The 57,671-nt window shown below is 43.0% G+C and carries 56 protein-coding genes and 1 pseudogene (1 of these 57 running past the window's edge); 31 read left to right on the forward strand and 26 right to left on the reverse strand.

Going from position 1 to position 57,671, the window contains the following annotated elements:
- The first annotated feature begins 97 nt into the window (after positions 1 to 97).
- A complete protein-coding gene (locus V7K84_RS28155; protein ID WP_334843044.1) occupies positions 98 to 250 on the forward strand; it encodes a hypothetical protein in 153 nt (50 codons plus the stop codon).
- Positions 251 to 328: 78 nt separating this feature from the next.
- Positions 329 to 526, forward strand: a complete 198-nt coding sequence (locus V7K84_RS28160) for a hypothetical protein (protein ID WP_334843047.1) — start codon at positions 329 to 331, stop codon at positions 524 to 526.
- Between the two features lie 78 nt (positions 527 to 604).
- Here V7K84_RS28160 and V7K84_RS28165 read toward each other — a convergent pair whose 3' ends face one another.
- The 3 genes from V7K84_RS28165 to V7K84_RS28175 are packed head-to-tail and all read right to left on the reverse strand — an operon-like array spanning position 605 to position 2,072.
- Positions 605 to 802: a hypothetical protein gene (locus V7K84_RS28165; protein WP_334843049.1), complete on the reverse strand. Its 198-nt coding sequence runs from the start codon at positions 800 to 802 to the stop codon at positions 605 to 607.
- A complete protein-coding gene (locus V7K84_RS28170; protein WP_334843052.1) occupies positions 795 to 1,739 on the reverse strand; it encodes a hypothetical protein in 945 nt (314 codons plus the stop codon). The genes V7K84_RS28165 and V7K84_RS28170 overlap by 8 nt, the downstream gene beginning before the upstream one ends.
- 57 nt (positions 1,740 to 1,796) lie before the next feature.
- Positions 1,797 to 2,072: a helix-turn-helix domain-containing protein gene (locus tag V7K84_RS28175; protein ID WP_334843054.1), complete on the reverse strand. Its 276-nt coding sequence runs from the start codon at positions 2,070 to 2,072 to the stop codon at positions 1,797 to 1,799.
- A 573-nt stretch (positions 2,073 to 2,645) separates the two neighbouring features.
- Here V7K84_RS28175 and V7K84_RS28180 point away from each other — a divergent pair.
- The 6 genes from V7K84_RS28180 (at position 2,646) to V7K84_RS28205 (ending at position 4,939) form a co-directional block, all read left to right on the forward strand.
- Positions 2,646 to 3,008, forward strand: coding sequence for a hypothetical protein (locus V7K84_RS28180; RefSeq protein ID WP_334843056.1), 363 nt, complete (start codon positions 2,646 to 2,648; stop codon positions 3,006 to 3,008).
- A 128-nt stretch (positions 3,009 to 3,136) separates the two neighbouring features.
- Positions 3,137 to 3,355, forward strand: a complete 219-nt coding sequence (locus V7K84_RS28185) for a hypothetical protein (protein ID WP_334843059.1) — start codon at positions 3,137 to 3,139, stop codon at positions 3,353 to 3,355.
- Positions 3,356 to 3,375: 20 nt separating this feature from the next.
- Complete coding sequence (locus V7K84_RS28190) at positions 3,376 to 3,561, forward strand: hypothetical protein (protein WP_334843061.1); 186 nt, start codon at positions 3,376 to 3,378, stop codon at positions 3,559 to 3,561.
- Between the two features lie 108 nt (positions 3,562 to 3,669).
- The gene (locus V7K84_RS28195) at positions 3,670 to 3,975 is read left to right on the forward strand and encodes a hypothetical protein (protein WP_334843062.1); all 306 of its coding nucleotides are present in this window, start codon (positions 3,670 to 3,672) and stop codon (positions 3,973 to 3,975) included.
- A gap of 77 nt (positions 3,976 to 4,052) precedes the next feature.
- Positions 4,053 to 4,313 (forward strand): hypothetical protein, encoded by a 261-nt coding sequence (locus V7K84_RS28200; RefSeq protein ID WP_334843064.1) that lies wholly within the window; start codon positions 4,053 to 4,055, stop codon positions 4,311 to 4,313.
- A complete protein-coding gene (locus V7K84_RS28205; protein WP_334843065.1) occupies positions 4,310 to 4,939 on the forward strand; it encodes a hypothetical protein in 630 nt (209 codons plus the stop codon). Before V7K84_RS28200 ends, V7K84_RS28205 begins: the two co-directional genes overlap by 4 nt.
- A 122-nt stretch (positions 4,940 to 5,061) precedes the next feature.
- On the opposite strand, the gene V7K84_RS28210 is transcribed toward V7K84_RS28205, so the two are convergent.
- Complete coding sequence (locus V7K84_RS28210) at positions 5,062 to 5,256, reverse strand: hypothetical protein (RefSeq protein WP_334843067.1); 195 nt, start codon at positions 5,254 to 5,256, stop codon at positions 5,062 to 5,064.
- A gap of 151 nt (positions 5,257 to 5,407) precedes the next feature.
- Between V7K84_RS28210 and V7K84_RS28215 the strand changes: the two genes are divergently transcribed.
- Together V7K84_RS28215 and ribD are read left to right on the forward strand one after the other, a co-directional pair.
- Entirely contained in the window at positions 5,408 to 6,778 is a 1,371-nt protein-coding gene (locus V7K84_RS28215) for an IS110 family transposase (protein ID WP_334843070.1), read from the forward strand.
- A gap of 213 nt (positions 6,779 to 6,991) precedes the next feature.
- Positions 6,992 to 8,209 carry a bifunctional diaminohydroxyphosphoribosylaminopyrimidine deaminase/5-amino-6-(5-phosphoribosylamino)uracil reductase RibD gene (gene ribD, locus V7K84_RS28220; RefSeq protein ID WP_334843072.1) on the forward strand — a complete coding sequence of 406 codons (1,218 nt, stop codon included), beginning with the start codon at positions 6,992 to 6,994 and terminating at the stop codon, positions 8,207 to 8,209.
- A 60-nt stretch (positions 8,210 to 8,269) separates the two neighbouring features.
- Here ribD and V7K84_RS28225 read toward each other — a convergent pair whose 3' ends face one another.
- The 4 genes from V7K84_RS28225 to V7K84_RS28240 form a co-directional block, all read right to left on the reverse strand.
- A complete protein-coding gene (locus V7K84_RS28225) occupies positions 8,270 to 8,488 on the reverse strand; it encodes a hypothetical protein (RefSeq protein ID WP_292740664.1) in 219 nt (72 codons plus the stop codon).
- 380 nt (positions 8,489 to 8,868) lie between these two features.
- Positions 8,869 to 10,374, reverse strand: a complete 1,506-nt coding sequence (locus tag V7K84_RS28230; RefSeq protein WP_334843074.1) for a haloacid dehalogenase-like hydrolase — start codon at positions 10,372 to 10,374, stop codon at positions 8,869 to 8,871.
- A 58-nt stretch (positions 10,375 to 10,432) separates the two neighbouring features.
- Entirely contained in the window at positions 10,433 to 12,247 is a 1,815-nt protein-coding gene (locus tag V7K84_RS28235; protein WP_334843076.1) for a protein kinase domain-containing protein, read from the reverse strand.
- Between the two features lie 390 nt (positions 12,248 to 12,637).
- A complete protein-coding gene (locus V7K84_RS28240; RefSeq protein ID WP_334843078.1) occupies positions 12,638 to 13,690 on the reverse strand; it encodes a hypothetical protein in 1,053 nt (350 codons plus the stop codon).
- Between the two features lie 478 nt (positions 13,691 to 14,168).
- Here V7K84_RS28240 and V7K84_RS28245 point away from each other — a divergent pair, with 478 nt between their 5' ends.
- From V7K84_RS28245 to V7K84_RS28275, 7 genes are all read left to right on the forward strand, one after another.
- On the forward strand, positions 14,169 to 16,097 hold the full coding sequence (locus V7K84_RS28245; protein ID WP_334843079.1) for an alpha-amylase family glycosyl hydrolase: 1,929 nt from the start codon (positions 14,169 to 14,171) through the stop codon (positions 16,095 to 16,097).
- Between the two features lie 549 nt (positions 16,098 to 16,646).
- Positions 16,647 to 18,221, forward strand: a complete 1,575-nt coding sequence (locus tag V7K84_RS28250) for a CPBP family intramembrane glutamic endopeptidase (protein WP_334843081.1) — start codon at positions 16,647 to 16,649, stop codon at positions 18,219 to 18,221.
- A 478-nt stretch (positions 18,222 to 18,699) separates the two neighbouring features.
- Positions 18,700 to 18,825, forward strand: a complete 126-nt coding sequence (locus tag V7K84_RS28255; protein WP_334843083.1) for a hypothetical protein — start codon at positions 18,700 to 18,702, stop codon at positions 18,823 to 18,825.
- A gap of 144 nt (positions 18,826 to 18,969) precedes the next feature.
- On the forward strand, positions 18,970 to 19,245 hold the full coding sequence (locus tag V7K84_RS28260) for a TM2 domain-containing protein (protein WP_334843085.1): 276 nt from the start codon (positions 18,970 to 18,972) through the stop codon (positions 19,243 to 19,245).
- A 247-nt stretch (positions 19,246 to 19,492) separates the two neighbouring features.
- Positions 19,493 to 19,681, forward strand: a complete 189-nt coding sequence (locus tag V7K84_RS28265) for a hypothetical protein (protein WP_334843087.1) — start codon at positions 19,493 to 19,495, stop codon at positions 19,679 to 19,681.
- 159 nt (positions 19,682 to 19,840) lie between these two features.
- Entirely contained in the window at positions 19,841 to 22,345 is a 2,505-nt protein-coding gene (locus V7K84_RS28270) for a heavy metal translocating P-type ATPase (protein WP_334843089.1), read from the forward strand.
- Positions 22,346 to 22,542: 197 nt separating this feature from the next.
- Positions 22,543 to 23,031, forward strand: coding sequence for an FHA domain-containing protein (locus V7K84_RS28275; protein ID WP_094352473.1), 489 nt, complete (start codon positions 22,543 to 22,545; stop codon positions 23,029 to 23,031).
- A gap of 80 nt (positions 23,032 to 23,111) precedes the next feature.
- Here the strand turns inward: V7K84_RS28275 and V7K84_RS28280 are convergent, their stop codons facing one another.
- Complete coding sequence (locus V7K84_RS28280; RefSeq protein WP_289798874.1) at positions 23,112 to 23,459, reverse strand: hypothetical protein; 348 nt, start codon at positions 23,457 to 23,459, stop codon at positions 23,112 to 23,114.
- Between the two features lie 113 nt (positions 23,460 to 23,572).
- Between V7K84_RS28280 and V7K84_RS28285 the strand changes: the two genes are divergently transcribed.
- Both V7K84_RS28285 and thyD read left to right on the forward strand, forming a co-directional pair.
- The gene (locus V7K84_RS28285; RefSeq protein ID WP_334843090.1) at positions 23,573 to 23,995 is read left to right on the forward strand and encodes a hypothetical protein; all 423 of its coding nucleotides are present in this window, start codon (positions 23,573 to 23,575) and stop codon (positions 23,993 to 23,995) included.
- Positions 23,996 to 24,126: 131 nt separating this feature from the next.
- Positions 24,127 to 25,047, forward strand: coding sequence for a thylakoid membrane protein ThyD (thyD, locus tag V7K84_RS28290; RefSeq protein WP_334843092.1), 921 nt, complete (start codon positions 24,127 to 24,129; stop codon positions 25,045 to 25,047).
- Between the two features lie 161 nt (positions 25,048 to 25,208).
- On the opposite strand, the gene V7K84_RS28295 is transcribed toward thyD, so the two are convergent.
- The 3 genes from V7K84_RS28295 to V7K84_RS28305 form a co-directional block, all read right to left on the reverse strand.
- Positions 25,209 to 25,454 (reverse strand): hypothetical protein, encoded by a 246-nt coding sequence (locus V7K84_RS28295; protein ID WP_094352470.1) that lies wholly within the window; start codon positions 25,452 to 25,454, stop codon positions 25,209 to 25,211.
- 149 nt (positions 25,455 to 25,603) lie between these two features.
- Positions 25,604 to 26,026: a tetratricopeptide repeat protein gene (locus tag V7K84_RS28300; RefSeq protein WP_334843094.1), complete on the reverse strand. Its 423-nt coding sequence runs from the start codon at positions 26,024 to 26,026 to the stop codon at positions 25,604 to 25,606.
- 85 nt (positions 26,027 to 26,111) lie between these two features.
- Positions 26,112 to 26,468: an iron-sulfur cluster assembly accessory protein gene (locus V7K84_RS28305; RefSeq protein ID WP_094352468.1), complete on the reverse strand. Its 357-nt coding sequence runs from the start codon at positions 26,466 to 26,468 to the stop codon at positions 26,112 to 26,114.
- A 318-nt stretch (positions 26,469 to 26,786) separates the two neighbouring features.
- Here V7K84_RS28305 and V7K84_RS28310 point away from each other — a divergent pair, with 318 nt between their 5' ends.
- The 4 genes from V7K84_RS28310 to V7K84_RS28325 all read left to right on the forward strand — a co-directional run bounded on the left by V7K84_RS28310 (position 26,787) and on the right by V7K84_RS28325 (position 32,838).
- Positions 26,787 to 28,418 (forward strand): DUF6930 domain-containing protein, encoded by a 1,632-nt coding sequence (locus tag V7K84_RS28310; RefSeq protein WP_334843095.1) that lies wholly within the window; start codon positions 26,787 to 26,789, stop codon positions 28,416 to 28,418.
- Between the two features lie 2,041 nt (positions 28,419 to 30,459).
- A complete protein-coding gene (locus V7K84_RS28315; protein WP_334843098.1) occupies positions 30,460 to 30,636 on the forward strand; it encodes a CopG family transcriptional regulator in 177 nt (58 codons plus the stop codon).
- Between the two features lie 276 nt (positions 30,637 to 30,912).
- Positions 30,913 to 32,352 carry a 9,9'-di-cis-zeta-carotene desaturase gene (gene zds / locus V7K84_RS28320; protein WP_334843100.1) on the forward strand — a complete coding sequence of 480 codons (1,440 nt, stop codon included), beginning with the start codon at positions 30,913 to 30,915 and terminating at the stop codon, positions 32,350 to 32,352.
- Positions 32,353 to 32,394: 42 nt separating this feature from the next.
- Entirely contained in the window at positions 32,395 to 32,838 is a 444-nt protein-coding gene (locus V7K84_RS28325) for an SRPBCC family protein (RefSeq protein WP_292786899.1), read from the forward strand.
- A gap of 139 nt (positions 32,839 to 32,977) precedes the next feature.
- Here V7K84_RS28325 and V7K84_RS28330 read toward each other — a convergent pair whose 3' ends face one another.
- From V7K84_RS28330 to V7K84_RS28350, 5 genes are all read right to left on the reverse strand, one after another.
- Positions 32,978 to 33,292 (reverse strand): hypothetical protein, encoded by a 315-nt coding sequence (locus V7K84_RS28330; protein WP_334843102.1) that lies wholly within the window; start codon positions 33,290 to 33,292, stop codon positions 32,978 to 32,980.
- A 184-nt stretch (positions 33,293 to 33,476) separates the two neighbouring features.
- Entirely contained in the window at positions 33,477 to 33,689 is a 213-nt protein-coding gene (locus V7K84_RS28335; RefSeq protein WP_334843104.1) for a hypothetical protein, read from the reverse strand.
- 62 nt (positions 33,690 to 33,751) lie between these two features.
- Positions 33,752 to 33,988, reverse strand: a complete 237-nt coding sequence (locus tag V7K84_RS28340) for a 2Fe-2S iron-sulfur cluster-binding protein (RefSeq protein ID WP_334843105.1) — start codon at positions 33,986 to 33,988, stop codon at positions 33,752 to 33,754.
- A 124-nt stretch (positions 33,989 to 34,112) separates the two neighbouring features.
- A complete protein-coding gene (cobQ, locus tag V7K84_RS28345) occupies positions 34,113 to 35,597 on the reverse strand; it encodes a cobyric acid synthase CobQ (RefSeq protein ID WP_334843107.1) in 1,485 nt (494 codons plus the stop codon).
- 277 nt (positions 35,598 to 35,874) lie between these two features.
- A complete protein-coding gene (locus tag V7K84_RS28350) occupies positions 35,875 to 36,279 on the reverse strand; it encodes an Npun_F0494 family protein (protein WP_099101975.1) in 405 nt (134 codons plus the stop codon).
- Between the two features lie 194 nt (positions 36,280 to 36,473).
- Between V7K84_RS28350 and V7K84_RS28355 the strand changes: the two genes are divergently transcribed.
- Positions 36,474 to 36,914, forward strand: a complete 441-nt coding sequence (locus tag V7K84_RS28355) for a peroxiredoxin (protein ID WP_099101976.1) — start codon at positions 36,474 to 36,476, stop codon at positions 36,912 to 36,914.
- Positions 36,915 to 36,979: 65 nt separating this feature from the next.
- On the opposite strand, the gene V7K84_RS28360 is transcribed toward V7K84_RS28355, so the two are convergent.
- The 5 genes from V7K84_RS28360 to V7K84_RS28380 form a co-directional block, all read right to left on the reverse strand.
- Complete coding sequence (locus V7K84_RS28360; protein WP_334843110.1) at positions 36,980 to 37,378, reverse strand: hypothetical protein; 399 nt, start codon at positions 37,376 to 37,378, stop codon at positions 36,980 to 36,982.
- A gap of 39 nt (positions 37,379 to 37,417) precedes the next feature.
- The gene (locus V7K84_RS28365; protein WP_334843112.1) at positions 37,418 to 38,305 is read right to left on the reverse strand and encodes an ABC transporter permease; all 888 of its coding nucleotides are present in this window, start codon (positions 38,303 to 38,305) and stop codon (positions 37,418 to 37,420) included.
- Positions 38,306 to 38,430: 125 nt separating this feature from the next.
- Positions 38,431 to 39,450 (reverse strand): ABC transporter ATP-binding protein, encoded by a 1,020-nt coding sequence (locus V7K84_RS28370; protein WP_094352455.1) that lies wholly within the window; start codon positions 39,448 to 39,450, stop codon positions 38,431 to 38,433.
- A gap of 135 nt (positions 39,451 to 39,585) precedes the next feature.
- Positions 39,586 to 40,569 carry a choice-of-anchor A family protein gene (locus V7K84_RS28375; protein ID WP_334843113.1) on the reverse strand — a complete coding sequence of 328 codons (984 nt, stop codon included), beginning with the start codon at positions 40,567 to 40,569 and terminating at the stop codon, positions 39,586 to 39,588.
- Between the two features lie 195 nt (positions 40,570 to 40,764).
- Positions 40,765 to 42,234 carry an aminotransferase class I/II-fold pyridoxal phosphate-dependent enzyme gene (locus tag V7K84_RS28380; RefSeq protein WP_334843115.1) on the reverse strand — a complete coding sequence of 490 codons (1,470 nt, stop codon included), beginning with the start codon at positions 42,232 to 42,234 and terminating at the stop codon, positions 40,765 to 40,767.
- Between the two features lie 116 nt (positions 42,235 to 42,350).
- On the opposite strand from V7K84_RS28380, the gene V7K84_RS28385 reads away from it, so the two are divergent.
- Positions 42,351 to 43,058 (forward strand): M15 family metallopeptidase, encoded by a 708-nt coding sequence (locus tag V7K84_RS28385; RefSeq protein WP_334843118.1) that lies wholly within the window; start codon positions 42,351 to 42,353, stop codon positions 43,056 to 43,058.
- Between the two features lie 5 nt (positions 43,059 to 43,063).
- Here the strand turns inward: V7K84_RS28385 and V7K84_RS28390 are convergent, their stop codons facing one another.
- Both V7K84_RS28390 and V7K84_RS28395 read right to left on the reverse strand, forming a co-directional pair.
- Positions 43,064 to 43,537, reverse strand: coding sequence for a TspO/MBR family protein (locus V7K84_RS28390; RefSeq protein WP_334843121.1), 474 nt, complete (start codon positions 43,535 to 43,537; stop codon positions 43,064 to 43,066).
- Positions 43,538 to 43,626: 89 nt separating this feature from the next.
- On the reverse strand, positions 43,627 to 44,100 hold the full coding sequence (locus V7K84_RS28395) for a TspO/MBR family protein (RefSeq protein WP_322638266.1): 474 nt from the start codon (positions 44,098 to 44,100) through the stop codon (positions 43,627 to 43,629).
- Between the two features lie 210 nt (positions 44,101 to 44,310).
- Between V7K84_RS28395 and aroH the strand changes: the two are divergent.
- The 3 genes and pseudogenes from aroH to V7K84_RS28410 all read left to right on the forward strand — a co-directional run.
- Positions 44,311 to 44,616: pseudogene (aroH, locus tag V7K84_RS28400) on the forward strand (chorismate mutase); the annotation flags it as partial.
- A gap of 213 nt (positions 44,617 to 44,829) precedes the next feature.
- Positions 44,830 to 48,276, forward strand: a complete 3,447-nt coding sequence (locus V7K84_RS28405; protein WP_334843122.1) for an AAA domain-containing protein — start codon at positions 44,830 to 44,832, stop codon at positions 48,274 to 48,276.
- Positions 48,273 to 49,814 carry a phospholipase D-like domain-containing protein gene (locus tag V7K84_RS28410; RefSeq protein ID WP_334843124.1) on the forward strand — a complete coding sequence of 514 codons (1,542 nt, stop codon included), beginning with the start codon at positions 48,273 to 48,275 and terminating at the stop codon, positions 49,812 to 49,814. Before V7K84_RS28405 ends, V7K84_RS28410 begins: the two co-directional genes overlap by 4 nt.
- A 206-nt stretch (positions 49,815 to 50,020) precedes the next feature.
- Here the strand turns inward: V7K84_RS28410 and crtR are convergent, their stop codons facing one another.
- On the reverse strand, positions 50,021 to 50,923 hold the full coding sequence (crtR, locus tag V7K84_RS28415; protein WP_334843138.1) for a beta-carotene hydroxylase: 903 nt from the start codon (positions 50,921 to 50,923) through the stop codon (positions 50,021 to 50,023).
- Positions 50,924 to 51,304: 381 nt separating this feature from the next.
- On the opposite strand from crtR, the gene pyk reads away from it, so the two are divergent.
- Complete coding sequence (gene pyk / locus V7K84_RS28420; protein WP_334843125.1) at positions 51,305 to 53,074, forward strand: pyruvate kinase; 1,770 nt, start codon at positions 51,305 to 51,307, stop codon at positions 53,072 to 53,074.
- Between the two features lie 139 nt (positions 53,075 to 53,213).
- Here pyk and V7K84_RS28425 read toward each other — a convergent pair whose 3' ends face one another.
- Entirely contained in the window at positions 53,214 to 54,995 is a 1,782-nt protein-coding gene (locus V7K84_RS28425) for a M61 family metallopeptidase (RefSeq protein ID WP_334843129.1), read from the reverse strand.
- A 429-nt stretch (positions 54,996 to 55,424) separates the two neighbouring features.
- Here V7K84_RS28425 and V7K84_RS28430 point away from each other — a divergent pair, with 429 nt between their 5' ends.
- A complete protein-coding gene (locus V7K84_RS28430; RefSeq protein WP_334843131.1) occupies positions 55,425 to 56,426 on the forward strand; it encodes an ATP-binding protein in 1,002 nt (333 codons plus the stop codon).
- A protein-coding gene (locus V7K84_RS28435; RefSeq protein WP_334843133.1) for a vWA domain-containing protein crosses the window boundary here: on the forward strand, positions 56,423 to 57,671 show its 5' portion. It continues 8 nt past the right edge of the window; only the first 1,249 of its 1,257 coding nucleotides appear in the window; its start codon is at positions 56,423 to 56,425; the stop codon falls past the right edge of the window. Before V7K84_RS28430 ends, V7K84_RS28435 begins: the two co-directional genes overlap by 4 nt.

Consider the following 57,671-nt stretch of genomic DNA (forward strand, 5'->3'; position numbering starts at 1 on the left):
AAATCATTCGCACTTTCACCGGACACCGCGACAACAAAGGACTTGACCCTTATTTTGAAATTGAAATGGACGAGCGCCGCGGCGCGATCGCAACTCTATGAACGCCAAACTCCTATTCCTGCAAATTGAGATATTCTTCGACCGATTGCAGCACGGCGAATACGATCACCCTTTGTATTTGGCTATGGCACTGGAGAATCTTGCAAATCAAGCATGGGATGAAGTTGACGAAGTTTACCCCAATCTGTGACAAAGTTTCTATGAGCAGGTAAGGTAAGCTCAAATCACAAATTAGTCACAGCGCGATCGCATTTTTAAAGGAGAAAATATGACCACTGCAACCAAAGAAATGACTGTACAGGAACTAATTCAAGAATTACAAAACTTTCCCAGTGATGCACAGATTTGCCTGACTGATGGCTATGGTGAGACATTTACCATCAACGGTTTTGAGGCTGGGTCTGACGGCGTGAATATCGTCATCTCTGAGGATGGCGATGATGGCGACAACGATGACGAGGGATAAACTTAGTCATTCGTCATTAGGCATTGGGTGCTGGGGATTGGGGATTGGGGATTGGGGATTGGGGATTGGGGACAAACTTTACTCCTGGCTTGTATCTGGGTTGTCTTCTTGCCAGTCAAGTTCTAAATCAACTCGCATCATTTCAAGTATCGCTTGCTCAAGCTTTTCATATAATTCAATTGCTTTTTCCAGCGACGATGCGCTGACGGTCAACTGTACAACTGTTTTGTCTTCGCTTAGGGCAAGACGGAAGTGATTATTTTTTGGTCTAGGCATTCCCTTCTCTCCATGATTTCATCAAACTCTCAATTTCCACCGGGGCTAGTCCATCCGCGATCGCAATCTCAATTTCCTGCCTCCTGCTTTGGGCCAACTGCGATCGCACATTCCCCCCGGTGATGTGCCGATGCTTAATTTTCCTGCCAGTCTTCCAGCAATAGCGGTAATAATGGTTGTCTTTGCGGTTGGAAGAGCAATACTTTTCTACCCAGTGAAGATGTTCTGGAACAGCTTTAATGTGTTCTGAAACATCGGTATAGTCCTCCAATCCTGGGGTTTTTTGTTCTGGAACAGGATTTTGTGTATCACGTTCCAGAACAAAGGAGAGGCGATCGCCCGCTATTTCTTGCGAGTCTTCACTGACTAATTGAACTGGCTGTGTATCCCGTTCCAGAACGCGGGTTGATTCCCACTGCTCCCAAGCTTGCTCAAATTCGATCTGATTTGAAAAATCGTCTGGGTCTGGTGGTTCAAGTGATTCATCGTAGAAAATTGTCAGTTGTCCGTTGTCGCTGACATGGGGCACTTCTCCAAAGTCGGCAGGATTCCAGCGATCGCAGTCCGCAGCTTCCCACACATCTTCAAAAGAATGCCCCAAAGGGGTCTTATTCTCTGGGGCAAGCGGTGTTACACCACTACGGTTAAAAGTGTGGTCAACTGTATCATGAAATTCCTGTAGTGCGACATCGAGGGATTGAGTGGTAATCTCTACCAGCTGCTGCCACTGGCCTTGTGGATCGTAAATCTCAATTGCAATGTCATATTCTGTTTTCTTGCGCTGCTGCCTGTGACCAACGATCTGAAATTGACCGCGCCAGGAGCGATAGGTTTTTTCCCAAGAGGGAGCAGGGGAGCAGGGGGGAGCCGTTGCAACGGACTCCACCGCGAACAATGTCAGCTGCCTGGGGGCCGCTCCGTTGTCGGATTCCGTCATAATTAGGTTAGTCTTAATCCCCGCCACAGTGATTGCTACATCACTGTGGCGAATTTTTTAGTTTTGAGGAAGTGGCAATCGACCGTGTGGGCCAAAATCATCGGGCAAATCTTGGATAGTTTTACCCTTTGATTTGAGTAACTGATCAAGTGCCTTCATTTGGGCGATCGTGAACGTAGGTACACTATCGCCTGCCTCCCATCTACTTACAGTTCTGGCTGTTGTGCCAATACATCGCCCGAACTCCTCTTGAGACATATCTAGCTCACTTCTAAGGGCTTTCAAGGGTGACTCACCCCCATCTTTTTCTCTACTCACTCTTTTCTTTACCATAATACCCCGTCTAGACAATATGACTAGATGGGTTGACAGGGACAACATATCCAGACATAATGTCTAGTAATAGACGACAAAAAGACCAGCCAACGTAATTGCCTCGGCAAGAAACAGTTATTCAGCTGGTTTCACCTAAAGTGTCTCATCTCAGTAGCAAATGCCAAATCCGGGAAAATTAGCACTTTGTGTAATAGCCGTTGAAAGCTGATAAAGAGTATTTCAGGCTACCAGTGTCCCGTAAGTGGTGAAGTCAGCGAGTAGAAAACTGAAGTGTTTGTCTATACAAGTCGCGGCTTAGATAAAAGCTGGTGACGTGCATTTGTATGCGGCCGCAATCTGTAACCGACCTTAGTAGGGCATTCCACATTTACCTTGGGCAATTTGCCGACGTGGTGACACGGTGGGCTGTGGAAATTAAGACCTGGGTGAAAATCCCGTAGAGGCTGGCGTGTAGGTAATGGCTCACGCACAGATGCACGATCGCGAAATTGCAAATCACCGTGTGGTTATGCAATTGCTCACAGTTTCTTGGAAAAACGCGCAAACCTGCGGCCGGTCGCACTTTTTTATATGACTGAAATTAAAGGAAAATATGTAACACGAAAAAAACGGATACGCCAACTAGAAAAAGAGATTGAGCAGTTGAAGGCCCAGGTTAAAACCCTCACCCAACTACTCGACGATGCCCACGGGATGATTTATCGTTCCCGTCCTGGCTTGGCGCGTGCCGTCGAGCGAGATTTCCATGAGGAGATGTTGCCATCAGAATTACCGCCCGCAGCGCTGGTTGCGATCGCTAAAAAAAGGGTACAGCGCAAAATCCGCAATTTATCAATTGCACCCCGCGCTGACTTGGTGATGGAGCGCGATCGGAATGGCCGCCTAATTATTAAGGGCACGGCTAACTCTTCATCACCGCGCCCTCAAGCTTAACTATTTTTGTAGGAGGAATATGCCTATGAAATAAATTTCATTTATATGAGCCAAAAGTAGATTGTTCCACAAAAAATCAGTCACCAGCTGATTGGCTGACTGATTTTTCTTACTATCAAATTTAAATTATGCAGATTAAACGACACAAATCTGATGTATTACTTTCCAATGACTTCCTGTCATATTTGGTTGTCGCTTATGCCGTTATGTCAGAGGATTTAGCAAAGTACACCGGAGAAGCCGCGATTGTTCACCGAGTGAAATATCTCGACCTTGGCCATGAAAAGTTTCATCAATTTTCTGATGAGGAATTACACACTTTTTTGAAAGAAAACTACCCAACCTAGTTTTGAAAGAGCATTTACCTATGACTTATCGACAACAGCTTTTTGATTGGATCGTTGTCAAAGAAGTTTCCCCGTGCAACTGGGTTATCTTGTCGCAGTTCCGACGCCGCAACGATGCCGATAGTTACCACCAAATGATGAGAAAACTCTCCCCAGACCCGATTGAAGTGGTTTTCCGCAACCGCCTCACAGAGTTTGGACTGTAGGGTTAATTGAGAGCGATCGCAGTCTGGTTGAGAAGTGCGATCGCAAATGAATTCATCTACCCAAACACTTCAAACTTGTACAAGTAAAAAATAGCACATTTTGAGCAAATGAAAGTAACAACCATCACTTACCAAAGAGTTCTAAATCTTGGCGATTACAATTCGTGCAGGTTAGAGAAAACCGCACTAGCTGACGAGTTTGAAGATCAAGAAATTGCAACACAGAATCTTATAGAAAGTGTTGAGCGCCAAATTCATGAGAACGCGATACACAAGCAAATCGATCAAGAGGTCAGAGACAGGAGGGAAAAACTAACAGCTGTCAAGGCAGAGTATGCAGCGCTGAGTAAAGAGGTTGAACTTCTCAAAGCTGAAAAAACTAGCTTATCCCAGGTTGAAGACGACCGATTTTAGTCGGAATTTTTTAGGCGATCGCCTCCCTTGGCAAGAACGCGATCGCCACTGATCGATACCAAAATCAGCTTACCAAAATGCACACCATAATTAATACCCCCGTAGTGTTTAGTTGCAAAACTCCAACAGAGGGTTGGATAAATCTAGCCCAAGTCAGACAACTTCAGCATGAAGAATACCCCGCTACAGTCGTTGTAATTACTTGGCACAACGGCGAAAGACAGGCTTTCACAGGTGAAAATGCCACAGCCATTCTGCAAGCTTGGCAACAGGCAGCAGACCTATTAGAGCAGCGCTGCAATTGTAATCATCGCTTGAAAAATCGGAGGTCAGGATGAGCGATCAATTTTTAATTTCCAAAGAAGATTACATGGTTAACTCTTTGGGTTTAGGGCTTGCAGTGCAATACCTTTCTGATTACTCAGATAAACCCCTGAGTTATTGGACTAAAAAAATTAGTGAAGAAGCGAATTCTCAATACGACCAGTTAACCCCCGAACAAATTGATAAAAGTATCCAAGATTTTCTTAATAACAAAGATACGGGAAATGACTCAAGTACAACAAAGTTAGGTTCTGTCCTAACAATTCGTGAAACTCATAATGCTGTAACTATTTACGGCATGAATGAAGACGGAACTGAAGTAGAAAGACCAATTGCAGAATTTTCTCGTCCTCAAGATTGGGGAGATAAGGAACGCTGGCATTATGAATTCTTCCGTCTGGAATGGGTGAGTGATGGCAATAAATATATTAACAATTGCCATTGTTACACCGACCTCAAAAACCCCGAATGTGGTTATTCTATTTTATTTGCTCAGTGTGTAGCTACCATTCTTTATCCCGGTAGACCACCTCAATTATGTGGACATGAATACTTAGATGAGGATGATTTTTGGTTAGATGAATGGGGAGAAATGCCACCTTACTACTACCCAGATGAAGAAGAGGACTACTTTGAATGAGCAATAACCAAGTAAAAATCAAGTGTGAATTGTTCAAACGTACTAATGAATTCAACAATGCTGAAACTTTTGATTTCAACCTACAACTCACAAATTTTACACGCGATGGTTTGCTTTCTTTTTTAACAGAACTCCACGGTTCCATTACCAATTTCACCAACGTCACCCCGCCTGATGAGGCTAGCTGACACACTAGCCGAAACGGTGGCATCGTTGCCACCGTCGCGGATTGTGTCCAAAGCAATCAGCAAGTTAATTAGTATTGTGCGGCGTTCACGACGAATTGCGCTACTGAACTGCGGCGTTCCGATGTTCATGCGCGGCACAACTCTAGTTAATTCCCCGAATGCGTTTACTCCTGAATCGCGCCCCTCAAGCGTGGGGCGTTAGGGTGATTCGTGCGCTATTAAGTTCGGGATATTTAAGGGATGCCAGTCCCTAAAACCATCACTCATATCTCGCAGAACCATGAAAATAGAATTAACAATTCTGGGAATTGATGTTAGTAAAGCAAGCGTAACTTGCCATATTTTAACACAATATCCCAAGGGCGGATTGCAAACATATTGGAATAAAACCAGAAATAAAGCATCAAGTTTATATCCGGCTTTTTACTCCAATCCTGATACTAATAAGAAGCAAAAATCAGCTTTTGACTTTGCTTGTTACCTATCAGAAATCAAGCCAGATTACGCAATCCTAGAACCAACTGGAAACCACTATTCAAGACTGTGGGCATCCATCCTCAATAAATTGGAAATCAAAATCTTGTGGGTTGGTCACGTCGAACTCAGACGTTACCGGGGTGGTAAAAACCTCCCGAATAAAAGCGATCCAGCTGATGCTTTAGCAATGGCGGCCTACGGTCACGATCCAGATCATCGACTGGAGACTGGGGAGTTGAACCTAAGATACTTTCTCATGCACCGCCCAGAACCCATTGATGAGTTACGGGATCTGTGCCAGCAGCTTGAACACCTGAACCGGGTGCAATCGCCGATCGTGAACTATGCTAGACAGCTTCTCGCTTGGCAATTCCCAGAAGTCGCACACACCAAGAGCAAATCTACTAAACCGGGATTAGTGCCGCCCCTTTGGGGATGGTTAGCTGGTAGTAATGAAATTTCCCCCGCCGGGAAAACCCGAATGGATAATCGCTACAAAAAATCAATCGCCCAGGACTATGGAATTCAGATTGACCCCATCCTGGAACTGCACGCTGATTGGATGTGTGATATCTCACTTGATGAGGGACGCTTAGAAACAAGAATCAGTGAAATGCTCTCTGAGTCAGCATTTAAACCTTACATGAGCGTGTTTGATAAGTTCGGGTTTGGGTTGCGAGTGCGATCGCGGCTGCTGACCAGGATTTATCCCTTTGAGTCGTTCCTGGGTATAAATGGTAAGCCAGTAATTGAATATGAGGTTAGGGAGGTGAAGCGAACAGAGCGCGATCGCAAAAACGGAGAAACCACTGTTAGGCGACTGGCTGGTGAAACCAAACGAATTAAACGCAACCGCAGCCGCGACACTTTCAAAATGCGTTTAGGAATGGGTACAACCTTGGAACAATCCGGGGATGGACTTGTTGAAAAACCGAGCGGTTCAGCCTTGTGTAGAATCAGTCTGTGGCAGTACGTCTTAACCGGCGTGGAAACTGGAAGGCTACCAGAGAACGAACTGACCAAGGAATTGATTGACTACCGCGACTCACTCAAAGCTAATGTCACCGAACAAGGTGAGAAGCTGCTAGGTGGTAAACACATTCAGGGAAAGCTGATGAGTAAAGTAGTAAACCTACTGTTCCAAGAATTGTGTAAAATGATTCCTCTGACCTGATGCGATAGCCCTTCATTTGGATGAAGGGTTTTAAAATCTCTCAAACTTTCAGTTACCCTGAACTGTAAGTGTGAATATTACAGACTCATGTAAGTTGAAACAGCCAATAATAGCGCCTAGATATTACTGTTTAATTATCAGGAGCAAAGCGCGATTCTCTTGTGGAGAGGCTGCGCGATCGCGTGCAGAATATTTACAGTGTTGCCTAAAATTATGGATAATTCCCCAGTAGTGGCTCAAGCAGATGCATCCTTACCAAATGACACTCAGGAAAATACACGAATAGTGGAGTCAGCATCTGGCTCGAATTCACCACCGAAGCAAAAGGTAGGAACTGACTTTGACTCTCGCATGATGCTGCGGTGTTTGGAACTTGCCCGTCGCGCTTTAGGGCGGACTTCGCCAAATCCGCTAGTGGGAGCGGTGATTGTCAAGGATGGCGAGATTGTAGGCGTTGGGTTTCATCCTCGCGCAGGTGAGCCTCATGCAGAAGTGTTTGCTTTGAGGGAAGCAGGCGATCGCTCTCGTGGTGCAACAATCTATGTCAGCCTCGAACCTTGCAATCACTACGGACGTACTCCCCCTTGTTCGGAAGGATTGATCGAAGCAGGGGTGGCAAAAGTAGTGGTGGGTATGGTTGATCCCAATCCACTGGTGGCTGGAGGTGGCATCGCCCGTTTACGAGCGGCGGGAATCGAAGTATTGGTTGGAGTAGAAGAGGAAGCCTGCCGTCAGCTAAATGAAGCTTTTGTGCATCGCATTCTCTATAAGCGACCTTTGGGAATTTTAAAATATGCCATGACTTTAGACGGCAAAATTGCTACTACCTCTGGTCATAGCGCTTGGGTAACAAGTCAAGAAGCCCGCAGTGAAGTACATCTAGTGCGGGCGGCTTGTGATGCCATAATTGTCGGCGGTAATACAGTCCGACAAGATAATCCTTATTTAACCAGCCATCAGGTAGGGGCACATAATCCCCTGCGGGTGGTAATGAGTCGCCATCTCAACTTACCGACAAGTGCCCATCTGTGGCAAACTGCGGATGCTCCAACTTTGGTGTTGACACAGAAGGGTGCTAACCCCGATTTTCAAGAACTGTTGCTCAAACAGGGTGTGGAGGTGGTGGAATTAGCATCACTTACGCCGGATAAGGCAATGGCGTACTTATATGAACGAGGTTTTTGTAGCGTGCTGTGGGAGTGTGGTGGTACTTTAGCTGCTAGTGCGATCGCTCAAGGAGCAGTGCAAAAAGTTTTGGCATTTATTGCCCCAAAAATCATTGGTGGTAGTATTGCTCCCACACCAGTGGGCGATTTAGGTTTTACTACCATGACTGAGGCGTTGTCTTTAGAACGTGTTCGTTGGCGTGTAGTAGGTTCTGACTGCTTAGTGGAAGGTTATTTTTCCCCAAAACCTAATAGTCAACAGTAATAACACTTGACGATCGATCTATTTATCTTGGTTTTGCGTTGGCGTAGCCCGCCGTAGGCATCATGAACACTGGCGTTCATGTGCAAGATCGCGTATGAGGGCTAGTCGAGATTGAATGTAGTGGCTAAGAAAATCAGTTTCGTTAGAATCTAACAACACTTGCGTTTCGGTTTGTTTCACTAACCACTGCACCAAGCTAGCATCATCCAGTTGTAAAAGGAGTTTGGCTTGAGCGGTTTCAACCACTGACCAAAGCTGACGCATGATTGTAGGAGTCATCAGACCTCAATTGAATAATTTAGCTTTGCTGTCTTCAGATTACACAATTCCAATCGAACTTTACGACATGAATGTAGAAGCTGAGACAAGTATTATTAAAAACTTAATAATGGTATTTATAACTTTATGAAGATTAAGGATTGGAAACTCAGTTTGACAATCTATCTTTAAGCATTGGGTCAACTGCGAAGATAGATTGTCAAGACTTAGAGGATGTTTTAAAAGGGTATTTTGCTTTCATGACGATCGCAGCAAAGAATTTCGGTACATGACTGGAACCTTAATTTATCTTTGCAATCGATCCAAATCAAAAGGGAAAAATTATACCTTTTAGGACTTTTATAAACAGCCTCTTAGTATACACAGTTCATGAAAACTTATTATCCTATTCTTTTATCTTTGGAAATCGGATATATTTCACGGACTATTTTCAAAAACTGATTTCTTGCCCGGTAGGCACACAAAGTTAAAATTACCAAAGTCTGCCAATTCATTAATATAGAACTATTTTGAGTCCCTAAAACGACGGCGATAACTATAAATCCAAACAGAACGAGAGTAATCATCTTATGGGGTAAATCTTTTAACCACTCACTATTCACAAAACGATAAACAAAATAGCGTATCCAGCGACTAATCACTTCTGCTATGAATAATATCGCCCCGATGATATTGGTTTTTGTCACTACCAGAAAGGCAAAGTACTTATAAGCTTGCAATAAAAAGTAAAGCCAAATTCGTGTCTGCTTATCAACATGGTTGTAAGCATAAAAAGTTACTCTTACGACCAGGAGCATACCGATCCAGGATGCCGTATTAGTTAAAACTGTTACTAAGTCAATAGCCCTAACTTCAAAAGCAAAACTCTTATCACTTGCAACAACTTTAGCCAATTCCAAAACAATTAGTCCGGGAACAGCGAAAACTATAGACCAAAGCCAAGCCTGCCATATACTGATTCGGTTCTTATATTTTAGGTAAGTTTCTGAAAGCGTTGGTTTTTTCTCAAACCTTTCAGCAATTATGTCATTTTCTACATAGCCTAGTTCATAGATGCACCAGAAAGAAAGTACTAAAAAAAGCATACTGATGGCATGAAGGATTGGTTGGCTATTCACCCAACTCAAAGCTACTATCAAAACCACAAGATCGTCTAATAATATCACTTTGAGAAAATATTTCTTACCTGGTCGCTTCGCTCGCTCTAGATACAAAAACGGAATATAAAGATCAGCCATAGCCGAAACATACTTTGCTTCTGGCCAAATAACTAAGCATGGAGTCGCTACACATGCAAGTAATGGGTTATCATCCTTTGAGTCTGTGATTGCGATCGCACGGGCAACTTCATTATTACCCAATGATGCTGTCACCAAGAAGTGTTTTCCTCGCTGTCGATCTATCGCTCCTTGCCAAAATCGACAAGCTATGATGCCATCAAAATTTATGGGGAAGTGTTTGGACAGCGGACGAACAATGAAATCAAACCCTTGGGTGGTCAGTATTACACGTGAATTTGGATTCTTAGTAAGTGCCTGGATCAAGGTAGTATTCCCATAATCTTGAGCTAGCTGTTTAGCCCGCCATTGCCACAAAATTACAGTCCAGGGAAAAAGTAAGGTTGCGACTAAAACCCTCATCCAATCTCGTGACACCTCTCCTTTAATTTTCCCTGGCAACCAATTCCACGGTTTGACAAAATTCAACAAGGTGAGTAACAACCACCCAAGTACGCGGGGTTGTAAAGTGTTGAGGTACTCTTGCGTTGAATTGCGTAGGAAAAGAGTTTCATCTAAATCTACTAGGATGGGTGTACTATCCGGTGCTATTTGAATGATGTTTACTACATCAGGTACGGAAGTTTCATGACTTAGTGCATTTATCATAAGGCTTATAACTTGATGTACTGATGCAATTTTTAAGTTCTGTCAATCTTCTAGGAGATTAACACTGTTTTGCTGTAGATGGACTCACAAAATCATGCAAATCTATATCCCAAATGCTGATGTAAATAAAATCACATTCTTGGCGGATAATTTGACCCTTGACTGAGCCATTCTTAAAACTAAAATTATCCGATTGGCGCTGTTGTACCTGTTTGAGTCCCTGCTTAATTTCTTCAGTGGCTTGCCCTGCTAACATTCCATTCAAGGTAGTCTCCATGACTTCTGGATCTACCGATTGAGCAAAAGATACTTCAGTTTGACGCAGCGTTTTAGAATTACGATCGAATAAGTAGCCAAGGTCAATTTTGTTTGGCACTAGTTTGTAAACGACAGCACGAGTCTTGCCCCATGCACCTCTTAAATCTTGATTTGGTTTGCCGAGGGTAGCTTCTACGATATTTCTTGTTGTACCTGTAGGGAATGCGGGAACGCTTTCTCTGCTGGCAGTGGCAGCTAATTTACTGCGCGGCTTGTTTTGTGGTGTAGAACGCGCTTCTGGTGTGGGAACTGCACTTGCCTCACTCTCTGGTTCTGGCTGTGGTGTGGATGTTACTACGGGTGCAGGAGTCTCTGAAGTTATAGGCTCTTTTTCTGGCTGTGGTATGGGTACAACTGGGGGATTAGAGGTTGGTCGCTGTCGTGGTGATGAGCTAGGGATAACTGGAACTGGAGAAGTTTGGGAGGAAACGGGCGGTTCGGTTGATTCAGGAGTGGAAAAAGATTCTGGCGATGGCGTGGAAGTTCTGCCAATGGTTGTTTCTGGTTGTTGCTGACGAATGATGCTAGGAATTGCTACTGCACCAATCAAGCCGCCTATGAGTAAACTACCAATAATCACAGCAGATTTTTGCCAGTTCCCAGGAGTGGAAGACCCTGGAATCGCAGAATTGTTTTGCGGAGAATATAATGCTTGAGTTTGTCGAGTCGATGCAATGGGAGAAAAACTAACTGTGGGAGTATTTGCAGTTAGCTCAGGAGGTATATTAGTAGCAGACTGCAAGGCATATAGCATTTTACTGGCAGTGCTGTAGCGATCGCCAGCATGAGGTTTAATTGCCTGATTGAGTACTGCCGCCAATTGAGAAGACACGTTAGGGGCGTGCTGCTGCCAAAGTATTTCCCCAGTTTTTAGATCGGTTACTAGTTCTTGCGGGTGTTTGCCAGTCAGCAGATAAATTGCCGTTAAACCTAAACTGTAGATGTCAGTGGCGTAAACTGGGCGGCCAACGGCTTGTTCGCTAGGCATATATCCAGGCGTACCAATAACAAGCGATCGCGTGGGGTATCCTGGAGAATTCACCACTGAACGAATTGTTTCTTTGACTGCACCAAAATCAATCAAAACTGGCTCGTTATCAACAGAACGCAGAATAATGTTATCTGGCTTGATATCTCGGTGAATAATGCCTTTACTGTGAACATAATCTAAAACTGAAAGCAGACTCAAGAGAATTTGCCGAACAACAGTTTCACTCTCAAATCCTTTGGCTTCGACAATTTTTGTCAGGGTTTGGCCGTGAATCCATTCTTGGACGAGATAAAATTGTCCATTCTCAGAAAAGTAGGCGTAGAGTTTGGGAATTTGGTGACTACTTTCACCCAAATACTCCAAGGTTGCGGCTTCGCGTTCAAACCTTTGTTGGATAAGTTGGTAGGTTTGCGCGTCATTATTGGTTATCGGTTTTAGTTGCTTGATTACACAGCGCCGACGAGAAGGCATGTGGACATCTTCTGCTAGAAAGGTTTCGCCAAACCCACCAGCGCCGATTACCTGGATAACTTGATAGCGATTGTTCAGCAGGGTTATTGTCATGAAAAATTATAAGCGTAGACACCCAGTGCAGAGCTGGAGACTTCTTGTCTTCTCCAAACTTGTCGTCAGACATTGCCCTTTCCAAATGTACATCACATGAGCGAAGCCAAGGCGAATATACTCTGGTGAAATTAAATATGCGTTATCCAGAACCCTTGTAGAGACGTAGCAGTACTACGTCTCTTCATTCTTTTTCAGCACATACAGCGGATTTTAAGGAAAGTGAAGTACACAAACTAAGTCTCAAAGCCAGGTACAAAGCCTGTTTTACTTCTGTTAGCCCATTCTGACTCCTGAATTCTGAATTCTGCTGTATCTAATGCAAGCCGATGCATTGGTATCGCAGAATCCTGCCAAATTTACTTCGCTACGAATGAATGAAATACTGTACTAAGTGAACTCTATAGTCTCAACAAACTCTAAAATACTTTCTTTGATGTCTTCAGCCTCTTCCTCAACAGAATCGGGAATTTCGCCGTTAATAAAGCTGTGCTGACTACTAACTATATACAAAAATTCACCACTAATAAAGGTGAGCAATCCTCGGTACGCATCTAATCTGATTGCAGTTCCATTATTTTCTTGCTTAGAAATTGTGGAACCTTTGGGCATATCGATTAACACGTAGTAAGCGCCTCGCAAAGTATTTTCCAGATATTCAGTATATTCCACAGAAGCATCTGGTACATTGGCAAAAATCGCTTGAGGTACATACTTGTCTACTAAAATTGTTTGTAAATATTCTTCTTGTCCAACAGACTCCAATTCCTCTAACTGTTCTAGGGGGAAAGGATAATAATCGATTCTCAGTAAAGTACCGATGTCATCAGAAAAGCCAACTACTCCTTCTTGGCTTTGAATTCTACCACCCTGCTGCGGTTCAACCGGAATCGGTACAGTAAAATTACCTAAAGGAGATTGATATGTCTGTTCGCTAAAATCTTCGATGACCACCGTTTCATCATCATCGTCGTCTTCATATTCTTCATCTTCTGCTTCTTTAAAAGCTGCAATTACCTCCTTGATGATTTCGTCTGCTTCTTCATCCTCAAGTTCTAAAGCCGCTTGTAGCTTTTTCAGGTAGGCTTGTTTTGGTTTGGGGATGGCGAGGTCGTCGTCTAAAAGCACTATTACCCCAGCAGCAAAACCATCTAGTACTAATTCATCTGAGAGAGATACTTTGGCGGCATTAAATAGGGGCCCAATTCCCTCTTCTTCGGCAATGGAGATGAGTCTATCAACTATTTCTGCAATTTCATCTTCTGAGTATTCCTCGAAAACCTCGAATTCCCAGAGGATACCCGCTAAACTTTCTGCATCTACCTCTTCAATAAATGAATCAGCGATCGCAGTCACAGTTGCGATCGCCGCCACCGCTTCCTCTGGACTTAGTGATTCCTCTGATGTCTTTGGTGAGTTAAAAACCTTGTCATATTTAGTCATAATTGCTACCTAAATTAATTCCTTGATAGTAATAACAAATTGAAAGTGACAATGGTCAGTTTACCAATGGAGCGAATCTTCTAGAGAAAAAGTTGGCTTATACGTGGTTTACTCAGTATCGAACGGGTGTAACAAAACTTTATTGACAACTAATTTCCCAGGAGTTGAGGTTTTCTAAAATCTGTTGTCGAATATACACTTAAACACGAGCTAGGCTCAATATTTACCGCAAGTCAATTTAATTAAATATTGTAAATTTTTGCGATCGAGCAATTATCGTAAATAACTGCTATAGCTTTCTATATTTATCCTCTAGCAGATGAATTATATCTACCGATAAAATTATAAACTAGCTAGCGATAGATACCTACACCGTAAGCAGGATGTCACAATACCGAAGTTTGTAGTGACACGCAATACCCGAAACGTTGTACTGTTGGTTCTGCAAGTGTGAATTAGATGAAATTTTGAGTTTTTTATGGTACAAACCCCACCATCCCAGTTTTCACCAGATCAATATAAAGTAGATCCTGCAAAGGAAAATGTAGAAGCTCTTATACAAGAACCGCAGTTAGATATTGAGATTGCTCTAGAGTTCCTTTACACCAGAGATATTGAATTTCGTCAGGAAACAATTTATTTTCTCGTAGTCGATCGCTTTTATGATGGCGATCCAGATAACAGCGAAGGTGCAAACTCAGAACTGTACGATCCAACTAGACAGGATTGGGGTAAGTACTGGGGTGGCGACTTGCAAGGTGTCATCGATAAATTAGATTATCTCAAAAATATGGGAGTGACTGCCATTTGGCTAACTCCACTGTTCGAGCAGGTTGAAGAGTTATTTGTTGGCAATGCAGCAATACATGGCTATTGGACAAAAGACTTTAAACGGCTTAATCCTCGATATATTGCTGACGGAGACAACCCTTCTTTAAACGCCACTCAAGAAGAAAAAAATACAACCTTCGATCGGTTAATTACAGAAATGCACAAGCGCAATATGAAGCTAGTGCTGGATATTGTCTGCAACCATAGCACACCTGATACTAGCGGTAGTAAAGGTGAATTGTATGATGATGGTGTCAAAATTGCTGACTTCAATGATGATGTCAATAATTGGTATCACCACTATGGCGAAGTGCAAAATTGGGAAGACGATTGGCAAGTACAAAACTGTGAACTATCTGGTCTAGCAACCTTTAATGAAAATAATACTGAATATCGGGAGTATATCAAGTCAGCAATTAAACAATGGCTAGACCGGGGTGTGGATGCACTGCGGGTGGATACTGTCAAGCACATGCCGATTTGGTTTTGGCAAGAGTTCACTGGCGAGATGACCAATCACAAACCAGATGTATTCATTTTTGGTGAATGGATTTATAGTAATCCAACTGACGATCGCTCAGTGGAATTTGTAAACCACTCAGGCATGACACTTCTAGACTTTGGCTTGTGCGTGGCAATTCGCGCCGCACTGGGACAAGGTTCAGAAATGGGATTTGAAACAATTCAATACATTTTCGATCAAGATTATCGCTACAACGGGGCAACAGAGTTAGTTACCTTCATTGATAACCATGATATGTGCCGTTTCCAATCGCTGAACCCCGATCCAGCGATGCTGAAGGTTGCGATCGCCTTAATTATGACCTGTCGCGGTATTCCCTGCATATATTACGGCACAGAACAGTATCTGCACAACGACACCGATGGCGGTAACGACCCGTACAACCGCCCAATGATGGAAAATTGGGATACTGAGAGTGAGATTTATCGTTGCATCAGGCTGCTGTCTGGCTTACGACGACTGAATCCAGCCGTATCAATGGGTAGCCACTGGCAAAAATACTTAACACCGGATGTTTACTGCTATGTACGCCGCTATCGCGACTCTGCGTGTTTTGTCGCTTTAAACCGGGGAGGAGAAGTTACTCTCCCAGAAGTAGAAACAGAATTGCCCGATGGCGAACATACCTGCGTGGTGACTCGCAACAAATATGAGGTAAAAGATGGCAAGATTTATGACTTAGTACTAGAAGAAAGGGGAGCAATTGTTTTCAGCCACGTTGGCGAACGGATAAAAGCACAAACAATTGTCCGCGTCCAACTCAATGGCGTGGAGACCAAACCTGGTGAAATCATCGTGGTGACAGGAGATTGCCCAGAGTTAGGTAACTGGGATATTGGCAAAGCGTATCCCCTAGAGTACATCAACACCAATACTTGGTTTGCCGAGATTCCCTTTGATGAAAGTGCTGGTAAGCTAATTGCTTATAAATATGCCATGTGGCGGGAAGGGCGATCGCCTCTACGCGAAAATCTCGTAAATCGCCGCTGGGTGATTGCGAAAGAAGGTACTGTCAAATGGCGTGATACCTGGGCATCGGGAAGAGAATCTTAGAAATATAGAATGAGGTAGAGTGAAGGATTAAAATTTTGATTCTTCACTCTTCATGCAGAGGCACGCATTAACATTGTATCGGGATGCATTGGCATGACAGAGGCACGCATTAACATTGTATCGAGATGCATTGGCATTGCAGAGGCACGCATTAACATTGTATCGAGATGCAATGGCATGACAGAGGCACGCATTAACATTGTATTGGGATGCATTGGCATTGCAAGGTATGTCAAATTTAATTCGCTACAAATTAATGAAATGCTGTATTAAGTTAAACTGGTGAGACTCAGTAACTAGGCATAGTAGGCATAATTAAACATAAAATAAAATCCTAGTTCGTAGTGTATTCATCGCTCCAAACAAAGATGATCGGCTTCCTCAATGTGGGGGAATACTACTGTAATTTAACATTGTGGATGCATAGGCTAGCAAAAACCACAGGCATCGCAAACTTATAATATTGATGATATCTATCCACCTCTGACTTTTTATTGCGATAATTCCCAAGGGGGACGCGCTCTCCACTGGTCAGTTAAAGGGGGATAGATGACACTCAAGCGGTTGGTTTTATTTTTTGTGATGACGCCGATAGCAGTTCTGTTGGCAGTTTCAGCTTTATTCGGTAGTTGGCAAGAACCTCAATTTCAAAGTCGTTTGGAACTATACCAAACAAATATTGCTTTACAAGCTCAAGCTTGGCAATCAGAAGATAGCGGTGATGACAAACTCCAGGCGATTCAGGAAGCAATACTTGGTGAGCAACCCCTAGAAAGCGCTACAAAGCAGTATCAGGAGGCGCGTCAATCAGTTAAAGCTAATTTAGACAAAGTTAACAACAAACTTGCACAATTACGCTCTCAAGCTGAAATAACTCCCACGCCTCCGAAACCTCTACCGGACGCTCCTCCCACTATTAAAACCTCTAAACAGGGACAGCAACAGTTACAACAGTCTTTTAAGCAATTACAAAAATTACTGGCTGAATTAGACCTGCGCTTGGGAATTTTACAAGCACAGCAAGGACAGACGGATATAGCCTTCAAGACTTGGAGCGAATTACAACAACGCTCAAATATTAATCCAGGGTTTGGGGAAACCGCCGCTGTATTGACTGGACTGTGGAGCAATCCTCCTCGTATCCTCCCAAATGCTCAAGAACCAATTCAAAGGAATTTAGAAGGTTGGTTTCGCTCTACTGCTTTGGTTAAGTTATACCAACTCCAGCAACGACAAGACGCTTTATCAGCAGTAAAAGCCGCACAACAAGAATCTTCTGCTCAAGCAGTGGTGAAATTGGCAGTTATCGGCACTATTCCCACCTTGGCAGCTTTAATTGGTCTAATACTACTGATTTTATTATTTGCTCAACGCTTGTTGAAAGGAAAAGCCTCGTTATTAGCTCAAAATGCTGATATCCCTTGGTCAACGCCTTGGGGTGGTGAAACGGTTTTGCAGGTTTTTATCATCGGCTTTTTCTTTATGGGGCAAATTTTTGTACCTTTGGTAATATCGCTGCTACCCATTCCGCGTCCTATTGTGGATGTGCGACTTCAGGCATTTTCTGTGTTGGTTAGCTACTTCTTGGTGGCATTAGGTGCGCTGTTAGTGCTGTATTTCTCTCTCAAGCGCTTTTTTCCACTACCAGAATTCTGGTTTCGCTTCCGTTTTCAAGATAACTGGTTTTTGTGGGGGCTGGGAGGCTATTGCACGGCTTTACCTGTAGTTGTGGTGGTATCTTTGATTAATCAGCAGCTATGGCAAGGACAGGGTGGGAGTAATCCTCTGTTGCAACTAGCTCTGGAAAGCCAAGATAGTATCGCACTTGGTATATTTTTCTCCACAGCGGCGATCGCAGCTCCATTTTTTGAAGAAATCCTATTTCGCGGTTTTTTGTTACCCTCTCTAACTCGTTACTTACCCGTGTGGGGATCGATTCTGATCAGTAGTTTGTTGTTTGCGATCGCTCACCTCAGCTTATCGGAAATTCTCCCTCTGACCGCATTGGGCATCGTCTTGGGAGTAGTCTACACGCGATCGCGCAATCTCCTCGCTCCTATGCTCCTCCACAGCCTTTGGAATAGTGGTACACTATTAAGTTTATTCATTTTAGGTAGTACTTAATACAAGTACAGTACTGTTGCCAAAAACAAAAATATCTGATTTTATCTCCATAGGTAGAGACAATTTACTAGTAATAATTGGTTATAAGCATAAATACTAGCTGAAAACCCAATTACGATAATGGCAAAAGCAAATTAAAGAATGCTATTAACATTCTCATTCGGGTAGATTTTAGCCATTTTTCGAGATGTTAATTGTCTTCTTGAACCATTTTTAGCTGTCATAAATTGGAATGCAATTCCGGTTTGCGCTCATGGAAGTGGGGATCGGTAACTAAAAAGCGGTTAGAAAGATATGGAAGATGCCTTTTGCGCTTCTAGATTCCCACTAGCCACATAATTGTCTTGCCGGTGCGATGGCGTTTTACATTCGCTAGAAGCATCGCAAAAGAATCCGGAAATAATACTGATGGACTTGTAAAAAGTGGTGTATGTAGCAGCTTTTGCTGATTATTTAAGATTTATTCTGCTCAAGATAAATGTCTGAGCTAAAAATCTGCAAAACTGCTGCACCAGGGTTTGCGATCGTCAAATCCAGCAAAAGTCATCAAGGAGTACCAGTTCGGCCTAAACAGCAAGACATCTTGGCGTCTCCTCTGGAATAGAAGCACGCTGATTTTAATTATTCATTTTGAGACTTACTCAGACTGAAAAAATTAAAAATCTATTTATTAAGCAAGTAAATGTATTTGCTTCCATTACAATAAAGACTTTATTTTTATACTCACTTATCAAGGAGCAGCACTTATATGGCAAATCTTAACCCCAGTCACCCTACCAAACAACTTCTAGCTGGTTACTGTGGCATTATCCTGGGAGCGTTTGGGGTTCATAAGTTTATTCTAGGATACGCTTCGGAAGGCTTTATCATGTTAGTGATTTCTGTAATTGGGGGTTCTTTTACCTACGGGGTTGCTTTGTTAGTTATGCAACTTGTAGGTCTAATTGAAGGCATGATCTACTTAAATAAATCCCCTGAAGGATTTGTAAGTACCTATTTTGTGAATAAGCAGGGCTGGTTCTAGTGCAAGAATAGCTTTCTTACTAGAAGCAGAGAATGATACCCACTTCCCAACTTAGGATTGCAGCAAAAGCGCAGGGATAAAGGGCAGCAACCAAAGAAAGATCCTTTTTCCCTTCCGCTTCACCCTTAGCAAAAGTTATATAGCACTTCTACCTCCTATATTTATTTTTATTGATATGCTCATTTTCAAACCTAAACAGCTTAACTGGGCAATGTTCTTCTTGTTGGGCTTAGGATATTTCAGTGTTATGTCTCATTTAGAAATCAACTATTTCTTCAAAAACCTGATTGCGATCGCGCCAATACAGGTGGCAGCTATTATTTATGTCACTTATCGACGTTGGAACTGTCAACCCCCTGTAGGGGAATTTAAAATTCCAAATTTAAAATTCAAAATTCAAAACCCTACAGATAAATCTGGGGACTTGAAACCTTGAATTGAAATGCAGCGATAGTCATGATGCTCAACGAAGTACGATAAATTAATAATTTTAATATGGTTGACATTGAGTCATAGTTCCATATTTAGCCTACGCTCGAATTAGAGACGCTTTTAGTCAGGCGTTGAATTTCTGTAGCGAATCTAAACACAAGCCATGCAACTTGTCCCGAAAACTAAGCCAGCCCTAGAACTTGACCCAATCCTAGAGAAGATTATTCTAGATGTTGGGGGTATGAAGTGTGCTGGGTGTGTGAACGCTGTAGAACGACAGCTGACTCAACATCCAGGAGTCAAGAGTGCCTGTGTGAACCTGGCCACAGAGGTAGCAGTTGTAGAATCAGAAGTTGGTGCAATAGATGCAGATGCACTGGCACAGCGATTAACAGCTGTTGGATTCCCGACTCAACCCCGAAAAGCTCATGGCACAGTAGCGGGCGAAATATCGACCTTACCAGATCCAGCAGAACGACAACGCCGAGAAATGCGTTCTTCTCTATGGCAATTAGCGATCGCAGCGGTGTTGCTGATATTGTCGGGAAGTGGACATTTTGGTAATCTTGGTAGCTCAGTGCTGCCAGTGTTAAATAACATCTGGTTTCACTGTGGACTGGCGACAGTAGCGCTGTTAATTCCCGGCCGCCCGATTTTAGTAGATGGCTGGCTGGGCTGGCGGCGAAATGCACCTAACATGAACACTCTAGTGGGATTGGGAACGCTGACAGCCTACATTGCTAGTTTAGTAGCGCTGCTTTTTCCCCAATTGGGTTGGGAATGCTTTTTTGACGAGCCAGTAATGATGCTGGGCTTTATTCTCTTAGGAAGGACATTAGAGCAACAAGCTAGAGGTCGTGCGGCGGCTGCATTTCGGAAATTGCTAGCACTCCAGCCACTCTTAGCGCGATTAATTGCCAACCCAGAGAAAGCCGGAATGGGTTCTTCTAGTGTTGAGATTCCTGCTGAACAGGTGCGTGTCGGTGAATGCTTACAAGTGCTGCCAGGCGATAAAATCCCCGTTGATGGTGAAGTGGTAGTTGGTCAAACAACGGTTGATGAATCAATGCTAACCGGGGAAGCAGTGCCAGTAATCAAGAAACCAGGAGATATGGTGACAGGGGGGACACTAAACCAGTCAGGAGCGATCGCAATTCAGGCAACCCGGACTGGAAGTGATACAACTCTAGCTCAAATTGTGGCCCTAGTAGAAGCCGCCCAAACTCGGAAAGCACCAGTACAGAAATTAGCAGATACAGTAGCTGGTTACTTTACCTACGGGGTGCTGACAGCATCTGTCTTAACATTTGGATTTTGGTACTTTTTCGGCACTCACATCTGGACTGATATCACCATGTCTGGTGGCATGGAAATGATGAACCACGCTACACATGAAGCCCAGCAAGGGCTAAACGCCCCGCCACCGCTAACAGCACTCAGCACTCATCACTCATCACTCTTAATCAGCTTAAAACTAGCGATCGCAGTTATGGTAGTCGCCTGTCCCTGTGCTTTGGGACTTGCCACACCAACAGCCATTCTTGTGGGAACTGCTATGGGTGCAGAACGAGGTCTGTTAATCAAAGGTGGCGACGTTTTAGAAAAAGTACACCAGTTAAACACCGTAGTATTTGATAAAACTGGCACTCTGACTACAGGTAATCCCATCGTCACAGATTGTCTGTTAATTGAGGAATTGGGGTCTGGGGAAGAGGCAGAGGAGCAGGAGAAGAATAATAATGCCCAATCCCTCATTCAACTAGCAGCAGCCGTAGAAAGCGGTACTCACCATCCCCTAGCAAAAGCAATTCAGCAAGAAGCACAGCGGCAACAGTTATCTATTCCAGAGGCTGTAGACTTTCACACGGAACCAGGACTAGGGGTATCTGCTGTGGTAGAAGGCACAGTTGTATTGTTGGGTAACTGGGAATGGTTGAGTTGGCACGGCATTGCCATTAACGAAACCGCACAACAGGTAGCACAGGATTTAGCAACAGATGGTAAAACAGTCGTTTGCGTCGCGATTGGGGGAACCTTAGCCGGACTAATTGGTGTTTCTGATACCCTCAGATCGGATGCTCGATCTACAGTAGATAAGTTGCGTCAGATGGGCTTACGGGTAATGTTGCTCAGTGGCGATCGCCTAGAAGCAGCTAGCGCTATAGCCAAACAACTAGGATTAGATAGTGCTGATGTAATAGCAGGTGTTCCCCCAGCTAAAAAAGCAGCTGCAATACAAGCACTCCAGTTAGAAGGGACAAGGGGACAAGGAGACAAGGAGACAAAGAAAACTCCTCACTCAGTTGTGGCAATGGTAGGAGATGGGATCAACGATGCTCCAGCTTTATCCCAAGCTGATGTAGGAATTGCTTTACATTCTGGGACAGATGTGGCGATGGAAACTGCTGAAATTATTTTAATGCGCGATCGCCTAAACGATGTCGTCGAGTCTATTCAGCTTAGTCGCGCCACCTTCAACAAAATCCGCCAAAATTTATTCTGGGCTTTTGCATATAATACACTTGGCATTCCTTTAGCAGCAGGTGTTTTATTCCCTAGCCTGGGTTTTGTGCTTAACCCATCTGGTGCTGCTGCATTAATGGCTTTTAGTTCTGTTAGCGTCGTCACCAACTCAATATTATTACGGCGATTCGCTCATCGCCCGTAGAATACTCCTTTACACGTCCAATTTGCCACCACAAATATTGGTTATCAAAACACAATTCAGGAGTCAGTCGTCAGATTAAAACACTTACCAAAGCTATCATAGCTACTGGAGTAGAACGGCCATGTTCTACTCTTTCAAGGTATTATGCAATTTTAAAGCTTATTTAGATTAGCACCACAGACTGATGGTGCCCGAAAATGGCAAGATACGATACTAAACAAATCTTAATCAATTACAGTTCCACCGATTTGTCAATGGCAGCAGAAACCAATGAAAACCATCTACTGATTATTGAAGACGATCAAGGTCGCAAAGAATTTTCTCTGGAGCACCCCGTCTACTCTATTGGTAGAGACCGCGAATGTAATATCCGTTTAATGTCGCAATTTGTCTCCCGCCGCCATGCCACATTAGTGAGATTGCCACGAGAGCATAATAGTCATAGCTACTATTACCGGATTGTAGATGGCGATGCCAAAGGTAAGCCTAGTTCCAACGGTTTGATGATTAATGGACGCAAGATACCAGCCCACGATCTCAGAAATGAAGACGAGATCGTTTTTGGGCCTCAAGTACGTGCCATTTATTACCTTTTAAGAAATACTCAGCGTTTAGGACAAACGGATTCGAGTGAGTATGATATTACACTAATAAACCCCGGTATGGCCGAGGATTTAGAGGAGTAAGCGAGTGAATTATAACTACCAATTACAGTCTGACACTTCCACAGCTTCAAGCCGTGGGAGTATCAATTCAATCACCAAAGCTATCCTGCAATACTTTCAATCAAATGCCAATGACGGCTACTTTCAATAGATTGCTTGATTAACTCAAACATTTGTCGGCAGTAATTATCTAGGTGAATTGGTAGTTCTTCATTTTTAATCACAATACTCATGCGAGTTTCAGTTTCAGTAGATTTTGATTTATCAATCAGTACTTCTACTGTTATTAATTTAGGAAAAGGAACATTTCCAGGAACCTCACGACCGATAATATATTCGGCTGTGTGATATTGAATATCCAACTGACAGTCCTGTAGAAGTTCTACAAGTAACGGCAACAGATGGTCACTAGGAACAGAAACAATAAATGAACAGGTATAGCGAGCCATAATAGCCCCAAGCCTTGCAACACTCCGTCCATCCTATAATACCGAAGTATCTAAATATAAAGTCATTAAAAAATCAAAGTTTTTGAGAGCAGGTACTACCAGATATACAGTCAATGAAGAGGCAGGGGGCAGGGGGCAGAGGGGCAGGGGAGCAGGGGAGCAGAGGGGCAGGGGAGCAGAGGGGCAGGGGAGCAGAGGGGCAGAGGGGCAGAGGGGCAGAGGGGCAGAGGGGCAGAGGGGCAGAGGAACAGGGGGAAAAGTTCCAAGCTACGTCTGCAAGTATCAAAGCCTCATTAAAGGAGTTCAAAGGCTCATTAATGAGTATCAAAGACTCATTAAAGGAGTTCAAAGACTCATTAATGAGTATCAAAGCCTCATTAAAGGAGTTCAAAGGCTCATTAATGAGTATCAAAGACTCATTAAAGGAGTTCAAAGGCTCATTAATGAGTATCAAAGACTCATTAAAGGAGTTCAAAGGCTCATTAATGAGTATCAAAGCCTCATTAAAGGAGTTCAAAGACTCATTAAAGTTATAGTGACACTAACTTGCATTCTAAAACATATCTCCCCTGCTCCCCTGCTCCCCTGCTCCTCTGCCCACTGCCTTCTTTGGTAAGCTGAAAGTTTGATCAAAAACTTTACAATAAAGGTTTGGCTGAGGTAGAAAATGAAAGTCGCAATTACTGGAGCAACAGGATTTGTTGGTAGTCGTTTGGTACAACGATTACACGGAGAAGGTAATAAAATAGTAGTATTAACTCGGAATACCACTTTTGCTCAAAAGGTTTTTCCATCAGAGGCTTTCCCTAATGTAGAAATTGTTGCCTATACACCAAATGCATCTGGTTCTTGGCAAAGTGTCATTGCTAGTTGTGATAGCGTAGTTAATTTGGCAGGAGAACCTATTGGTGAAGGGCGCTGGACACCAGAACGGAAACAAGAAATCCTCAATAGCCGAAAGTTAGGTACACAAAAAATAGTTGAAGCAATAGCCAACGCTAACCCTCAACCATCTGTGTTAATTAACGCTTCGGCTATTGGCTACTACGGCACCAGTGAAACGGCTACCTTTGATGAAACCAGTCAATCTGGTAACGATTTTCTTGCCCAAGTCTGCCAAGCGTGGGAAGCTGAAGCGAGAAAAGTAAAAGATGCTGGTGTACGACTGGTAATTTTGCGTTTTGGGATTGTTCTGGGCAATGGTGGCGCTTTAGGTAAGATGATTCCACCTTTCAAACTCTTCGCTGGTGGGCCTATTGGCAGTGGTCGGCAGTGGTTCTCATGGATTCACGTAGACGATTTAGTTAACCTGATTCTGCAAGCTTTAACTAAACCGGAAATAGAAGGTGTATATAATGCCACTGCCCCTAACCCAGTCCGAATGGCAGATTTAAGCCAAACTATGGGACAAGTGATGAATCGCCCTTCTTGGTTGCCTGTTCCTGCTTTTGCGATCGAAGCCCTTTTAGGAGACGGGGCAATAGTAGTTTTAGAAGGTCAGCAAGTTATTCCAAAACGCACCGTGCAAACAGGCTTTGAGTACAAATATCCTAATTTGCAACCGGCATTAACACAAATTCTTAATTAAAAGGGAGTGGGGAGCAGGGGAGCAGAGGAGCAGGGGAGCAGCACTTCTCTACGAGAGGCTACGCTCAGTGACCGAGGAGAAGTTCAGTAATTTCCCCTCTGCTCCTTTGCCCCTCTGCACCTCTGCCTCTTCTGATCCATGCCCCATGCCTTATTCTTTGACTATTGACTAGAAAGAAATTTTTTGGAAACCCAACTGATAATACCGCTGAGAATGGCACCGCCCATGAGTATGCCAATTGCGGGGTTAAACAAGGGTTGCCACAGTTGATGCCACAAATCCAAACCCAGGTTTACTCCTGCGGCATCACCGATCGCAGCGATCGCTAACCAGCCAAAGCCAAACAAAACCAAAAAAACATCGGCGACTAAAACCATGTTTAGCCAATTTAACAATTTATCTTTCATGATTGGATTGAGTACTGGGCATTGGGCATAGGGGATTGGGCATTGGGCATTGGGCATTGGGAAGAGACAGCCTAAAGAGTTACTTCAATAAATTCTCCCTTCTCCTCGTTGTCCTTAACCCTCAGTTCCCAGTTCCCAGTCCCCATCTTTTACTTTTCAAACAGCCAATTTTTGACTTTTGTCAAACTTTGCCAATCTGGTTTTCTACTTAAACCGTCCTCAATACTATTTTTTATTTCATCACTCCATTCTTCGTTGACAAATATCAACTGCTGTGCTATATCAATGTGTTCCCGTAAACCTTTTTGCTTTGTTTCCAGCATTGCTAAGGCGAGATTGATTCTAGCCTGGGGATCTTGTGGATTTAACTTGACTGCTTTCTGTCCAGCTTTGTAAGCCAAACTGGGTTTGTTATCGAGTAGATACAACCACGATAAACAAACCCAAGCTGCACTAGTTTTAGGAGCGCGATCGCACACTTCTTTAAACACAGGGATTAAAGATTCTACTGATTCTCCTGCTTTATAGCGTTCTAAGCCTGTATCAAACAGGGATTCAACTGTATTAGTCATTGGTCATTAGTCATTGGTCATTAGTCATTAGTCATTGGCCATTGGTCATTTGCAAAAGACAAATGACAAATGACAATTGACAATATTACACCCCAAATGACTTGCCGCAACCACAAGTTTGATTAGCATTGGGGTTAGTGAATTGGAAACCACCGCCAATCATGGCATCGCTGTAATCGAGCATTAAACCGTAGAGATATAACAAACTCTTGCGATCGCTGACAATTTTGAAGCCATCATAGTCAAAAACTTCATCATCAGGGGTGATTTTGCTGGTATCTTCAAAGTCCATCATATAAGACATCCCAGAACAGCCACCCTGACGCACTCCTACCCGTAAGCAGAAGTCTGTGCCTTGCTTGTCCCGGAGGGATTTTACCTGGTGCAATGCGGCTTCGCTCAACAGAATTCCGCGTTGTTGAGCCTGAATTGCTTGTGTCATCTGCTTTTCAACTCCTTAATTAGTATAAGCGTTACCCTATATCGGCTTGTTAATGCTTCTGGGTTGCTCTTGGTGTTTTTGTATTCATTCTAGCGGCTTAGATGTTGCTAGATACCAAATTGTAAACACTCCGTCAAAAGTAGCCAAAGATTTTTATTCTAGAATTAGAGACTCAATGTGTTTATACATTCGGTATTCTTAAAATTCAAGCCTTACGGCAGCAACAGAAGCAACCACCCTTCAGGTGCAGCCATAAAAATTTAATCCGAGGCTAGCTAGCCCCCAAAGTTTACTTCCAAATTGCTTCTTTTGATCTCTATGACAAGTTTTAATCGCTCTACCAGTCGTCGGTTGAAGAAATTAACTCAAATTCCTTCTGTATGGGAGGGCGATCGCCGTCCGTTGTCATCACCAAACCAGCTGTCAGACTCAGAGGCAAAGGGAGAATGCATTCTTTGGGTAGATTACTCCCAAGGTGTTGTTCGAGGAATGGACGTGGTAGCTTCCGATACCGGCCCAGAAGCAATAGTTCGCACCTTAATGCAAGCAATGGAGCATCCTCAAAGTCCGGCAAGACCTGCTAGGCCCCAAAGAATTGTAGTCAAAGACCGCGAGATCCAATTTTACCTGCGGGGAGTGCTGCAAGATTTGGATATCGCCATTGACTATGCACCAGAACTGCCTTTAATTGACGAACTATTTCGTGGATTCGCCGACATCCTCGATAGTCAAACCCCCGACTTACCCCCACAGTATGCACAAATCTTGCGAGAGAAAGCATTTGCAATTTGGCAAGCAGCACCTTGGGAATTTTTGGAAGAACAGCAAATTTTGTCAATCGAGATTAATAAGTGGGATGTTGGCACACTCTACGCCTCAGTTATGGGAATGCTGGGAATGGAGTATGGGATTTTGTTTTATCGCTCAGAAGAATCTTTAAAACAATTTCGCGCCGCAGTTTTAACGGATGAAGAATCAACAGAGCATCTAGAAGAAGCGTTCCTTAAGCAAGATTGCTTGTTTCTCACTTTTGAGAGCGTTGACGAAACCGATGAAGATGAGGATGAAGAAGATGATTTGGCGGATCTGCCATTATCAGAAATCGACCCTACTTTTGGTAATATCCACCCCTTAGAAGGACTACGGTCTGTTTTGTATGACGAAGAAGCATTGGTAATCTTGGTTGCGATCGAAAGCCTGAGCCGCTTTATTCGCGATCACCGTCGCCAACTTCATGAGGATATCTTCCCTACTCTGGGCCGTCGCTATCGCATTTCTCTACCGCAATCGGAAGAATCAACTAAATCAGTGCCTGTGACAGTCTCTACCATGCCGCAGTTAGCAGCAGAATTAGAGGAAATGGCAGGCTTTGGTATTGATGGTGAGGAGATTAACAACCTTGATTTCCAATCATTGCGAGATGACTTGATACCAGAAGATTCCTTCCTCAGCTTAGGTGTAGTGTCTTGGGAAATATTGGATTCTCTGCGAAAGGGGGTCAGCTACCACCAGGCTAGTGAAATCAAACAAGTGGGTGACGGTTTGCCGGTGATTTTAATTCAAACCTCCCGGCCCAAAGCGAAGACTGTAATTGAAAGAATTGAAGCCGCAGGTGGATTGAGAGCAATTTGCTTTAATCCAGGTGCCGATCTCTTTGATGGCGATCGCTACGACCTGGGTTTATTGCAAACTCAAAATAGCGAATTATTCCTATTCGGTGAATTTTTAGATGAAGATCCGATTCATGTCGAAGCCCGAAAAAAATGGAATCAGCGGTGTAAAAATACTCAGGGCTACTGTGGCTTAATCATTGCCAAAGGACTAACGGGAGCCTCCCGTGGCAATCCTCAGTTACGAGATATGATGGCTTTGTTTGAAGGGCGATCGCTTTCACCTAAAGATTTAGGTATTGGCACTCTCCAACTTATGCCCCAACTGAAATTTGAATAATTGTATGAATTGCCGCAATCCTCAATCTCAAATTCTCGGTATGAGAAATTAAGTTGATGTGTATTTGATTGATTAAAACTGCATTTGAGAGGGAAAAAGGGGAAGGCTTTGCCTTTATAACCTTTACTTCTCTTCTCTTTACCAACGGAGTGTTGATTCACCAGTGCTGAGTACTGTCTTACCCCATAGCAAAACGTGGGGATGGAAGTCAGGGCGCATCATTGACAGCAGATTTCAAGGAAAGTGAGTTACACAAGTTAAGTCTGTTACCCAGATATAAAGCGTGTTTTACCCCTTAATTCAGAATTCTGAATTAAGGAGTAACTGTTTCAGGGAAGTAAAAAGAAATCAGGATTTTTACTTTTGTATATACCTCAATACAGCTCAGAATGAGCAACAAAACCCAGATGTAGACAGGCGCTCGATCGCGTCTTGAAAGACCAATTGTCTACACCAATAACCCTTAACTAAACCCTATTGGTATATAACCCATCCCTGGTAGGTAGTCTTTTAAGTAGAGGCAGAGTGTTTCCGGTTCCACTCAGTCTCTGCGATCTGCGTACCTATCAGCGTGCGGCACTTTGTAATGAATATTCATGTATATGTGAATACGAATACGCGACCAATCTTGAGAAGCTAACTTTACCTAAATTTCATGAAGTCCCTGTATTTTCATAGTTTTATAGTTATTTTATCTAAATTTACTAAGTATAAATAACTACAACAAGCTAAAAGCTTATCTACAAAGACTGCTTGAATCAAACCTAACTGATGCACTGAGATATTGGAATCTTTTTTTAACAAGCTTTTGAGTTTAGCCTTCTGTTATATATCAATATCATTAAGCAAAAGTTCAGATAATATGTTTTTCTTTGTAATTTTTTTATAAAGGAGAAAAAATATCTTTGTTAGTGTCTAAATGAAGATTATTTAAAGCGCGTAAATAATAGCTATAATAAACACACTACCGAAAAAATTAAAATATACGATTCTTTTTATGGGTATACTTACCAGATAAAAATAGTTGTAATAAAAATTTTATTGGCAGTAATTTATATCTTGGCTTAAATATGAGGAAAATGTCTTATGTAAAACTTATAAGGCCCTACTTTGCTAAAAATGATTTATATAAGCTCCAGATAGATGAAGACGAAAAATTGTAAAAATATTGCTGCTTTTAAAGCAAGCTATATCGCTAGAAAGAAGATAAGAAAGATGCAATAAAGTATTGCATTCTGAGGATAATTTATTGTGAAAGTATGAAACAAAACTAAAATATTATTATTGGCAACAGTCAAATAACATCACATATATTATGGATGAATCCGTCTGTGTAAAATTACAGATGTTACTGTCAAAAAATACCAACAATATTGGCAATTTACACTCAGTAGACTGAGCTTTGTCCTTTTTTTTATGGCTACTATATTGGCAGTGAAAAGCAATCAGCTTGATCGAAGTAAGCCAAAATTCATAACAGTTCAAGTAGCTCTTAAGTTCTTGGTTGCAGTCTGGTTATATAGGTGTTTGTTTTAAGGCGATCGCTTATTTGCCTACTTTCTAAGTCACTATTAACGCTCTATACACACCACTCTAACCCGCCTGTAAACAAGCATTTCCGCATGATAATGATTCGGAAGCTTTATTTTTTGGCGTTCTAGCAGATATTCTCTCCAACTGGGTTTGACGAACTTAGTTAAGAGAGAAGGTCAAATGCTTTCAATGGAGAATAACTTTGGAAATCTTCATTGAGTCAACAGTAGGTATCTTGAATTCCTTTATAAAATTTCATTGTCAGGGTTTACTCATGCTGTTAGTAGGGTTATTATCTTCAAAAGCAACGATGTGCTATTTATGCTGTCACAATAGTAACAAATAAAGTGTAGTATTTTGATTTTTTTAGAAAATGATCGATCCTTTGACAAAACAAACATTCTTAATATTAATGGTATTACTTGTTTCGTGAGACAAACTCTGATAACCTTATCGGTTCCCTCTTTAATTTAGACTCTTTCGACCATCTAAATATACAGCAGATAGCATGATAATGACAAATAAAAAATGGGCAGTTAAACGCATAACAGTTAATCTCGCAACGCAGGAAGCGGAAAAACTAGAAAAATATTGCCAACAAACAGGTAGACCTGCAACTGATGTGATTCGTGAACTGATTAGAAGTTTGCCTGTCTCCGACGACAGTAAAGATGAAAATAACTAAGAAGTGACTTTCACAACTTATCCAGAAAACTGCTTTGCCACCAAAAAAATATCTCTGATACTTATGAGAGTCCACTGCTATGGACAAAAGTTTGTCTAGATGATACAGACGCGTTTTGATCGCGTCTGGTCATTTACCGGGACTAAAAAAAGTAATCAAAGAAGTTTTAGTATCGATATTGGCAAGCCTTAATATGCTGCTGGAGTTGATATTAAGTAGCAAATTCCGACACCAAGCCAGTTACAATCTGTAAAGAAACTGAAAAGGAACGACGGAATGCGTGTTGCAATCGTAGGTGCGGGACTGGCTGGGCTAGCAACCGCAGTGGATCTAGCTGATGCTGGTTGTGAAATAGAGATTTTTGAATCTCGTCCGTTTGTCGGCGGTAAAGTTGGCAGTTGGGTTGATGGAGATGGCAACCATTTAGAAATGGGGTTGCATGTATTTTTCGGGTGCTACTACCAACTATTTGACTTAATGAAAAAAGTGGGGGTGTTAGAAAACTTACGCCTCAAGGAACATACCCACACTTTTATTAATAAAGGGGGGCGCACTGGTGCTTTAGATTTTCGTTTTATTACAGGTGCGCCTTTCAATGGGTTAAAGGCATTTTTCACTACTTCCCAACTATCGTTGCAGGATAAATTGCAAAATGCGATCGCTTTGGGTACTAGTCCGATAGTTCGCGGATTGGTAGACTTTAATGGGGCGATGAAAACTATCCGCAATTTAGATAAAGTTAGCTTTGCCGATTGGTTTCGCAGTCATGGTGGGAGTAATGGCAGCATCAAGCGGATGTGGAACCCCATTGCTTACGCATTGGGATTTATTGATTGCGAAAACATGTCTGCCCGTTGTATGTTAACCATATTTCAGCTATTTGCAGTTAGAACTGAAGCTTCAGTTTTGCGAATGCTGGAAGGTTCTCCATCTGAATATTTACACAAGCCGATTCTGGAATATCTGGAAGCTAGAGGCACCAAAATTTACACGCGCCGACAAGTTCGGGAAATTCAGTTTACTGAGTCAGCTGAACAAACCCGTGTCACAGGTATAGTAGTTGCCCAAGGTGATGCAGTAGAAACGATCGCTGCTGATGCTTATGTTTTTGCCTGTGATGTTCCAGGAATTCAACGCATCCTACCCCAGGAGTGGCGTAAGTGGTCAGAATTTGACAATATTTACAAACTGGATGCAGTGCCAGTGGCTACAGTGCAGTTACGCTTTGACGGTTGGGTAACAGAACTGAACGATGGAGAGCAACGTAAACAGCTAAACCATGCAGCTGGAATCGATAATTTACTTTACACAGCCGATGCTGACTTTTCTTGTTTTGCCGATTTAGCGTTGACTAGCCCTGCTGATTATTATCGCCCAGGACAGGGTTCATTGTTACAGTTAGTGCTGACACCGGGAGATCCGTTTATTGCCCAAAGTAATGAAGCGATCGCACAACATGTTCTCAAGCAAGTCCATGAACTGTTTCCTTCGTCGCGGGAGCTAAATATGACTTGGTACAGTGTTGTAAAGCTTGCTCAGTCTCTCTACCGAGAAGCGCCAGGGATGGATGCGTACCGTCCCAACCAAAAAACACCAGTAGATAATTTCTTCCTTGCAGGCAGTTATACTCAGCAAGACTACATCGACAGCATGGAAGGTGCTACTATTTCTGGACGGCGGGCGGCAAAAGTGATTTTGGAGAGTTTGAAGAGATAACGAACCGCAAAGAGCGCAAAGAGCGCAAAGGAAGAAGTAGAGATGCCAGACTGGTTAGAGCATACTGTGCAGGTAGAAGTAGAGGCTCCCATAGATTTAGTATGGAGCCTCTGGTCTGATTTGGAGCAAATGCCTCGATGGATGAAGTGGATTGATTCGGTGAAAATTCCGCCAGATAATCCAGATATATCTCTTTGGAAATTAAAAACTGGCAGTCTAGAATTTAATTGGCAATCCCGAATTCTCAAAGTTATTCCCAACCAAATTATCCAATGGGAATCGGTTGATGGTTTGCCAAATCAAGGAGCGATTCGCTTTTACGATCGCCACAATAGTAGCATTGTGAAAATGACTATTTCCTATGCTATCCCCGGCATTCTTGGCAAAATTATGGATAACTTGTTTTTGGGGCGGATAGTTGAATCGACAATTCAAGCTGATTTGGAAAGATTTAAAGAATACGCTCTGAATGTTAAAGCTAATTGATATAGATAGCAAAACCAGGCAGTAAGGAACAATGGGTAAAAGTTTCTTGCTGTCTGATGGGAAAATTTTGAGTTTTTAATAATTGCAGTAGGTAAAATTGCTCGCCTTTCTTGCAAGGCGGGAGTTGTTAGAAAGTATTTTAATTAAACAAATCAAAGTATTCCATAAATTCTATGTAAGAAAGAGGTTCATATTCTTCTTTGTGTTTTGCAAAGAAATCATTATTAAGTTTCATTAAATGTGCTGTTTCTATAGGGTAAACAAGTTCTCGAACACCATGTTTACCTAAATATTTAGCATCAAACGGGAATACAAAACCGTTTACTTCAATTTTTTGATGCCGTTTAAAAACCAATGAATTATTTATCATTGAGAGTCTCCCAACAATTTCAGTATGAAAGCCTATATTTGACCCTTTTAATTTATAAGGTAAAGGAAAGTAAGCATCTGCCATTATTTTACTGATTTTTAATTAAGTGCAATCTGATAAATAATATTGCATACACTTGAAATGCCAAAAAACAGTAATCACACGTAAAAATACTATTTCAATGAAAATGACCTGCAATTGCTAGCGCAATTGTGCAGCATTAACTACTAAAATGCCTGTATTAAAAGACTTTTGAGACAGTTCCTACTTATTTTAGACTTTGTAAAAAATCCAAGGCTTCTGCAAAGGCAGCAGGATCTTTATCTTTATAAATTTGAACTACCTTGGGAATACCATTATCATCCTCATAAGCAAGAGAAATTATATCTTCATTAGAATTTTTGCTGAACAAACCGCTAAATTTATCCTTATTAATCTTGATAATGTCGTTGCCGTTTTGCACTGTTATGTAGTCTGACATAAGATTTATCCGTGGTGTTCTACTTTAGTTTGGTTAAATATTCATGCAATTAATAAGCGACATTACCAAGTTGGGTCGCTAAACAAATTAATCGTCAATTCTTGACGTGGCGGTACTGCGCTGATACAAGCGCGGATGATCTCTCCATCCTCTAATTCGACTGTACAAGCGTGACAAGACCCCATGAGACAACCGGTGGGAATAAAAACCCCAGCCCGGTCTGCTACATCTAAGAGGGCTTCTCCCACTTCGGCATCTACTGTGACATCATCTGGTAAAAAACGGACACGAACAATCATCAATGTTACGCATTTAATAGAGTTGTCATTTGTCAGTTGTCCTTTGTCCTTCGCAAATGGCTAATACTTCGACTACGCTCAGTACAAGTGACCAATGACTAATGACATTTCAACGCATTTTAGCTTAAGACAAAAACAGACTTAAGTCTAAATGGCTTTCAACTTCAATGGCTAGAGAGTCCAAAATCTGCTCTCGCTGTTCCCGATAGTTAGCAACACCTGTGGGCAAAGATTTTAAACCCCGCTGTTGACGGAGGCGATTTAACCAAGCGCGTCGCCAAGGTCCATTGTCAAAAAGCCCGTGCAGGTAACTTCCCCAAACTGATTGACAACTATCTACTAACCCTAAATTAATATCGTCAAATAGGGCATGGTAGGATTGGGGATCTATGCCTTGCTGTTCGATGCGCGATCGCCCTTGGTGGATTTCAAAGCCATTGACTGGCAAGCCTTGTTGGGGATAATTTGAGCTAACTTGGCGCTGGCGGGCGATTTTTTGTCCTGTAATTACAGTTCTGATTGGTAAAAGGTTTAACCCTTGAAATCTGCCAGCTTGTCCCTCTATCCCTTCTGGGTCGGCGATGATTTGACCAAGCATTTGATAGCCACCGCAGATACCTAAAACCGTTCCCCCAGAAGCAGCGTAGTTTTGGATAGCTTCTGCCATACCGCTTTTTTGCAACAGTAGCAAGTCAGCAATTGTGGTCTTTGTACCGGGGATAATCACGGCATCAGGATGTCCTAAATCTTGCTTCGGACTTAAGTATTTAATTGAAACTGTACTTTCTGATTCGAGCGGATCAAAGTCGGTGAAGTTGGCAATTCTTGGTAAGCGGATGACGGCAATGTTGAGGTCAGTTTGGGCTTTATTCGACGACGATTGACGTTCTAGCAGGTCAAGAGAATCCTCTGCTGGAAACATTTCTTGCAAGTAGGGTATAACACCGATCACGGGGATCTTTGTGCGTTCTTCTAACCATTTTATCCCCGGATCTAAGAGCGATCGCTGACCTCGAAACTTATTAATTACTATACCTTTAATTAAGGCGCGTTCATCTGGTTCCAATAACTCTAAAGTTCCAACGACATGGGCAAAAGCACCACCCCGGTCAATATCAACTACTAACATAGTTGGTGCATTTAAATATTTTGCCACCCGCATATTAGTTAAGTCGCGGTGCTTGAGGTTAATTTCCGCAGGACTACCGGCACCTTCACAAACCACCAAGTCAAATTCTGTTCCTAAATGCTGTAGCGATTCTTCAATTGTCCGCCACCCCAATTCAAAATATTGCTCGTAGTAATCTGAGGCACTCACTTTACCTACAGACCTACCTTTAATAATTACTTGAGAAGTCATATCCCCTTGGGGTTTGAGTAAAATTGGGTTCATTTCTACCCAAGGCACGACTCCCGCAGCCCAAGCTTGCACTGCTTGAGCATAGCCAATTTCTCCACCACTGGCGGTGACATAAGCATTTAAAGCCATATTTTGGCCTTTAAAGGGAGCTACTCGCCAACCACGCCGCGATAAAATGCGACAAATAGCTGTAGTTAAAAGTGATTTCCCTGCATGGGATGTTGTCCCCACTACCATAATTGATTTCATAGTTGCTATCACTTAGTTTTTCAAGATACAGAGTTAATTTTTAGGAGCGAACAACAAAGGAGCAGCGGGAGATGAGTAAGCAGGGGAGCAGAGGATTAAGTAGTAGCAAGTCTTTCTCCTCTGCCCCTCTGCACCTCTGCCTCTTGTACCCAATGCCTACTATAACCATCACAAATTGCAGTTGGATGGTTATGGTAAAGACTTCATGAATAGATGTGATGTTTCCGTGTATATTGTTCCCTTTGATTCCCTAATCCTAACTCTTGGATTTTTTATTCTAAAAAGGTATCCGTAACCAACGAATCACAGCATCATAGAAACGATCGCGCCATGAAGGAGTACGCCAATTTTTACCTTGGTATTGTTCCACTAACTGGCGTCCCAAAGGAGTTAGACGAAAACTATCTGTAATTCCCTGACCATCGACTTCTCGGCGCAATACACCTACTTGAATCAACCAGCCCAAAGCGTCATCACAGGCTAATTCTGATAAAGGGCGTTTAGTATAGCCTTGCTTGAGTCCATTTTCCAGAGCGATCGCAGTTACTGATACACTCTGGTGGCCCATCACTTCAAATAAAGATACATTAAAAGGCGAACACACTAGCGATCGCTCGGCTCTTTCTACTGTGCTTTGAGGATAGACAAAAATATTTGGGTTTTGGGAATCAACAGCAGGCATCGTGTATGGGTATAAATTTTTCTTCTAATAAAGATTAATTTAATAATATATTTTTTCTTGTACTAAATACCCCATTAAACCAAAATTAGTTACCTAAGGTATATTTATCCTATTTTTTAGTAATTATATTTAAACATTATAAATTAATGTAAAATTTCAAGTGCATCAACAATCTGAAACAGGAAAGGTTAATTATGCCTCTAGCAGTTGGTACGGATGCACCTGCATTTACCGCCAAAGATACAAACGGCAACACAGTCTCGTTATCTGATTTTGCCGGAAAGACGGTTGTTTTGTATTTTTACCCCAAAGATGACACGCCAGGCTGCACCAAACAAGCCTGTAGTTTTCGGGATGCCCAGTCTCAATATCAAGGTAAAGATATTGTCATCTTGGGAGTCAGTGCAGATGATGAAGTCTCGCATCAAGCATTCACCCAAAAATATAATTTGAATTTTCCTCTACTGGCTGACAGCGACAAATCCCTAATCAAAGCTTTCGATGTGGATGGCGGCGGTTATGCCAAGCGCGTCACCTACGTAATTGACCCTAGTGGCAAAATTACCCATGTTGACAGTGCTGTAAATACCACCACCCATGCTAGCGATGTTTTAGCTGCACTTGGGCTGATCTGATAATTCAGGATTTTTTAAATGGTCTTAGCCCCAAGTCTCTAGAGGCTTGGGGTTCTTTGTTTGATTCAGTTACCTGATGGTGGTGTCACCAATAGCGGCGTAACTGATGGTTGTGTAACCGTTGGCAAACTGAGGGTTGGTTGCTGTTGTTGACCTTGAATTAGTTTTTGTTGCCTTGCTTTAAAGGCTGCTGCTGCTGAGTTTAGTTCTTCGTTCTGTTGGTTAGAATCCCAGTTGAGAGTCCCGAAGTTTGCCCGATGAATCAGATCGAACATATTGAAATTGTCTGAGTTGGAACGGGCGAAAGGATCGGTATTTTGGTCTGTTGTACTATTGCTGGGGAAAGCATCCGCTGGGCTGCTGACTTGAGCGGAACTTGGTTGAGCCATGAGCAAGGAAGCAAAGCTAATTCCTGCTGCTGTAGCTACAAAGAGTCTAGTAATTTGTAAAAATGGTTTTTTCATGGGTTTTGACCCTACCTAAAATTTATCTATTTTATCTTTTTAAGCCAGAGTCCGCCGCAGTTGGGGTTGAATACTCACTAAGGCGACTAGGGCAAAGCCAAACAACACCAGCAATGCTCCTCCAAAGGTAACATTGCCCCAAGGAGCCTGCATCACTACACTACCTAGTTCCCAATTACTGTGGAAATAGAGATAGCGAATTGGTTCGATCGCATAGCTGAGAGGATTTAGAGTAGCCACAACCTGCAACCACTTAGGCATGAAGGATAGAGGTGCTAAAGCTGTACTAGCAAACAATAGTGGTAGGTTGGTGACGAAAATCACTGCAATCAATTCAATGTGTCCGGGTAAAGCGAAAGCTAAACCGAGGGAAATGGCTGTTACACCCAAAGCTAAGAGTAGAACAATTAGAGCGATCGCACTTAAACCCGCTACATCGGGTAGTCCAGCCCCCAAAAACGCCGCCGCTGCTACAATCACCGCAGCTTGCAGCAAACTTTGGCTGATGATGAAGATGGCTGAGGCAAAGACAATGGAAAACCGCGATGCTAAAGGTGCCACCAGCAAACGATTCAAAAAGCCGAACTCGCGGTCAAACATTACAGGTAAACCAGCATTTAGCGCTCCAGCAAAGGCTGTAAACACAATGATGCCAGCAGCCAAAAATTGGCCGTAATTTGTTGTATTGCCAAATATGCCCTTGGGAGCATTTTGGAACAAAGCACCAAATAGCACTAACCACATTACTGGCTGAATAATTCCAGCAACCAAAGATGAGGGACGGCGTTGCAATTGAATAAACAAGCGACGAGTTAAAGCCAACGTCTCTTGTACCAATTCACCGAAAAAGTTAGGTGCAGTATTAACATCTGCTTGCGGCGATGCTAATGGCTGCCAATTGATATCAGACTTAGGAGTAACACTCATAGCAATTTTGGATTTTGGATTTTGGATTTTAGATTGGGCACAAGAGGCAGAGGTGCGGAGCGGAAAGACTTACTGTTCTCCCCTGCTCTCCTGCTCCTCTGCTCCCCTGCTCCCCTGCTCCCTAGCTATCTCATATTCTGCTTCTTTTCAGCTTTGGGATCGCGGGTGGCGACGGCTGCGAGTTCTGCATCCAATAAGGTGCGTCCTGTGGCAGCGAGATAAACGTCATCGAGGCTGGGGCGAGATTGGGCGATGCCAAATATGGGCAAGCCCGCGGTATTCAGCGCTTGCTGTATGTTAATGAGAACATCATTCTGAGGTGTCACTACCAAGTTGAGTGAATTACCTTGAGCGCTGTTGATGATAACTTCTTGGACAAAGGGTAAAGGTTTCAGGAGGTTTTTAGCTTTTTCAGCTTCTTCAATGGGGGAAAACTCGCGGATTCGCAAGGTGATGCGATCGCCCCCTACTTGATCTTTCAATTGCGAAGGTGTACCACTTGCAATTACAACGCCGCGATCTATAATTGCCACGCGATCGGCTAAAGCGTCAATTTCTTCTAAATAATGGCTGGTAATTACTACCGTCGTCCCAGAGGCGCGTAATTTTCTTAGGAAATCCCATACCACAAAACGAGTTTCTATGTCAAGCCCTACAGTTGGCTCGTCCAATACCAGAACATCCGGTGCATGGAGCAATCCAGCAGCCAAGTCTAGGCGCTTGCGTAAACCGCCAGAGTAGGTTCCTGTCTTTTTGTTGGCGTATTCTTGCAAACCGAGTAAATCTAATACTGTCTCAATTCGCTGTTTGGCTACTGCGCCTGGAAGGTGATAAAGTGCTGCTTGCAATTGCAGCAGTTCTTTTCCAGTCAACACCTTATCTATAGCGACTTCCTGAGCTACGTAGCCTAGTCGTTGTCTTGCAACTCTGGGATTATCTAACACAGAGATGCCAGATACTTCGATTTTGCCAGCATCCGGTGTGGTCAGCGTACACAAAGCACGCAAGGTAGTAGTTTTCCCAGCACCGTTGGGGCCAAGTAAACCAAAAATTTCTCCTGGTTCTACCTGAAAGGAAACATCCTGGACGGCAACCACTGTACCGTAGCGCTTTTGCAAATTTTGAATGAAAACGGCGGGAGCCATGACAGCCGATCCCCAACTATACAAATCTCAATAAAGTCTATCCTTATTGTAGAAGGTAGAGAGCAAGGAAATAGCGCATGAGCGAAAATCTGTAAATAAGTTCGCTTCATGCGCTATGCTGCCAAAAATTTTTAATTATTCTAAACAAGTTGTTTGATTGCGTTTGTAGCGAAACAAACCAAATACTACAGCAATTAATCCTAAACCTGGAAGATTTGCAGGCTCTGGAACCTGAACACGAGTAGGAAGCTTAGGCGGATTGTAGTACTTTATTGGGACATCTGGCAGATCGCCATTAAATAGATAGTTGTGAGACTCACCATTTCCTGTCAAAGAAGCTACCACTACATTGCCGTTAACTTGACCGTTATTGAAATTGAAATTAGCCAAAGGCGCAAGAATACTACCTTGGATGCCAATTCCACTAGCGGTTAAGTTTGTCGCTTCATAGAAGTTGTAGATTACTTTTTGTTTATCTGCGCCAATGATATTAAATCCAAAGTTTTGTAGTGACACATCCTTACCGCTGATATTGACAACGATAGTTGAATTTGCGTCCCCTTTAATTTCAAAATAGTTGGTCTTGGAAACAGATGAGCCTGCAAGATTAAAAACATTGAAAGCAGTACCACTGCCACTAAGGTTAATAGCACCCCAAGGTTGAACTGTTGTGTTACCAGTAGGAGTCAAGGTTGCCAAATATTCGGATAACCCTCGAAGTTGTTTCCCTGCTTCATTGAAGTCGATGGGATTACCCTGGCTGAGAGTTCCTTGGGGAAATCCTACATTGCTGGATACATTGGCGCTGCCTCCATAGACAGCATTACCGTGGTAGACTTGACCGTTGCTTAAAGTTAAATTCTGTCCAGCGACTACTACATTGCCGCTATTACCAGAAAGTCTGCTTCCAAGTCCGCCGACGAAATTTATGTTACCGCCAGCAGCAACTTTTCCTTCGATATCTGTATATTTTTGAGAGATATCTCCTAAAACAAATACATTGTAATCAGAGGCAGCGCCTAACTCAACTGCATTCGCTCTTGCTGAGAAACCCAGCGCTAGAGTGACTACAATCGGAGCTGTTACTAACCCCCAAATATAATAGGTTTTTGATTTCATCTTCTAGTTTAGGAATCATCAAGACGATCCTATGGGTATAAATCAAAGATTGCACTAGTCTACTAGCTATTTTTATTGAAGTTTCACACTGGTAGAACTACTGTATATTTTTCCCTAAATCATCTGAAAAACCGCACATTTACTATTGACTTCATCAATTAAACTTTTATGAAGAAGAATTCAGTAGTTATAACGTTATTTCACAACTTTCAAAGTTTTGAGGCTAATGTCATTGCAACCGCTGATAAATCCCCCCATAGCCTGGATTTGTTGTAGGTATTCAAGGACTGATTTGGTGATGACTTCTCCCGGCATTAACACAGGAATTCCTGGAGGATAGGGACAAACGATTTCAGCACAGATGCGTTTATTGGTTTGTGTCAAAGGTAGTATTTCACTGACAGCAAAAAAAGCTTCACGGGGAGAAAGTTGTAAAGCATAATTTAGCGTTTTGTCTAAATTTAGCCAAACCTGGTTTTTAACAGTCAAGTTGCTTCGACGATATTCTTTGGCAAGGGTTGTGAAACCTTGCACTAATTGTTCAATATCGGCTGGGGTGTTGCCCAAACTAATGATAAAGGTGAGATGTTGTAGTGAGGCAAATTCAGCAGTAACGGCAAATTTTTCATCCAAAATTTCATCTGCTTCAAATCCGGTTAAACCTAAACCAGAAACAGTGACAGTTAGTCGCGTTTTGTCTAAAGCTATAAAGCCGGGAGATTCCTCCAACTGAGGCATTTCCAAAACTGATAATCCAGGAATTTGACTGATTCTGGTTCTAGCTTCTTCAGCAAGTTGCCAAGTGCGAGACATTAGCATTTTTCCGTAGAGTGCCATTTGCTGACGCGCTGCATCTAAAGAAGCTAAAAGTAAATAACTAGGACTGGTAGACTGTACGAGCTGCAAAGCTTTACTGATGCGATCGCAATCTATCCTATTACCTTGAACGTGCAGCATCGATGCTTGTGTCATCGCACCAAGTACTTTGTGAATGGATTGTACAGTTAAATCCGCACCTGCGGCTAAAGCTGGAGTGGGTAATTCGGGATGAAAGGCAAAGTGTGCGCCGTGTGCCTCATCTACGAGTAGAGGAATATTATATTGATGTGTAATGCTGGCGATCGCACTCAAATTTCCACAAACGCCGTAATATGTTGGATAAACTGTCAAAACTGCTTTAGCATCGGGATGTTGTTGGAGTGCAGATTCTACAGCATTGGGCGTAATGCTGTGGGCAATATCTAAAACTGGATCGTATTCAGGATGGAGAAAAATTGGTATTGCACCTGAGAGAATTAAACCTGCGATCGCAGAAGAATGTACATTTCGAGGCAGAATGATTTTATCGCCTGTGCCACAGGTAGCGAGAATTGCTGCTTCAATCCCACAGGTAGAACCATTCACAAGGAACCATGTTTGCGAAGCACCAAACGCCTCAGCCGCTAGTTGTTGTGCTTCTTGAATAACGCCTTGGGGTGCAAAGAGATTATCTAAATCTGCTAATTCGGTTAAATCAGCGCGAAAGACGGCTTTACCAAGTAAGTCAGCCAAAGGTTGAGAAATTCCCTCACCTAGTTTATGTCCTGGAGTGTAAAAAGGCGCATGAGGTCTTGCTGCATTGGCTTTTAAGGCATCTAACAGAGGTATTTGATTTTGATTGAGCATTTAATAATTCGTAATTGAAGGTACAAGAAAGTTAAATTTATTAGCGTACAGAAATAAATTATTCCTGATGCACAGCATGAGGTAATAATTACGAATTACGAATTACGAATTATCACATGAGACCTTATCATCAAATCCCAATTTTCGAGTGTGGTGAACCGCTAATGGCGATTCCTTTAGAATTGTTTGCGGTGGAATCTCCCCATCCTTATGAAAAATTAGGTGCGCCTTATGGTAAACACTCCCCCTATTATCTCCGTCAAAGCGTTATCGAAAATTTGCTCCAAGCGCAAAATTATCTTCAACTGTTGCATCCCAACTGGCATATCCAAATCTTTGATGCCTATCGCCCGATCGCAGTCCAACAGTTTATGGTAGATTACAGCTTCGCCCAAGCAGTGCAGCATAGGGGACTGACTGAGGTGGAGTTATCACCAAACCAACGCCAAGAGATTTGGGAAGCAGTTTATGCAATTTGGGCTGTACCAAGTTTGGATGAAAAAACTCCCCCTCCTCACAGTACAGGTGGGGCAGTAGATGTAACGCTAGTAGATGATGCAGGGCAAATAGTGAATATGGGTTCGCCGATTGATGAAATGTCAGAGCGATCGCATCCAGATTATTATGCCAATAGCGACGACTCAGAAACGCAAAAGTATCATGCTCATCGTCAACTATTACGAGATGTAATGTTAAAAGCTGGCTTTCAACGCAATCCTAGAGAGTGGTGGCATTTTTCTGTCGGCGATCAAATGTGGGCTTGGCTGAATAATCAATCCAATCCAGCCAAGCCTGTCACAGCACGTTATGGACGTCTTACATAGATGCATTATGCATCTTGAGGATTCAGTTCTTTTAACTCGTCGGTAGTGTAAGTACCAATGGGAGTCCAAACTAGATAGGGAAGGAGTAACAGCGCCGCTACTAAAGAAATCGGCAAAACGCAGATTGCCAGGACAACACCTGAAATCAAACCGATTAGCCCAAGAATTTCCCCAACTTTGAGACTGCGAAACCTCAACATTGTAGGTATATAGGCGACGGTGATAATTTCCACCAAAAGGTACAAAGCCATTAATAGCCAAGTAATTAGGCTTCCGGGATTTTTTTCCCAGACAATATAAGCTGAAGCTGCACCGCAAATAAAAATCACAGTCCAGATAATTGGAATCAACGGCTCAAAAACTAGCCAACGAGGGCGACTTAAGTTTGCAAACCATTTAACATCACGTGGCGTGATGAAGAAACTACCAAGGGCGACGAAAAAAGTTACAGCCCCGATTATTATCCAAGATGGGATCATAATGCACTCCTGCTTATGTATTTTGTCAAGTCATACACTGCAAGTTTGACAATTTAGGCTAGATGTTTAATCATTCCCTGGTGCGAATCTTAGGCATCTTGAGGATTGAGACGGATCATTTGCCAAGTGGTATAAGTACCAATGGGACTCCAGAGCAAATAAGGAACCAGTAATAGTGCTGCCCAACCAGAAAAACCTAAGACTGCAAGTATCAATAAAGCACTAATAATCAAACCCGTGCCACCGAGAATTGTACCCACTTTCAAACTGCGAAGCTTAAACATTACAGGCGTATAGGCTATGGTAACAATTTCTAATAGCAGATATAAACCCATGATTAACCAGGTTGAGGTGCTTCCTGGGTCTTTTTCCCAGACAATATAGGCTGACCAAGCACCGCAAATAAATATTACAGTCCAGATAATTGGAATTGCGCCCTCAAAAGTTAGCCATCTCGGTCGTTGTAAACGCTTGAACCATTGGCGATCGCTAGGCGTAATCACGTTTGCTGCTAAAGCAACCAAGAAAGCCACGCCCCCAATCACCATCCAAGATTTAATCATGCCCGTTAGTCCTTTACAAGCGCTATCTATCGCTTAATATCACTCTTTATAGTGTGATTTTGTCAATTTAATTGCTAATTACTCATCATCCCTGAGTTTGAACCCTTCATATCGTTTGGCAGGATTTTAAATTATGGGCATTGGGAATGGCACAAAAAGTAGAAAGGTTATGCGATCGCTTTATGCAATAACTCTATTCTTTTTGTTGAGAATGAATTTCAGCCGACGGACATGATTAGGGTGACTTTTTCAGTAACACGCGATTTGGATGGTATTTTTCTAGATGCGATCGCTAGATCGCGTCCTGGTTGGGATAATGTAGCCATGTTGGATGTGCAGCAAATGCACGTCGAAGGTAGTTTACAGCGCTGCATTTGTTTCTTAATCCACGCCTATCTACCAGCCTCCGCCTCAATTCACCATATCTATTTACGCAACGCCGCTAGCTTGCGTCCCGACTGGAGTTTGCCTCAGACTTTACAAACATCACAGCCAGTAGTGAAGTCAAAAGTGTAAATTATTTAGTCAGGTTATGTAACTTAAATCTATGACGTTGTGACACTGCTGTTACTGATGAGGGCCTTAACCTGAGTTTGTGTTCATTGTTAACTTCCTGTAATATTAAGGACGAGGCTTTACTCCGCGTTTGAGGAAGCCATCAAGATGATGCCTGTGAATTTGAACTGGAGTTAAGGGAATAATTAATTTGAAAAGCAAAACTCCGTAACAATGTCACCTCGTATCATCAACGATCGCTACGTCTTGCTCCCCAATATAAAGTCAGGCGGAATGGCTGATGTCCATAAAGCAAACGATTACCAGAGGGAGGGTTGTCAGGTTGCAGTCAAAGTCTTCAAACATGGGCAGATTGAAGGAGCTATTTTAGCTGAGTCTTTCAGACGTGAAACTGAGGCACTCAAGGAACTGAAGCATCCCCGGATTGTGGAGTTGGTTGACTCTGGACAGGATAAGCAAACTGGGGAAGCTTTTCTAGTTTTAGAGTGGATGGATAAGGATCTGTCAGTTCTGCTCAAAGAATTACCCCTGGAAGGATGGGATTCTTACTGGGTGAAAGTGGGACGGCCAGTGTTAGAAGCACTGGCTTTTTCACACGAACGTCAATTTGTTCACCGCGATCTTAAGCCTAGCAATATTCTAATTGGCAGTGATGGAAGAGTGAAACTGGCTGACTTTGGTATCTCCAAGCTCAGGGGATACTTCCGTTCGACTGTCACATTAAGAGAATTTGGTTCGCGTCCATTCACACCTCCAGAACAGGATGATGGCTCCTATCCTTTCACTCGTGATGTATTTAGCTTTGGGGTAGTGACGCTGAAATGTTTAACTGACGTTGATCTTGTTGATGACGACAGTGTTTTGAGGGCGATTGCTGCTCTGGATATTCCGCCTGAAGTCAGCGAAGTTATTCAACGTGCTGTCTCAAGTGAACCAGCTGAACGACAGGCAAACGCAGAAGTACTGTTGGCAGAATTAGATGCTGTTGGGCAGAAGCGATCGCGCCAGCAACTAATCAAGAAGCAAACTTGCTTTTTCAAGTTTACACCTCAATGCTTAAGCCGCCTTCAAAATGAACTAGATATTTCTTCTGAAGCTGAAATTCAAAGCATTATTCTGAGCGATCTAAATGGTGAACTAAGTTGTGGAATTCGTCCCTATAAATTCAAGAATACTGACAGCAATTCTGATGGAAATCACTACGAAATTTATGGTATTTCCTATCGATATCATGTGAAGATAGATGATAGACAGAAGAATCATCTTGTTCTTTTCAATGCTTGGGATACACCTCATTCTCAACTTGAACAGCGCCGAGAGCTTGCTTGGGAGTTGCCTTATGAATTTAGGTTTGGAACTCCAACTTATTCTTATGAAGCCATTGAAGTTATTCAAGAACTACAAGATGCAGTCATAGAGCATGAAGCAAATCTTCAAGAGCAAACGGCTGAAGCAGAAAAACAGCGGATCTTTCGGGTATGGTGGGACATTCTCAGGGCAAAAACCGATTGGGAACAAAAGCGAGAAGAACCAATTAAATACATAAATGCCACGCCTAATGGCAATCATGTGATTTTTCAACTGGCAGAATTACCAGAAAAAGATATCACCGAACAACCCCGCCACATCACCAACTCAAAAGGATTTAGCGTTTTGAGTGGGGATGTAGTCAGAATTTTCGATGATAAATTAGAGCTATATGTTAGGTCTGGTTTTCCCGATCGCCTACCTGAAAAAGGTGAACTTAAGTTTGACACTCGTTTGGCTGAAAATGCTCTGAATCGACAAAAGAGCGCGTTAGATGCAATCCGTTATGATCGCGCCGTTCGTTCTAATCTCCGAGAATTACTGGTCAATCCCAAAGAAATTAAGGCTCCTAAATTCGACTCAGAGGTTCAATTTGTTCAGGATCTAAATGAATCCCAGAAGGAAGTTGTGAGGGCGGCTCTAGCCACAGAGGACTTTTTACTAGTACAGGGGCCACCAGGCACAGGTAAAACAACATTTATTACAGAACTGATTCTGCAAACCCTTCAGCAGAATTCTGAAGCGCGAATTCTGCTCAGTTCTCAAACCCATGTTGCCCTTGATAACGCATTGGAGCGGATTCAAGAAAAGAATCCTAATTTGAAGCTGATTAGGATTGGGAATCATGAGCGAGTCGCAAAAGGCATTCACTTGCTGCTGTTAGAAGAACAGATGGAAAAATGGCGAGAGTCGGCGATCGCTAAAGGTGAAAAATTCCTTGCTGACTGGTCTACACGCAGTGGGATTTCTCAACAAGATTTGGAGCAAGCAGTTCTATTTCAAGAGTTGAGAAATATTGCACTGAAGCTAGAGGAACTGCGGGTAGAACTGGCGAGTTGTAGACAAGATAAAGAAAAGAAATTTCCTGCATTGAATGACGAAGGAAATCATAAGTCACGGCAAAAAGGAAAGATTTCTGGGGAGAAACTTGAGGAGTTTCAATTAGAAGAGAAAATTGAACAGCTAGAAAAACAGGCAAAGGAAGTACGAAATCAACAAAAGCAAAAAGCCAAAAAACTGGAAAGTATTGCTGGAATTAAAATAGAAGAAACATTAAAAATGTCTCCTCAAGAGTTTGAACAATGGAGTCAGATAGCGATTAATCCCAATGCTCCTAATGCCAAAATGCTGCAACAGCTAATTAACTTACAAACGGAGTGGTTTGAACAGTTTGGTCGGAACGAACGATTTAAGGTGCCATTGATCAAGCGATCGCAAGTGGTTGCAGGAACCTGCATCGGCATTTCCAGAGAAATTTCTGACGTTGAGTTTGATGTCTGTATTATCGACGAGGCTTCAAAGGCAACCGCAACAGAAGTTTTAGTGCCGATGGCGCGTTCTAAAAAGTGGATATTAGTAGGCGATCCGAAACAATTGCCGCCCTTTCAGGACGAAGCCAGTCGGAATGTTGAGTTTCTGGAAGAGTACGAATTAGCACGAGAGGACATTCAGGAAACACTGTTTGATCGCCTATTACGAACATTGCCGGATGGCTGTCGTAAAATGCTGACAATTCAGCATCGCATGGTTGAACCAATTGGAAAGCTGATCAGCAGATGCTTCTACCAAAATGAACTTAGCAGTAATGGCCCAGAGATTGATCGGACTTTGGGTAGAGTTCTGGAACGCCCTGTCACATGGCTTACCACATCAAAATTGCCAAATAGCCGTGAACAAGCTTCAGGATCTAGTTTCAATAATTCTTGTGAAGTCAGAGTCATTGTTCAGTGGCTTCAACAACTTAATCAAGTAGCCCAAGCAGCCCAGAAAGATTACACTGTAGCAGTTCTAAGTGGTTATGCAGCTCAATTAAAACTGCTAAACCGCAGCTTGGACACAGAACAGAATAGCCTCAGAGCGTTGAAGATCGAGTGCAATACAGTGGATGCCTTTCAAGGACGAGAAGCAGATATTGTTGTATATTCAGTTACACGATCCAACAAAAGCGGCAAAGTTGGATTCTTGAAAGATGAAGCTAGACTGAATGTGGCTTTGTCCAGAGGGCGAGTTGGTTTGGTGATTGTGGGCGATCACCAGTTTTGTCGCTCCCTGAGTAATAGTCCTCTCTATGAAGTTCTGAAGCACATTGAGCAAAACCCAACAGACTGCAAGCTGGAGGATTTTAACCCATGAATCTGGATGAACCTACATCACTTAGCTCAGAAGACTTGCGCCGCTATGATAATCGCTCCGGGTTTGATCTAGTTAGCTGTCAAGAAGTCGGATTGCCTGTTTATAAGCTTACTGTTGATGCCCTAACCCAAATTCGTAAACCAATTCCACCAATTGAAGAGTACGTTCTCAAGACAATCAACATTGGTCTTTCGTCCGAAGAAGAGATTGCTGAATTTCTGGGTTTGGAATTACCAACAGTCAGGGAGGCAATGGTAAACTTACGGATCAGTGAAGACATTGACTTAGTTGCTCCTGACGCTTCACAACTTCAAGTCTGGAAACTCACCAAGAAAGGTGAAAAGACTTTACAAGAAGCCAGAATTATTGTGCCGGAGGAAAGAACCTTTGAGATTAACTTCGATGGACTTCTGCGAATCCCGCGCTGGTATGGTCGATTAGAGAGAGGCTTGCTAAAACCGAAAAATCTGCGAGATGAGGGTCTTGTAGAAATTGAACCTTCACCCAAGCGTCCTCCAGAATTGTCCGATTTAAAGCTGAAGGATATCGATAATATTATTCGACAAATTGAGGAAGATAACAACAGGAAGTCTAAAATTCGTCAAGAGCGAGATTTGTTGGCATTAAAGGCGATCGAAAAGAAACCGCCATTCTTTCAACCTGCAACAGCATTGGTCTACAAAGCAAAGGATAGCGACGAAATTCAAGTGGCATTTATTGTTGACGGCATTCCCTCCACTGAACATGAGAAAGCTTTTGCTCGATCAGGTGGAGTCAAGAAGCTCAAAATTGCTGAAATGTTGGCTCAGAGCGAACCACGCAAGTTAGCTGAGGAAATTTTGGGACATGAATTTGTCGCTCAAGCTGACGCCGATCGGGTTGCAACGCTAAAGAAAGAAGTGACTGCGGCTCAAGCCAAGATTCAGGCTCAAATTGAAACGACTCAGGAGAAGATTGAACAAACTCAGGATGATCAAGAGAAGCAAATCTTGAATCAGCAGCTTCAAGATGCGTTGAAACAGATAGAGCAGCTTCAAACCCAACTAGATTTAATGCTGGCATCAGTGCCTATGCAGTGGCTAGATATGTATGACCATCGTCCCTTATTGGAGCAAGCCCTAAAGGATAGCCAGGAACGACTGATGATTATCTCGCCCTGGATTCGAGCTAAATCAGTCAATCGGTGGTTTCTTCAACAATTTGAGAATCTGCTGAAACGGGGAGTGCAGGTTTTCATCGGGTATGGCTTGGGTGAGAAAGATGAGAATCGATACCCAATAGATATTCAGGCTGAAGAAAGTTTGCAAAAGCTAGCAAGGCAGTATTCCAAAACCTTTACACTTAAACGACTTGGAGATACTCACGCCAAAATTCTCATTGTGGACACCAAGTTTGCTGTTAGTACAAGCTTTAACTGGTTGTCATTCAAGGGAGAGCGCGATCGCACTTTCCGCGATGAGCGAGGAACACTGGTTTCCGATCCACAGAAAATTGACGAGTTGTTCAATAATCTATTGCGGCGATTTGCGAGTGATTAAATCGCTATAGTTTGATTTGACGATTTGGTTTCTAGAGTTGTCTTTTTCACTGTTGAGTCCCTGAAACCTAATTTACTTTGAGGTTATTTTGAGGCGATCGCACAAAGAACACACTCAAAAATCTGGAATTGTGCAGCGATCACACTCAGTTGATTGTGAAGACTAGCCATTAGTGCACGTAGGTGCAGCCTGCTGTAGGCATCGCTTTACTCAGCACTCTCTTCTTTGTGATGATGAAACCGAATTCCTAAAAAGATGTCATAAACAAACTCAAAAAAGTCTTTTTTCTGTAACAATCCTGAAGTTTGATAACATCCTTTTTCATCTAACAGCGGCTTCATCACATAGTACGCAGGTTGGTAATTATACCAAGGAATAGAAGGCCACAAATGATGAATTAAGTGGTAATTCTGTCCCATAATCAGGATATTGAGAACTTGGTTTGGGTAAACGCGAGCATTTTTCCAGCGATCGCGCTCGGCAAAAGGACGATGGGGCAAATAGTCAAAAAATAATCCCAATGCTATCCCTACCACAAAAGCCGGTAAAAACCAAAAATTGAGAATGTAACCCAAAAAGTGGTATTGCACTGAGATATAAACAATTACACCGACAATTAAGCGGCTGATGAACCATTCTAATAGCTCATATTTCCGCCACAGTTGCCGTTGAAAGAAAAACACCTCGTGGTACAAAAATCGTACCGCAATCAGCCACAGCGGCCCACCCGTAGAGACATAATGATCTGGGTCGTCTTTAGGATGGTTAACATGACCATGATGCTGTAGATGCACCCGCGTAAATACTGGAAAAGCAAAAGCTAGCATCAACGCACTACCATGCCCTAACATCGCATTCATCACTCGGTTGCGATGGGCAGATTGGTGACAGGCATCATGAATTACGGTTCCAGCACAATGTAAGGCAATGGTGTTAACGCAAAAGCATAGCCAGTGCGGCCATTCCCAAAGCCAGTAACCAAAGTTGGATAACACCAACATGGATACAGCTACAGAAAACAACAGCAGCGTCGGATTGAAATCACCAGGAGGCGCTAAAAATTCCTTGGGTGGGATTGTCAGTGGCTTTTGTGCCTCCGATGCGATCATCTCTAACATTGACTCCTTCTTAAGCAGACATTACGAATATACGATAAATATTAGTGAATAATAAAGTTTTGCAAAGTTTTGTATAGCAATATTTATCCACAGCTTTGCATATCAGCAGATGAATAACGCTATGATTCCAGACGAAGCCTAGTCTTTACTGATAAGTGGGGTATGACAATCGGCAAAAAGTTTATGGAACAAACTCCTTCTTAGGGAGGATGGATGCAAGATTGATGTACTATATCTAGTCTATCCCACAGCCCCCACTCTCCCATAAACCCTCATCTAACTGCTTATATCTTATTGATATAGCAGTGACTGAAAAGGAGATGCCACTTAAGTTACGATGACTTCCCAGATAGCTCCCTAACTTCAGCCCCTATGCAATTACGAGATTCTCTGCGCCGGACAAAAATTGTCGCTACTATTGGCCCCGCTACTAGCAGTCCTGAAATGCTCAAGGCGATTATTGAAGCGGGAGCCACAACGCTGCGGCTAAACTTCTCCCACGGAACTCATGCCGACCATCAGCGTAGTATTCGCTTAATTCGGCAAACCGCTTTTGAACTAAATCAGCCAGTGGCTATTCTCCAAGACTTGCAGGGCCCAAAAATTCGCTTGGGGAAGTTTGACAACGGGTCTATAGTTTTGGCAAAAGGCGATCGCTTCACTTTGACAAATCGTCCAGTAGTAGGCACGCAGGAAATTAGCTGCGTCACCTACGATTATTTAGCCGAAGAAGTCCCGGTTGGAGCAAAAATCCTCCTCGATGATGGACGAGTAGAAATGGTAGTGGAGGAGATTAACCGAGACAAAGGTGATTTACATTGCCGGATCACCGTGCCTGGTAAACTTTCTAACAATAAAGGTGTAAACTTTCCTGGCGTTTACCTGTCAATTAAGGCAATGACCGACAAAGACCGAGAGGATCTGATGTTTGGTCTAGATCAGGGTGTAGATTGGGTGGCACTTTCCTTTGTCCGCAATCCGCAGGACATGATCGAAATTAAAGAACTAATTTCCAGTACAGGCAAGCAAGTACCAGTGGTTGCCAAAATTGAAAAGCACGAAGCCATTGAACAAATGGAGGCGATTCTGGCTTTGTGTGATGGTGTGATGGTTGCCAGAGGTGACTTAGGGGTGGAATTGCCAGCGGAAGATGTTCCGGTACTCCAAAAACGGCTAATTGCGACAGCAAATCGCTTGGGGATTCCCATCATTACTGCCACCCAGATGTTAGACAGCATGGTGAGCAATCCCCGTCCCACTCGCGCCGAAGTATCAGATGTGGCAAATGCGATTTTAGACGGCACAGACGCGGTGATGCTCTCTAATGAAACCGCTGTGGGTAGCTTCCCTGTAGAAGCAGTGGCGACAATGGCACGAATTGCCGAGCGGATGGAGCAGGAAGAAGCCCAACACTTAAACTTACGTTCTTCGAGAGATGCCCGTCGCTCGATTCCCAATGCAATTAGTCAAGCTGTCGGTCAAATTGCCGAACAACTAGGTGCAGCGGCAATCATGACCCTAACACAAACCGGGGCAACAGCTCGGAATGTCTCTAAGTTTCGTCCTCACACACCGATTTTGGCAGTGACACCCCACGTAAATGTGGCGCGGCAGCTACAGATGGTGTGGGGAGTCAAACCGTTGTTGGTGCTAGGATTACCTTCCACTGGTCAGACATTTCAAGCTGCGATTAATGTGGCTCAGGAACTTCAGTTACTATCTCAGGGAGATTTAGTAGTGATGACTGCTGGTACACTCCAAGGGATTTCTGGCTCCACAGATTTGATTAAGGTAGAGGTGGTGACGGCAGTACTAGGTCATGGAATTGGACTAGGACAAGGTTCAGTCAGTGGTCGCGCCCGGGTGGCAAATACTGGTATGGATGTGAGTAACTTTAATCCTGGAGACATATTGGTTGCACCCCGCACTAGTGCCGATTTTGTAGAGGCAATTCGGAAAGCTGCCGGGATTATTACCGAAGATGAAAGTCTTACAAGTCATGCAGCAGTGATTGGCTTGCGTCTTGGCGTACCAGTGATTGTCGGCGTGAAGCAGGCAACGCAGGCGATTCGGGATGGAGCGATTATAACGCTGGATCTGCAACGGGGTTTGATTTACTCTGGGGCGGTGAGAACGGCTTAGAAGTGGGGAACGAGCAAGGGAGCAGGGGGGCAGGGGAGCAGGGGAGCAGAGGAGTTGTAGTAAGTTTTATCCCCTCCGCCCCTCTGCCCCTCTGCCCCTCCGCCCCTCCGCCTCTTCTGCCCTATACCCAATCCCTTTATCAAACAGTTGCGATCGCAGCCCCAAGCCATCCAGCAAAGTTTTGTTGCTGTGTAGAGTTAGGATGCTCAACAGGTTTTACCTGATATCGAGTGGGATGTGGTGATACCAGGGTGATGGAATAGGTACGCAGTTCGTCTTGGTGGAAAACTGCGACTTCGATTTTATCGTTTGGTTGGTAATCTTTGAGGCGATCGCTTAAGCCACCCGCCGCTATCTTAATCCCATCAATTGCTAACAACTCATCACCTGCATCAATTCCCCCTAGTTGTGCAGGTGAACCAGTCTCCACAAACTTAATTATTTCCCGTCCATTCTCTGTATTTATTCTCACGCCCAGGTAAGGTTCTTCCTGCTGTTCGGCTACCAACTGCAAGCCAAAGGGTTCCAAATACTGATTGAAAGGCAAATCTTCAATACTATCAATGTAGCGTTTAAAGAAATCAGTCAAATCGATTCCGGCAACAGATTCGATAACTTCTTGCAACTGTTCTGGGGTATAGCCAATTTCATCTTTCCCAAACAGCTGCCACATTTTCAGCATTACGTCATCGAGGGAACGCTGATTGTGGTGAGTAGAGCGAATCAGTAAATCCAGCAATAACGATACCATTTCTCCCTTTAAATAATAGGAAATTTGGGAATTTCCGCTATTGGCATCTGGGCGATAAAGTTTTATCCAGGCATCAAAACTCGACTCGGAAACGGGTTGTACCTTGCGTCCCGGTGTAGTTTCATATCTGGTAATTTCCTTACCTAAGTTATTTAAATACGACTGAACATCATAAATTCCCGCCCGTAAAGGAATTAACAAGTCATAGTAACTAGTAGTACCCTCACAAAACCATAATGATGGTGTGTAATTTTCTTGGTCGTAATCAAAAACCTCTAATGCTTTTGGGCGAATTCGCTTGACATTCCACAAGTGAAAGAACTCGTGTGCAACTAATTGCAGAAAGCGATCGTATTTTTCCTGAGCGCGAAACCCAAAACGTTGGTAAATTAAGGAGCAAGAGTCTTTATGCTCCAAACCGCCAAAAGCTTGGCTAAATAAATGTAGCAGAAACACATATCGTTGATATGGCAAACCGCCGAACATCTGCGCTTCCACTTGAATAATTTTTTGGATATCAGCAATCAACTGCTGAACTTGATAATTACCTTTCCCCCAGATTGCCAATTCATGAGGTTTTCCTAATACCTCAAATTTATACAATTGGTGGCTACCAATCTCAAACGGAGTATCCACCAGAGTATCAAAATCGCCAGCCAAGAAAGTATTTGTTTCCTCACCAACGGCAGGTAGAGCAGTAGTTACCTGCCATTCCGGGTGTGGTGGTACGATGGTGACGCGAATGGGTTGCTTATCCCAACCTGGTATTCTAAAAAATAGTGCCGCACCGTTAAAATAACCGTGAGTGGTATCTAAGTGATTGGTTCGTACCGATAGCTCATTCGCAAAAATGCGGTAACGTACAGTTAATTCTGAGACACCTATTTTGTCTACCTGCCAGTGATTTTTACCGATCTTCCGCCAAGCTAAAGGCTTATCCTCTGCAAAAGCCTCAAAATCCTGTAAATTCTTGGCGTATTCCCGGACTAAATAGGAACCTGGTGTCCAAACGGGCAATTTTAAATCGAGAATCGGTGAGGAATAATCCACAAGGCGTAAAGTCACTTCAAACAGATGGGTTTCTGGTTGGGACATTGCCACCAGGTAATGAATCGTTGACCCAGTTTCCTCAACGTAGGTATTGGGACGAGTTGCGGTTGCTTCAGTCATCTTGTTTGCGGAGGTAATTGTTAATAAGCTAGGCCCCACTGCGATCGCGGAGCATCTCATAGAAAAGACAGTAATTCGTAGTTAAGACCTTACAGATAAATCCGCTTACTCTCAAATAAAGATTACACTTTATTTATTTTCCATAACTAAAGTTATAGTACATAAATGCTACACGCAATTTGAGTACTTCAGCGATGTTTAATAGCTGCGATGTCTACGAAGGGCTACGCCAACGCACCAAAAAACCGCACTAGTAAGGCTAAGTCAAAAGCAAGCTGGATGGCGCAGATTCTCCGATTGGAAAACCCATTTTGAAAATATAGTTTTCAGGTACAAACTGTAGATGCTCAAATATAATACCCGTATCCTTGACTTCTCAACAGAAGTCAAAGTTCCATCTACTGAGCATTTATCGAAAATTTAAAATCCATGACCCCTTCCGATCTAAAAGCATATTTAGACAACCTTATCCGTAAAAACTTGCAAATTAGTACGATGATTTGGGGGCCTCCTGGCATTGGCAAATCAAGCATCGTCGCACAGATAGCTCAAGAGTATGATATCGACTTTGTGGATGTCCGCCTCAGTCAACTCGCGCCCACCGACTTGCGCGGTTTACCCGTTGCCGAAGATGGTATTTCCAAATGGTATCCGCCAGAATTTCTCCCTCGTGGCGGTAAAGGCATCCTGTTTCTAGATGAACTAAATATGGCACCGCCAGCAATGCAGGGAGTCGCTCAACAGTTAATTTTAGATCGAAAAGTTGGCTCTTACGTTGTACCATCAGGTTGGTTTGTCTGGGCTGCTGGCAATCGTAAAGAAGACCGTGCAGCTGTATTTGATATGCCTGCACCTTTAGCAAATAGGTTTTTACATCTAGAGGCACAAGCTGATTTTAACAGCTTTAAAGCTTATGCCTTAGAAACAGGCGTACACGAGCAAATAATAGCCTTTCTTTCCTTTCGCCCCACATTGTTGCACAAAATCGATCCCCAGCAACCCGCTTGGCCTTCACCTCGTTCTTGGGAAATGGCAAGTGCGCTACACTACGCAGAATTAGATATTACTCCGGCGGTGGGGGTGGCTACAGCGACTGAGTTTCATGCTTTTATTCAACTTTACAAAACACTACCGAATCTGACACCTATTTTGGCAGGTAAAGGCGATCGCATTCCCTGGCCTCAAGAACCAAGTACTAAATATGCCACAGCAGTTGGTTTAACAGTGCGGGCTGCTGACGCAAACCAAGCTTACAACGCTTTTATTTGGCTTAGTCAAGTTGCAACAGCCGAATGGGTGCAGTTGTTTGCTGTGGATTTATTTCGAGTCATGCGGAGTAGGGGACATCTGGGTGTTTTGGCGCAATTAGTCCAGAAAGACCCCAAATTACAGCAGTTTATGAAAGATTTTCAACAGCTAATGGGTTTGTGAGCGAGACAGAACAGATGAATAATGAAAATAGCTCCCGGATTATCAGTGCTTCTGTGCTGCGTTTGCGGATGAAGTCGCCATTTTTCGCTACCCTGGCATTGTTTGCTCGCTTCGTTCCTTCGCAGCAACTACCAACTGCTGCCACTGACGGCAAAGATATCTTTTTTAATCCAGAGTATTTGCTTTCTTTACCCACCGCTCAACAGGATGGACTGCTACTGCACGAAGTGTTACACGCTGCACTGCTACATGTGCCGCGCCGGGGTGTGCGCGAAGCAGAACTGTGGAATATTGCCGCAGATATTGTAGTCAATGGCATTATTAGCCAACAGAGTGTATTTGAACTGCCTCCAGGAAGACTGCGAGAAGCTAAACTGGAGCATTTGAGTGTAGAAGAAATTTATGAATTACTGTTAAAAAATACTAATAATACCGTAAAACTATTGCATCCCGATCTACTCAATGAAGCCCCTTTTGATGCCTCATCCTTTTCAGATGTGACTAACAATGACAGCAGAAATCAGGCAGGAAAGACAGCACACCCTAATGAATTTGCTCGTCCGACTGCTGAAACTTCCTCCACAAACAGCGATAGTCTGTCAGAAGCAAGAAAAGCAGCATTAGAAGCACACTGGCGCAATGCTTTGCAACAAGCTGCTGTTATTGCTCGTACAGTTAATCAAGGCTTACTACCAGCAGGGATAGAACGGGAATTGGGAGCATTAACCACTGCTCAAATTAATTGGCGTAGTTACCTTTGGCGTTATTTGGTACAGACACCTACTGACTTTGCAGGCTTTGACCGCCGCTTTATTGGGCGGAGACTGTATTTGGAAACTCTACAAGCAGAAAATGTCGAGGTATATGTAGCTGTAGATACTAGCGGTTCTATTGATAATCAGCAATTGTGGATGTTTTTAGGGGAAGTGCAGGGAATTCTGAGTGCTTATCCTCATTTAACGTGTGAGCTTTATTACGTTGATGCTGAAGCTTACGGCCCCTACAAACTCAATCTCGATTTAACTCTGCCAAAACCTCAAGGTGGTGGTGGCACGTCATTTGTACCGTTTTTTGAGAAAGTCGCAGAAAGTTGGGATGGGCAAACTCAAGGCGTTTGTATTTATTTAACGGATGGTTATGGTACTTTCCCCGATCAAGTACCGGAATTACCTGTGTTGTGGGTGGTAACTCCTGGTGGTTTGACTTTGGCGGAGTTTCCTTTTGGGGAAGCGGTACGGCTATTGT

Origin of the sequence: Nostoc sp., assembly GCF_036917315.1 — a bacterium.
In the GTDB taxonomy this organism is placed as follows: Bacteria; Cyanobacteriota; Cyanobacteriia; order Cyanobacteriales; family Nostocaceae; genus Nostoc.

Coding starts and splice junctions, on each gene's coding strand:
- V7K84_RS28155 (WP_334843044.1), top strand. CDS start 98: ATGAACGCCAAACTCCTATTCCTGCAAATTGAGATATTCTTCGACCGA.
- V7K84_RS28160 (WP_334843047.1), top strand. CDS start 329: ATGACCACTGCAACCAAAGAAATGACTGTACAGGAACTAATTCAAGAA.
- V7K84_RS28165 (WP_334843049.1), bottom strand. CDS start 802: ATGCCTAGACCAAAAAATAATCACTTCCGTCTTGCCCTAAGCGAAGAC.
- V7K84_RS28170 (WP_334843052.1), bottom strand. CDS start 1,739: ATGACGGAATCCGACAACGGAGCGGCCCCCAGGCAGCTGACATTGTTC.
- V7K84_RS28175 (WP_334843054.1), bottom strand. CDS start 2,072: ATGGTAAAGAAAAGAGTGAGTAGAGAAAAAGATGGGGGTGAGTCACCC.
- V7K84_RS28180 (WP_334843056.1), top strand. CDS start 2,646: ATGACTGAAATTAAAGGAAAATATGTAACACGAAAAAAACGGATACGC.
- V7K84_RS28185 (WP_334843059.1), top strand. CDS start 3,137: ATGCAGATTAAACGACACAAATCTGATGTATTACTTTCCAATGACTTC.
- V7K84_RS28190 (WP_334843061.1), top strand. CDS start 3,376: ATGACTTATCGACAACAGCTTTTTGATTGGATCGTTGTCAAAGAAGTT.
- V7K84_RS28195 (WP_334843062.1), top strand. CDS start 3,670: ATGAAAGTAACAACCATCACTTACCAAAGAGTTCTAAATCTTGGCGAT.
- V7K84_RS28200 (WP_334843064.1), top strand. CDS start 4,053: ATGCACACCATAATTAATACCCCCGTAGTGTTTAGTTGCAAAACTCCA.
- V7K84_RS28205 (WP_334843065.1), top strand. CDS start 4,310: ATGAGCGATCAATTTTTAATTTCCAAAGAAGATTACATGGTTAACTCT.
- V7K84_RS28210 (WP_334843067.1), bottom strand. CDS start 5,256: ATGAACATCGGAACGCCGCAGTTCAGTAGCGCAATTCGTCGTGAACGC.
- V7K84_RS28215 (WP_334843070.1), top strand. CDS start 5,408: ATGAAAATAGAATTAACAATTCTGGGAATTGATGTTAGTAAAGCAAGC.
- ribD (WP_334843072.1), top strand. CDS start 6,992: ATGGATAATTCCCCAGTAGTGGCTCAAGCAGATGCATCCTTACCAAAT.
- V7K84_RS28225 (WP_292740664.1), bottom strand. CDS start 8,488: ATGACTCCTACAATCATGCGTCAGCTTTGGTCAGTGGTTGAAACCGCT.
- V7K84_RS28230 (WP_334843074.1), bottom strand. CDS start 10,374: ATGATAAATGCACTAAGTCATGAAACTTCCGTACCTGATGTAGTAAAC.
- V7K84_RS28235 (WP_334843076.1), bottom strand. CDS start 12,247: ATGACAATAACCCTGCTGAACAATCGCTATCAAGTTATCCAGGTAATC.
- V7K84_RS28240 (WP_334843078.1), bottom strand. CDS start 13,690: ATGACTAAATATGACAAGGTTTTTAACTCACCAAAGACATCAGAGGAA.
- V7K84_RS28245 (WP_334843079.1), top strand. CDS start 14,169: ATGGTACAAACCCCACCATCCCAGTTTTCACCAGATCAATATAAAGTA.
- V7K84_RS28250 (WP_334843081.1), top strand. CDS start 16,647: ATGACACTCAAGCGGTTGGTTTTATTTTTTGTGATGACGCCGATAGCA.
- V7K84_RS28255 (WP_334843083.1), top strand. CDS start 18,700: ATGTCTGAGCTAAAAATCTGCAAAACTGCTGCACCAGGGTTTGCGATC.
- V7K84_RS28260 (WP_334843085.1), top strand. CDS start 18,970: ATGGCAAATCTTAACCCCAGTCACCCTACCAAACAACTTCTAGCTGGT.
- V7K84_RS28265 (WP_334843087.1), top strand. CDS start 19,493: ATGTCTCATTTAGAAATCAACTATTTCTTCAAAAACCTGATTGCGATC.
- V7K84_RS28270 (WP_334843089.1), top strand. CDS start 19,841: ATGCAACTTGTCCCGAAAACTAAGCCAGCCCTAGAACTTGACCCAATC.
- V7K84_RS28275 (WP_094352473.1), top strand. CDS start 22,543: ATGGCAAGATACGATACTAAACAAATCTTAATCAATTACAGTTCCACC.
- V7K84_RS28280 (WP_289798874.1), bottom strand. CDS start 23,459: ATGGCTCGCTATACCTGTTCATTTATTGTTTCTGTTCCTAGTGACCAT.
- V7K84_RS28285 (WP_334843090.1), top strand. CDS start 23,573: ATGAAGAGGCAGGGGGCAGGGGGCAGAGGGGCAGGGGAGCAGGGGAGC.
- thyD (WP_334843092.1), top strand. CDS start 24,127: ATGAAAGTCGCAATTACTGGAGCAACAGGATTTGTTGGTAGTCGTTTG.
- V7K84_RS28295 (WP_094352470.1), bottom strand. CDS start 25,454: ATGAAAGATAAATTGTTAAATTGGCTAAACATGGTTTTAGTCGCCGAT.
- V7K84_RS28300 (WP_334843094.1), bottom strand. CDS start 26,026: ATGACTAATACAGTTGAATCCCTGTTTGATACAGGCTTAGAACGCTAT.
- V7K84_RS28305 (WP_094352468.1), bottom strand. CDS start 26,468: ATGACACAAGCAATTCAGGCTCAACAACGCGGAATTCTGTTGAGCGAA.
- V7K84_RS28310 (WP_334843095.1), top strand. CDS start 26,787: ATGACAAGTTTTAATCGCTCTACCAGTCGTCGGTTGAAGAAATTAACT.
- V7K84_RS28315 (WP_334843098.1), top strand. CDS start 30,460: ATGATAATGACAAATAAAAAATGGGCAGTTAAACGCATAACAGTTAAT.
- zds (WP_334843100.1), top strand. CDS start 30,913: ATGCGTGTTGCAATCGTAGGTGCGGGACTGGCTGGGCTAGCAACCGCA.
- V7K84_RS28325 (WP_292786899.1), top strand. CDS start 32,395: ATGCCAGACTGGTTAGAGCATACTGTGCAGGTAGAAGTAGAGGCTCCC.
- V7K84_RS28330 (WP_334843102.1), bottom strand. CDS start 33,292: ATGGCAGATGCTTACTTTCCTTTACCTTATAAATTAAAAGGGTCAAAT.
- V7K84_RS28335 (WP_334843104.1), bottom strand. CDS start 33,689: ATGTCAGACTACATAACAGTGCAAAACGGCAACGACATTATCAAGATT.
- V7K84_RS28340 (WP_334843105.1), bottom strand. CDS start 33,988: ATGATTGTTCGTGTCCGTTTTTTACCAGATGATGTCACAGTAGATGCC.
- cobQ (WP_334843107.1), bottom strand. CDS start 35,597: ATGAAATCAATTATGGTAGTGGGGACAACATCCCATGCAGGGAAATCA.
- V7K84_RS28350 (WP_099101975.1), bottom strand. CDS start 36,279: ATGCCTGCTGTTGATTCCCAAAACCCAAATATTTTTGTCTATCCTCAA.
- V7K84_RS28355 (WP_099101976.1), top strand. CDS start 36,474: ATGCCTCTAGCAGTTGGTACGGATGCACCTGCATTTACCGCCAAAGAT.
- V7K84_RS28360 (WP_334843110.1), bottom strand. CDS start 37,378: ATGAAAAAACCATTTTTACAAATTACTAGACTCTTTGTAGCTACAGCA.
- V7K84_RS28365 (WP_334843112.1), bottom strand. CDS start 38,305: ATGAGTGTTACTCCTAAGTCTGATATCAATTGGCAGCCATTAGCATCG.
- V7K84_RS28370 (WP_094352455.1), bottom strand. CDS start 39,450: ATGGCTCCCGCCGTTTTCATTCAAAATTTGCAAAAGCGCTACGGTACA.
- V7K84_RS28375 (WP_334843113.1), bottom strand. CDS start 40,569: ATGAAATCAAAAACCTATTATATTTGGGGGTTAGTAACAGCTCCGATT.
- V7K84_RS28380 (WP_334843115.1), bottom strand. CDS start 42,234: ATGCTCAATCAAAATCAAATACCTCTGTTAGATGCCTTAAAAGCCAAT.
- V7K84_RS28385 (WP_334843118.1), top strand. CDS start 42,351: ATGAGACCTTATCATCAAATCCCAATTTTCGAGTGTGGTGAACCGCTA.
- V7K84_RS28390 (WP_334843121.1), bottom strand. CDS start 43,537: ATGATCCCATCTTGGATAATAATCGGGGCTGTAACTTTTTTCGTCGCC.
- V7K84_RS28395 (WP_322638266.1), bottom strand. CDS start 44,100: ATGATTAAATCTTGGATGGTGATTGGGGGCGTGGCTTTCTTGGTTGCT.
- V7K84_RS28405 (WP_334843122.1), top strand. CDS start 44,830: ATGTCACCTCGTATCATCAACGATCGCTACGTCTTGCTCCCCAATATA.
- V7K84_RS28410 (WP_334843124.1), top strand. CDS start 48,273: ATGAATCTGGATGAACCTACATCACTTAGCTCAGAAGACTTGCGCCGC.
- crtR (WP_334843138.1), bottom strand. CDS start 50,923: ATGATCGCATCGGAGGCACAAAAGCCACTGACAATCCCACCCAAGGAA.
- pyk (WP_334843125.1), top strand. CDS start 51,305: ATGCAATTACGAGATTCTCTGCGCCGGACAAAAATTGTCGCTACTATT.
- V7K84_RS28425 (WP_334843129.1), bottom strand. CDS start 54,995: ATGACTGAAGCAACCGCAACTCGTCCCAATACCTACGTTGAGGAAACT.
- V7K84_RS28430 (WP_334843131.1), top strand. CDS start 55,425: ATGACCCCTTCCGATCTAAAAGCATATTTAGACAACCTTATCCGTAAA.